The organism is Rhizobium sp. NFR07 (assembly GCF_900111905.1).
In the GTDB taxonomy this organism is placed as follows: domain Bacteria; phylum Pseudomonadota; class Alphaproteobacteria; order Rhizobiales; family Rhizobiaceae; genus Neorhizobium.
Window position 1 is genome coordinate 57,672 of record NZ_FOKM01000022.1, and the last position, 42,024, is coordinate 99,695.

39 protein-coding genes and 4 pseudogenes are annotated in these 42,024 nt (G+C 56.9%); 29 read left to right on the forward strand and 14 right to left on the reverse strand.

The window, feature by feature from the left end:
• The first annotated feature begins 526 nt into the window (after window positions 1-526).
• Window positions 527-1,561, forward strand: a complete 1,035-nt coding sequence (locus BM216_RS30540) for a glycosyltransferase (protein ID WP_177230991.1) — start codon at window positions 527-529, stop codon at window positions 1,559-1,561.
• Window positions 1,562-1,631: 70 nt separating this feature from the next.
• Here the strand turns inward: BM216_RS30540 and BM216_RS30545 are convergent, their stop codons facing one another.
• From BM216_RS30545 to BM216_RS30560, 4 genes are read right to left on the reverse strand one after another with little or no spacing between them, the layout of a single operon-like run.
• Window positions 1,632-2,846, reverse strand: a complete 1,215-nt coding sequence (locus tag BM216_RS30545) for a D-amino acid dehydrogenase (RefSeq protein WP_093003721.1) — start codon at window positions 2,844-2,846, stop codon at window positions 1,632-1,634.
• Window positions 2,839-3,327 carry a RidA family protein gene (locus tag BM216_RS30550; RefSeq protein ID WP_093003723.1) on the reverse strand — a complete coding sequence of 163 codons (489 nt, stop codon included), beginning with the start codon at window positions 3,325-3,327 and terminating at the stop codon, window positions 2,839-2,841. The genes BM216_RS30545 and BM216_RS30550 overlap by 8 nt, the downstream gene beginning before the upstream one ends.
• Window positions 3,320-4,066: a gamma-glutamyl-gamma-aminobutyrate hydrolase family protein gene (locus tag BM216_RS30555; protein ID WP_093003725.1), complete on the reverse strand. Its 747-nt coding sequence runs from the start codon at window positions 4,064-4,066 to the stop codon at window positions 3,320-3,322. Before BM216_RS30555 ends, BM216_RS30550 begins: the two co-directional genes overlap by 8 nt.
• Entirely contained in the window at window positions 4,063-5,211 is a 1,149-nt protein-coding gene (locus tag BM216_RS30560) for a M20 family metallopeptidase (RefSeq protein ID WP_093003727.1), read from the reverse strand. Before BM216_RS30560 ends, BM216_RS30555 begins: the two co-directional genes overlap by 4 nt.
• Window positions 5,212-5,310: 99 nt before the next feature.
• Between BM216_RS30560 and BM216_RS30565 the strand changes: the two genes are divergently transcribed.
• Window positions 5,311-6,156, forward strand: a complete 846-nt coding sequence (locus tag BM216_RS30565) for a LysR family transcriptional regulator (RefSeq protein WP_093003729.1) — start codon at window positions 5,311-5,313, stop codon at window positions 6,154-6,156.
• Between the two features lie 4 nt (window positions 6,157-6,160).
• On the opposite strand, the gene BM216_RS30570 is transcribed toward BM216_RS30565, so the two are convergent.
• From BM216_RS30570 to BM216_RS30580, 3 genes are read right to left on the reverse strand one after another with little or no spacing between them, the layout of a single operon-like run.
• Window positions 6,161-6,931 carry an ABC transporter ATP-binding protein gene (locus BM216_RS30570; protein WP_093003731.1) on the reverse strand — a complete coding sequence of 257 codons (771 nt, stop codon included), beginning with the start codon at window positions 6,929-6,931 and terminating at the stop codon, window positions 6,161-6,163.
• Between the two features lie 7 nt (window positions 6,932-6,938).
• The gene (locus BM216_RS30575) at window positions 6,939-7,799 is read right to left on the reverse strand and encodes an ABC transporter permease (RefSeq protein ID WP_210217088.1); all 861 of its coding nucleotides are present in this window, start codon (window positions 7,797-7,799) and stop codon (window positions 6,939-6,941) included.
• Between the two features lie 6 nt (window positions 7,800-7,805).
• Complete coding sequence (locus BM216_RS30580) at window positions 7,806-8,810, reverse strand: ABC transporter substrate-binding protein (RefSeq protein WP_093003733.1); 1,005 nt, start codon at window positions 8,808-8,810, stop codon at window positions 7,806-7,808.
• Window positions 8,811-9,472: 662 nt separating this feature from the next.
• Between BM216_RS30580 and alr the strand changes: the two genes are divergently transcribed.
• The 6 genes from alr (at window position 9,473) to BM216_RS30610 (ending at window position 15,172) form a co-directional block, all read left to right on the forward strand.
• Window positions 9,473-10,624, forward strand: coding sequence for an alanine racemase (gene alr, locus BM216_RS30585; RefSeq protein ID WP_177230993.1), 1,152 nt, complete (start codon window positions 9,473-9,475; stop codon window positions 10,622-10,624).
• Window positions 10,624-11,637, forward strand: coding sequence for a DMT family transporter (locus tag BM216_RS30590; protein ID WP_177230994.1), 1,014 nt, complete (start codon window positions 10,624-10,626; stop codon window positions 11,635-11,637). Before alr ends, BM216_RS30590 begins: the two co-directional genes overlap by 1 nt.
• Window positions 11,638-11,639: 2 nt before the next feature.
• Complete coding sequence (locus tag BM216_RS30595) at window positions 11,640-12,788, forward strand: M20 family metallopeptidase (RefSeq protein WP_210217089.1); 1,149 nt, start codon at window positions 11,640-11,642, stop codon at window positions 12,786-12,788.
• Window positions 12,789-12,933: 145 nt separating this feature from the next.
• Window positions 12,934-13,650, forward strand: a complete 717-nt coding sequence (locus tag BM216_RS30600) for a GntR family transcriptional regulator (RefSeq protein WP_093003737.1) — start codon at window positions 12,934-12,936, stop codon at window positions 13,648-13,650.
• Window positions 13,651-13,923: 273 nt separating this feature from the next.
• Window positions 13,924-14,370, forward strand: a complete 447-nt coding sequence (locus BM216_RS30605; protein ID WP_093003739.1) for a helix-turn-helix domain-containing protein — start codon at window positions 13,924-13,926, stop codon at window positions 14,368-14,370.
• Window positions 14,371-14,608: 238 nt separating this feature from the next.
• Window positions 14,609-15,172: a transglutaminase-like cysteine peptidase gene (locus BM216_RS30610; RefSeq protein WP_093003741.1), complete on the forward strand. Its 564-nt coding sequence runs from the start codon at window positions 14,609-14,611 to the stop codon at window positions 15,170-15,172.
• 29 nt (window positions 15,173-15,201) lie between these two features.
• Here the strand turns inward: BM216_RS30610 and BM216_RS33810 are convergent, their stop codons facing one another.
• The gene (locus tag BM216_RS33810; protein WP_143102915.1) at window positions 15,202-15,486 is read right to left on the reverse strand and encodes a hypothetical protein; all 285 of its coding nucleotides are present in this window, start codon (window positions 15,484-15,486) and stop codon (window positions 15,202-15,204) included.
• Between the two features lie 99 nt (window positions 15,487-15,585).
• Window positions 15,586-15,894 carry a hypothetical protein gene (locus BM216_RS30615; RefSeq protein WP_143102916.1) on the reverse strand — a complete coding sequence of 103 codons (309 nt, stop codon included), beginning with the start codon at window positions 15,892-15,894 and terminating at the stop codon, window positions 15,586-15,588.
• Window positions 15,895-16,164: 270 nt separating this feature from the next.
• Here BM216_RS30615 and BM216_RS30620 point away from each other — a divergent pair, with 270 nt between their 5' ends.
• Entirely contained in the window at window positions 16,165-16,764 is a 600-nt protein-coding gene (locus tag BM216_RS30620; RefSeq protein WP_093003745.1) for a transglutaminase-like cysteine peptidase, read from the forward strand.
• 212 nt (window positions 16,765-16,976) lie between these two features.
• Here the strand turns inward: BM216_RS30620 and BM216_RS30625 are convergent, their stop codons facing one another.
• Window positions 16,977-17,480: an RNase H family protein gene (locus tag BM216_RS30625; RefSeq protein WP_244530414.1), complete on the reverse strand. Its 504-nt coding sequence runs from the start codon at window positions 17,478-17,480 to the stop codon at window positions 16,977-16,979.
• Between the two features lie 254 nt (window positions 17,481-17,734).
• Between BM216_RS30625 and BM216_RS30630 the strand changes: the two genes are divergently transcribed.
• The 17 genes and pseudogenes from BM216_RS30630 (at window position 17,735) to BM216_RS34370 (ending at window position 34,197) form a co-directional block, all read left to right on the forward strand.
• On the forward strand, window positions 17,735-17,938 hold the full coding sequence (locus BM216_RS30630; RefSeq protein WP_093003749.1) for a hypothetical protein: 204 nt from the start codon (window positions 17,735-17,737) through the stop codon (window positions 17,936-17,938).
• A gap of 319 nt (window positions 17,939-18,257) precedes the next feature.
• The gene (locus BM216_RS30635) at window positions 18,258-18,932 is read left to right on the forward strand and encodes a lytic transglycosylase domain-containing protein (protein WP_093003751.1); all 675 of its coding nucleotides are present in this window, start codon (window positions 18,258-18,260) and stop codon (window positions 18,930-18,932) included.
• A gap of 27 nt (window positions 18,933-18,959) precedes the next feature.
• Entirely contained in the window at window positions 18,960-19,301 is a 342-nt protein-coding gene (locus tag BM216_RS30640) for a TrbC/VirB2 family type IV secretion system protein (protein ID WP_093003798.1), read from the forward strand.
• A gap of 88 nt (window positions 19,302-19,389) precedes the next feature.
• The gene (locus BM216_RS30645; RefSeq protein WP_244530418.1) at window positions 19,390-19,602 is read left to right on the forward strand and encodes a VirB3 family type IV secretion system protein; all 213 of its coding nucleotides are present in this window, start codon (window positions 19,390-19,392) and stop codon (window positions 19,600-19,602) included.
• A gap of 2 nt (window positions 19,603-19,604) precedes the next feature.
• Complete coding sequence (locus BM216_RS30650) at window positions 19,605-22,070, forward strand: VirB4 family type IV secretion/conjugal transfer ATPase (protein ID WP_093003755.1); 2,466 nt, start codon at window positions 19,605-19,607, stop codon at window positions 22,068-22,070.
• Window positions 22,071-22,396: 326 nt separating this feature from the next.
• Window positions 22,397-23,197: a lytic transglycosylase domain-containing protein gene (locus BM216_RS35145; RefSeq protein ID WP_280141722.1), complete on the forward strand. Its 801-nt coding sequence runs from the start codon at window positions 22,397-22,399 to the stop codon at window positions 23,195-23,197.
• A 25-nt stretch (window positions 23,198-23,222) separates the two neighbouring features.
• Window positions 23,223-23,921 carry a type IV secretion system protein gene (locus BM216_RS30660; RefSeq protein ID WP_093003758.1) on the forward strand — a complete coding sequence of 233 codons (699 nt, stop codon included), beginning with the start codon at window positions 23,223-23,225 and terminating at the stop codon, window positions 23,919-23,921.
• Between the two features lie 6 nt (window positions 23,922-23,927).
• Window positions 23,928-24,146, forward strand: coding sequence for a hypothetical protein (locus tag BM216_RS33815; protein WP_143102917.1), 219 nt, complete (start codon window positions 23,928-23,930; stop codon window positions 24,144-24,146).
• 3 nt (window positions 24,147-24,149) lie between these two features.
• Window positions 24,150-25,178 carry a TrbL/VirB6 family protein gene (locus tag BM216_RS30665; RefSeq protein ID WP_093003760.1) on the forward strand — a complete coding sequence of 343 codons (1,029 nt, stop codon included), beginning with the start codon at window positions 24,150-24,152 and terminating at the stop codon, window positions 25,176-25,178.
• Window positions 25,179-25,206: 28 nt separating this feature from the next.
• A complete protein-coding gene (locus BM216_RS30670) occupies window positions 25,207-25,902 on the forward strand; it encodes a VirB8 family type IV secretion system protein (protein ID WP_093003762.1) in 696 nt (231 codons plus the stop codon).
• A pseudogene (locus BM216_RS30675) lies at window positions 25,899-26,639 on the forward strand (TrbG/VirB9 family P-type conjugative transfer protein); the annotation flags it as partial. The gene BM216_RS30670 and the pseudogene BM216_RS30675, both read left to right, overlap by 4 nt.
• A gap of 83 nt (window positions 26,640-26,722) precedes the next feature.
• A complete protein-coding gene (gene virB10 / locus BM216_RS30680; RefSeq protein WP_093003766.1) occupies window positions 26,723-27,907 on the forward strand; it encodes a type IV secretion system protein VirB10 in 1,185 nt (394 codons plus the stop codon).
• Window positions 27,888-28,913 carry a P-type DNA transfer ATPase VirB11 gene (gene virB11, locus BM216_RS30685; protein ID WP_093003768.1) on the forward strand — a complete coding sequence of 342 codons (1,026 nt, stop codon included), beginning with the start codon at window positions 27,888-27,890 and terminating at the stop codon, window positions 28,911-28,913. The genes virB10 and virB11 overlap by 20 nt, the downstream gene beginning before the upstream one ends.
• A gap of 8 nt (window positions 28,914-28,921) precedes the next feature.
• Window positions 28,922-30,520, forward strand: a pseudogene (locus BM216_RS30690) (type IV secretory system conjugative DNA transfer family protein); the annotation flags it as partial.
• A 1,663-nt stretch (window positions 30,521-32,183) separates the two neighbouring features.
• Window positions 32,184-32,573 (forward strand): annotated as a pseudogene (locus BM216_RS30695) (ATP-binding protein); the annotation flags it as partial.
• Between the two features lie 414 nt (window positions 32,574-32,987).
• On the forward strand, window positions 32,988-33,323 hold the full coding sequence (locus BM216_RS33825) for a hypothetical protein (protein WP_143102918.1): 336 nt from the start codon (window positions 32,988-32,990) through the stop codon (window positions 33,321-33,323).
• Window positions 33,324-34,053: 730 nt separating this feature from the next.
• A complete protein-coding gene (locus BM216_RS34370; RefSeq protein WP_177230996.1) occupies window positions 34,054-34,197 on the forward strand; it encodes a hypothetical protein in 144 nt (47 codons plus the stop codon).
• Between the two features lie 657 nt (window positions 34,198-34,854).
• Here the strand turns inward: BM216_RS34370 and BM216_RS30705 are convergent.
• Window positions 34,855-35,997, reverse strand: a pseudogene (locus BM216_RS30705) (IS3 family transposase).
• Window positions 35,998-36,935: 938 nt separating this feature from the next.
• On the opposite strand from BM216_RS30705, the gene BM216_RS30715 reads away from it, so the two are divergent.
• Entirely contained in the window at window positions 36,936-37,130 is a 195-nt protein-coding gene (locus BM216_RS30715) for a hypothetical protein (protein ID WP_093003774.1), read from the forward strand.
• Window positions 37,131-38,126: 996 nt separating this feature from the next.
• Here BM216_RS30715 and BM216_RS33840 read toward each other — a convergent pair.
• The gene (locus tag BM216_RS33840; RefSeq protein WP_143102920.1) at window positions 38,127-38,363 is read right to left on the reverse strand and encodes a hypothetical protein; all 237 of its coding nucleotides are present in this window, start codon (window positions 38,361-38,363) and stop codon (window positions 38,127-38,129) included.
• A 504-nt stretch (window positions 38,364-38,867) separates the two neighbouring features.
• A complete protein-coding gene (locus BM216_RS30730; protein WP_093003780.1) occupies window positions 38,868-39,245 on the reverse strand; it encodes a hypothetical protein in 378 nt (125 codons plus the stop codon).
• A gap of 265 nt (window positions 39,246-39,510) precedes the next feature.
• Here BM216_RS30730 and BM216_RS30735 point away from each other — a divergent pair, with 265 nt between their 5' ends.
• Together BM216_RS30735 and BM216_RS30740 are read left to right on the forward strand one after the other, a co-directional pair.
• Window positions 39,511-39,879 (forward strand): hypothetical protein, encoded by a 369-nt coding sequence (locus BM216_RS30735; RefSeq protein ID WP_093003782.1) that lies wholly within the window; start codon window positions 39,511-39,513, stop codon window positions 39,877-39,879.
• Between the two features lie 2 nt (window positions 39,880-39,881).
• Window positions 39,882-40,061 (forward strand): hypothetical protein, encoded by a 180-nt coding sequence (locus BM216_RS30740; protein WP_093003784.1) that lies wholly within the window; start codon window positions 39,882-39,884, stop codon window positions 40,059-40,061.
• Window positions 40,062-40,255: 194 nt separating this feature from the next.
• Here the strand turns inward: BM216_RS30740 and BM216_RS30745 are convergent, their stop codons facing one another.
• Window positions 40,256-41,377, reverse strand: a complete 1,122-nt coding sequence (locus BM216_RS30745) for a hypothetical protein (protein ID WP_143102921.1) — start codon at window positions 41,375-41,377, stop codon at window positions 40,256-40,258.
• Between the last annotated feature and the right edge of the window lie 647 nt (window positions 41,378-42,024).

Consider the following 42,024-nt stretch of genomic DNA (forward strand, 5'->3'; position numbering starts at 1 on the left):
GCGACTCGATGATGACCCTAAAGCGAACGGTTGGATCTCACTCGCGTTTTTCGCCGACGGCGCTGTCGGCTTACTGCCTGATCCGTATAGCGAAGGGTGGACGATAGCTTCACCGCCCTACGGTACCAAGCTATCGTCCACAGGCGCCCGAAAGCGGCGGCGTCGGGCGCGAGCGGATTATGTCATCAGCGAAATAAAGCGCAAGCGGTTTGGTAATATACTAACGTTTTCAGCACCCGCGAGCTGCCTGTGTTCCGGACGCAGTTTTCGAAGAGGTTGCAGACCTGCATGGGTTGACCAGATCGTCGAGATTCCCTGCGGACAACCGACGCGCCGCCGCAAGCAGTCCGGATTTCAGGTCATGCATCTGCAGATTTCCAAGGGAGGCAAGTTCCGCCAAGTAACCTTTTATGCGCGTACTATGCATGATCCGGTAAACATCGTACTGTGATCGCGGTCTTGCAACATACCTGTCACCTGCTGCTGAATAGCTTTTTTACATCCGATAAAAATGGAGATATTGTCGATGAAAACGGTGTCGGTTGTTATGGGAACATATAACGGCGCTAAATTCATCGATGAACAGATCGATAGCCTTCTCAATCAAACCTTCAAACCCCACGAAATTATAATATGCGACGACCAGTCGACCGATGCGACGTTTAAAATTGTGTCGCGATTGGCATCGCAGAGCTCGGTTCCGATCCTTTTGCATCGGAACGCACACCGGCTGGGCTTTGAAGACAATTTCATCAAAGCAGCCAATCTTGCTACGGGCGAGTTGGTTGCGTTTTGCGATCAGGACGATATCTGGTTTCCAGATAAACTTCACGTCGTCGCTCGGCATTTCGATTCCAAAGATGTGTCGCTCTGCGTGCACACAGCGATCACGATTGACGAGACCGGGCTTGAGCTCGACAAGTTCAGCCAGGGGATTACCGCCGATAGAGTGAACGATCCTCTCTCATACAGTCCGTGGTTTACCTATTTTGGTTTCTCCATGACGTTTCGTCGCGCTCTGTTGGACATCCTTCCGCACGAGCAGCGGGGGATCGATTTCATAAGCGGGCATGATCACCTGGCTCATGATCGGTGGATCATGTTCCTTGCAAACATCAGCGGAAAAACCGTCGAGCTTGCCCAACCACTGGTCGGATATCGTCAGCATTCCTCGAACGTCTTTGGCGCGAAAGGCAAACGGAAGCCCCCTGTGAACGGGGATAATCTCTTTGAGAACTTCGCCAAATATTACGCCTTCATGGCGAACAAACGAGAGATCATTGATAATCTTCCCGACGAGAAATCCGAAATCTTTCCGCTGCTCAACAAAGAAAACATCATGGCCTACATCGAAATGGCGAGCATGAACCTTGAGGCCAGATCGAAGATTTATCGATCGAGGCGCAGAATATCGGCGACAAGGAACCTGATCATCGCGTCGCTCGGCGGACATTTTAAGGAGGTACCAAGTGGAAATTTCATCCGCAGGGATTTTTTGAAAGACCTCGGCTACGTGGTGACGAACACGCGATGGTCGAGGGAGCTTGCAAGCCGCCAATAGAAGCGCTCCAACGTGCTCCTGGGCGCGCCCTGGGTGCCACACACATCACCCCGGCAATGCCTTACCAGGATCACGCCGTATCTATCTCTCTTATTTGGCTGGCGAGACGGGCAGCCGATCCCATGGACAATGTCCATCCGAGGGAGCCGTGGCCGCAGTTCACATATAACCCTTTAAGCCGTGTCACGCCGATGATGGGCTGATTATCGGGTGTCATTGGTCTGAAACCTGTCCACGCATTGACCTCTGCGCGATAATCTCCGGCAGCCGGAAAAGCCCGTTCGGCGGCTTGCGCAAATGATGAGAAGCGTTGGGCATCAAACCTCTGATCGAGCGGCCCGAGATCTGCAACACCTGCTATTCTAAGTCGATCAGCCAAGCGGCAGAAGACGATCTTGCGAGTGCTGTCGGTAATGCTCACGTGAGGTGCGTCCGGCAGCGCTGGTATCGTCATGGAGTAGCCTTGGAGCGGCCAGATCGGGAGCGCTATACCCGCACGTGCCGCGATGCGACGGCTGTCGACGCCTAAAGCGATGACGGCTCGACGGCACGCGATCTCGCCCCGGTCGGTGCGGATTGAGGCAAGCCGTCCGCGGTCACTGTCTATATCGGTGATCCTGGTTCCAAACCGGAAAGAGACACCATAATCTTCTTCAAGAATGTTTCTCAAGCCGCGACAGAACAGACTGCAATCACCGGCCTCGTCCTCAGGCGACCAGAGTGCGCCAGCGATTGGGTGGGCATAACTGGCAAGCGCCGGCTCGATTTCGAGCGCCTCGCGTGGCGATAGGAGGGACTGCCTCACTCCCGCAGATCGCTTCATTGAGATCGTTTGTTCAGCATCGCGTAGCCCAGCCTGAGAGGCGTACAGCGTCAACTTCCCCGACATTCGGTGATCGAAACCGAGGCGGCTTGATATAGACCTAAATCGCTGCCGGCTCTCGAGCGCGAGATCGAGCAGTCTCAACGTGTTGCGTTCGAACCTTCGTTTCGAGCCGTTCGCTAGGAATGAGCACGACCAACGCGCGAACTGCCATGACGCCGTCGGGCGAATGCGCACGGCGGGATCCCGCCTCGTCAGGTAGGATGGGATTTTCCGCAGTAAGGCGGGTGACGAGAAGGCGTCGGTGAAGAGGTAGCTCAATTGCGCGCCATTGCCGGAGCTTGCACCGGCGCCCGGCCCCTCGGCGGCGTCGACGACTGTGACCTGATGGCCGTCTTCGGCCAGGGCAAGGGCCGTCGTCAAACCGACGACACCCGCGCCAAGAACAACGATCTCACGCACTGGCTGTTACCCTCTTCGAGACACGCGCGATGACTTCGATCTCCACCGGCGCTCCGCGTGGAAGAGACATGACGCCGATCGCCGTACGTGCATGCCGGCCGTGTGCTCTAAAGACCTTCTCGAATACCTCCGATGCGTGGTCGATGATCGGAGATATTGTGGTAAAGTCAGGCGAGCAGTTGAGGTAACCAGATAGCCTGACGATTTCCTCGACCTCCGAAAGCTTTCCTCGGGTCGCAGTTGAGAGCTGGGCTATCACGTTCAAGGCTGAGAGCCTGGCAGCTTCCGCAGCCAGTTTTTCATCTAGGTTGAGCCCGACCTTGCCGACGTAGCGCAACGCACCGTTATCAAGTGGTAGTTGGCCGGATACGAAGACGAGATCGCCAACGATCTTAAAACCTACGAGTTTGCCCGCGGGCGCAGACGTCGTGGGAAGATGCATATTCAAAGCGGCCAGACGGTTCTCGGGGCTATCAATCACAGCGCAGCTCCGATCGCGCGTGGTTGTAACGCCGGGCTGCCGCGAGCAGCCCTTCAAATACATAATGATCAAGAGGCGAGACCGCATATTCCGGATGCCATTGCACCCCGACGGCGAAGTCGTGACCAACCACGTCGATCGCCTCTATGACACCATCGTCGGCAACCGCAATGGTGCGATAGGCCGGTGAAGGCATGACAGCCTGATGATGCACGCTATTGACCTGGAAGACGCTGCAGGCGGCCGCTGGGATCCAGTCGGTCGCGCCCGTGATTTGGATGGCATGGTGGCGCTTCGTTGCAGGGCTGTCGGGACTATGGTCGAGTGCACCAGGAACGTCGTGCAAAATGTCCTGAACAAGCCCGCCTCCGAGGGTGACCGCGAGAAGCTGCATTCCGTTGCAGATGCCCAACGTCGGGAGGTTGAGAACGAGCGCTCCCTCGATCAACATTTTTTCAAATTTCGTTCGTTCTGCTTTTGTGACGAGCGCTTTTTGGGGTCGCTGACGATAGAGAGCCGGATCTATGTCGAAGAGACCTCCGGTGATGATCAGACCATCGACGAGCGTAAGATAGTCATTTGCGGCATTCCCATAGGGCAGAATGATAGGAACGCCACCGGCAGCAAGAATGATATCGCAGTAATTTCGGCGGATCGCGTATTCTGCTTCAGCTGCCAGGTCTGTGCCGACGTCCGGGGTTATACCGATGAGCGGACGTGGTATCGAAGCGTTTCTCATGCGAGCCATCCTTCGGCGATGCGCGTGTAAATTCGAACGGCTGACATGACGTTGGCGAGCGGAACGGATTCGTTCGGTTGGCCACTCATTCCAAGGTCCCCCGGCCCGAGGATTGCGAATGGGACCTGCAACCCGTCCAACAGCACAGCCGCATCGCTGTAGTAAGAGACACCTTTCATCGCCGGCCGGCGCCCACAAACGTCCTGGGAAGCTGCTTGGCAGAGGCGAACGAAATCGTCATCCGGCAGGCTCTCGACGGCTGGTTTGTGATCCAAAATCTCAATGGAAAGATCGGCACCCATCAAATCGCTCACCTGGCGGACAATCTCGCTCGGATGGACGTTGGGAGGGAAGCGAAGGTCCAGGTCGACACAACAACGGTCCGGCGTAAGATTGACCGCGGAACCGCCATCAATGCGGCCGACGCGAATAGTCGGAGCGTCGAGGAGCGGATGCGTGGGGCAAGACAAGGTGAAGCCCTTCAGCCTTGTCAGGAAGTCATTAACGAGCAGGATGGCGTTAACGCCCGCGTTTCCGGATACATGTCCCAAACGCCCCGTCGCCGTCACCCTAAGCCATAGAACGGCCTTCTCTGCGATGACGACATCGAGACCGCTCGGCTCACCACACAGGAATGCTCCGATTTCGCTCTGAAACCCTTTCTCCACCAGTCGGCGCGCGCCAAGCAAATTTGCGCTTTCTCCAGCAGTCAGAGCCAGCACTACGTCTCCCTTGAGCGGAATTTCCCGAAGCGAAAGCGCCTCCATCGCCCCGATCATCGCGGCCAAGGCGCTCTTCATGTCGGATGAGCCCCGCCCGTACAGGCGGCCATCCTTTATTTCGCCGGAAAAAGGCGAAGAGTGCCACGGGACGGTACCGACTGGGACCGTATCCATATGCGCCGAGAGGACGAGGTTCGGTCGCTCTCCTGTGCCTCGCAGGCGCCCGATGACATTCGCCCTGCCTGGCATAAATTCATCAATCTCACTCTCAAGGCCGAGCTCAGACAGCACATCGCCAATGCGATAGGCGATCTCTCGTTCACCACCGGGTGGATCGCAGCTATCGATAGCAACGATCTCTTGCAAAAATCGAACAGGATCGAAGGTTTCGAGCCGTTTGTTACGTTCGTCATCATATTGCATGAACCATTCCTTGTTTTTTCCAGAATGGCCGTTTCTTCCGATCTAGAGAAGCGATAGAATTGAATGGATTAATCGACGAATTAAATAAATGAGTGGGACATGGATACGACCCTGCTTCGCTGTTTCTTGACTGTCGCCGACACCAAGAGTTTCTCCGTTGCCGCGACGAGGCTCAACATCACGCAATCGACGGTGAGCCATCAGATCGCCCGACTAGAGGATCATCTGGGAAAGCAACTTTTCGAACGCACCACGCGCAACTGCCAGCTTACCCTTGAGGGCCGCGAGCTTATTTCGCACGCCGCCAAAGTCTTGAGATCCGTCGACGAGATGGAGCAGAACTTCAGGCCGCAACTATTGAGCGGGACTGTCGTTATCGGCGTCCCCGATGACTATTACCTGTTTCAGCCGATCACCGAGGCACTGCGCCGGTTTATGAACGATAAGCCGGGTGTTGCGGTCGAGATGCGGGCGGGACTGGGCATAAATCATCTACGCGACCTAAAGGAGCGCAATCTCGATCTGGCGCTCGTACGGGAGACAGAGGGCGCAACTAAGGATGTATTGCGAACGGAACAGATCGTCTGGATCGCGGCACCTGACTGGGCGCCGCCGAGCGACGGCATTTTGCGCTTGGCGGCCGTCAACGGCGGCTGTGCGTATCGCAAGGCCGCAACAGCTGCGCTCGATGCCGCCGGCATGCATTGGAACTGCAAATTTTCCTGCACGAGTCTGGAGGGTGTGTTGTCGGTCGTCCGTGCTGGCCTGGCGATATCCGTGGTCGCAGAGGGGGATGCAGGCGACGACCTGAGGATCCTCCAGGGTCGAGACCTGATGCCGCTTCTCCCGAGGATGACGCTCAGTATCAAATATTCCCAAAAGCAGCCCAGCCTTGCTGCGAGGGCGTTGGCCCGTGTCATGGCCAACACCTTGGCGGATGCCTGATGGACTAGGCTGCGTTTCGCACCATTGAGAATAGCAGTCGCCTGAGATGGTGTCGCAACTGTGTGAAATCCGCCCGTTCCGTCTGATCAACTGTCCTTGGATGAGGAATGTCTACATCGACAATCTCAGCAATTTGGCCTGGATTTGGCGACAGAACAACGATCCGGTCTGCAAGCAGCATCGCCTCGTCGATATCATGAGTGACGAAGACGATCGTCTTGCGATCCTTGGACCGCATGTCGAGCAAGAATGTCTGCATTTCGACCCTGGTGAGGGCATCGAGGGCACCAAAGGGTTCATCCATCAGGAGAATGCGCGGCTCGACCGCAAGCGCTCTCGCGATGGCAACCCGTTGCTGCATTCCACCTGATAATTGGGCTGGATAAGATTTTGCGAAGCGCGTCAGCGCTACTCTGTCCAGCACGTCTTTCACCTTTTCGTGGCGCAGACGTGTGTCACCTCCAGCCAGGTCGAGACCGAAGCCGACATTTTCGTCGACGCGCAGCCAGGGAAAGGAAGTGTAGGATTGGAAAACCATACCAACAGCTGGATCACGTCCACGCAGCAAGCGGCCCTCGACACGGATCGTGCCGCCGCTCGGTTGGCTCAATCCCGCAATCATCCGTAAGAGGGTGGACTTGCCGCAGCCGGAAGGTCCCAGAAATACGACGAACTCTCCGGCCCGGATCGAAAGCGACACACGATCGAGCGCCTTGACGGACTGAATGCCGCCGAAGGTTTTGACAACGTTCTCAATCTCAATGATGGCTGACATGATGACCTCAGGATCGATTACTTGAAAGGTATGGAAAGAGCATCCGGGCTGCGACGGTAAAGGCCACGTCGCTGATGAGGCCAATGACCCCGATTGAGATGATGCCGACGAAGATCGTCGCTGTGTCCATGAAGCGTGAGGCGCTCAGGATTATGTAACCGACCCCACTGGAAGCTGCGACTATTTCGGCGATCACGATGTAGGTCCAGGCCCATCCCAAGACGATGCGAAGATCGCTGAAAACCGCAGGTTTGGCGGCGGGCCAGATCACACGGCTGACCAACTGAAGTGGTGTCGCGCCCAGCATGATCGCCGCTTCGATCAAAGCGATTGGCACGGCCAGGGTGCTGACCATGACCATCAGCGTCAAGGTGAAGAAGGTGCCGACAAAAATGACCGCGAATTTTTGGGTGTCATCAATGCCGAGCCATAGAACCAAAAGAGGGATAAACGCTGTTGCTGGCATATATCGCGTGAAGGCGAGGCACGGCTCGAGCAGAGAGCGGAAAAACTGCACCGACCCCATCAACACGCCAAGTGGCACGGCGATGGCCGCTGCGATCGAGAAGCCGATGAACACGCGGTAGACACTCACACCGATGTCACCGACAAAGTTTTCAGCATAGAGAAGCCGCCACGATGCCTGGACGACCTGCAGGGGCGTAGGCAAGAAAAAGTCGCTGACAAGGCCGCTGCCGGAGACTGCGCCCCAGAGCGCCAGCAGGACGAGAAAGAAAAGAGATGAGAGTGTCAGCGATATTCCGCCAGCCAGTGGTCGGCGGATCGATATCAGCTCGACGGCTGGAGTTTTTTCTCGCTTGGGGGCCGCAAGCATCTCGGCCTCCTCCTTAATCGAATAGGCTGTCATGATTCCTCACTTTCCAAGCGCTGATGCAAGCGGTGCAGGATCGACTGCATCTGGGGCATCGAACCCCTCTTTCAAAAGTCCGGCTTTTGCGTAGAAGGCAATTCCACGGGTTGTGACCTCGTTGATTTGACCTGGCACAAACTTGGTGCCGATATATTGCTCGTTCGCCTCGCGCGACACGAACTCGAGGCCTTTCAACGACGCCATGAATTCGTCGATGCTTACACCCAGTGACTGCGCCATGATGGCGTTGGCGTCCTTCGGTGACGCCGCCCAGTAGTCGTAGGCCTCAAAATAGGCGGCGATGAAGTTGGCAATATCGTTGGGCCGACTGGCGATAACTTCTTCACGGAACGCAACGGTGTCGGCGATCAGGCCCGGCTTGTTTGCCGAGCTTATGAGGATATGCCCGCCGCGTTCAGCAGCTTTTGAGAGCCACGGATCCCAGGTGGCGGCGGCCTCCAGTCGACCGGCAGCAAAGGCTGCTCCCGCGTCGCCCGCACGCATCGGCTTGAGATTAACGTCACCGAGGGACATGTTGCTGTCGGCCAGCACGTTGAGTAGGAAAAAGTATGTGCTTGACCCCTCCTCGGCCCCGATCGTATGGCCGCGCAAATCATCGATGGTCTTGATGCCAGCATCGGCAACGATGCCCTCCCCTCCCTTGGAAAAGTCGACGGCAAGGACCTGCTTGATGCCCAGCTTTCGCGCGTTGTAGAAGATGAAGGTATCGACGGTCGTGGACCAACCGTCCAGCCGACCGGTCGCGATTGCCGCGGCGGTCGCTGGTTTGTCCTGCACCGTCACCAGCGAGACATCGACCTTGTTTTTGGCGAAGAAGCCTTTTTCGCGTGCGAGATGAAGAAGCCCGTATCCGACCCAGGTCGTCATTGCGACAGTCAGTGGCTTTTCGGCTGCGCTGCCCGACGCGCTGCAACACGTTATGAGAGCAACCATAGCTGCAACTATTCTCTTTCTCATCCAAAATTCCCCGGTTGTGTGACTGCGCATACTTGCCTCTGATCGGCGCGCAGGCAGATCGGAGCACACGAGGCGGGAAAGATTTAACGAAGAAATTGCATCGATTTAGGCACGAAATCGCTAAATCCGAAGCTGTCTAATGGCGATTGCTTGCACTAGAGCTTCAAACCCAATGGCTTAGCAAACCTGCCATATACAGGCGTTTCGACAACCCTACCGTGTGCACTCGCGTCGCGTGCATGTCGCGGCAGAGCGCTAGGATTATATTCTTGCCGCACGCGATCCTGTCATTTCGGCTATAAGAACATCAAAAGCACCTTGATCCCGGATCGACATCCTCAATATTAATTACGTGAAGCAATTAATTAAAACACAGGTATTATCGGCGCGTTGTCAGATACCTAGATGGTTAATCATACCATATCGGCGTGAATCGCAGTATTAAAGACGCCTAGAAGTAGTCGCGAGTCAATTTACACGAATTTATACATTATTACTACGCTGCAACGCAGAAATATATATTATAAATATATCGAAAACGGCACCTTGCCTGGCACAAAAGCGTCATCTAATTTTTTTCTTCCATTCAAAAAGCAATCTCTGGTTGCCCTGGATTGCCTTACTGGCTCCGCTGCTAGCGACGATATTAAAGCCAGATGCGACAGGTGCGGTCACCAGTCAGGAGCATTGAAATGCGAAAGTCGGACGCTGTGTTTGAGGTGCATCTTGATGCGATCACCGAGAACTTTCGGATGATGAAAGATCTGGTCGGCGACCGTGTCGAGGTCGCGGCGGTCGTCAAGAGTGACGCATATGGCCTCGGTCTGAGCGAGGTGAGCGGCTCACTTGCAAGCGTTGGATGCAAGACATTCATGGTGGCCGATACCGATGAAGCGGCCCGCCTGCGGGCACTGTATCTGGGTGCAACGATTGTCGTGCTGAAAGCCGACCTTCCGCAGAGTGGCGAGATAATCGCCAGCCAGAAACTCACGGCCGTGGTCAATGGTGCTGACGACCTCGATTGGCTGCGCCGCTTCGGTCACGGTATTCCCTATTTCCTCAACGTGGAGACAGGGTTTTCACGCTTCGGGATCGACCCGAAAAAGATGCGCGCTTTACGGCATGAGGGAGCGTTCGGCGCGACAAGTCCGGCATGCATCTTCAGTCACTTAGGCTGCAGCGACAATGCCAACGACCGCACGAATGACGAGCAGAGGCGCAAGTTACTTGCTGTGCGCCATGTATTTCCCCAGGCCCGCCTCAGCTTGAGCGCGTCGGCGGGCATCTGGCTTGGCCGTGGCTACCATCTTGATGTGGTGAGGGTCGGATCAGCCATCTACGGGTTGAACAATGCCCGTCTCTTTCCAAACCCGCTCTATCGCACCGTCAGACTACGTGCGCCACTTGTTGACATCCGCAGCATCCCACCACGACAGGCCGTCGGTTATGGGGCAACGTTTCGCACCAAGCGAGCAACGCGACTTGGTATCGTCTCTATCGGATACCGGCACGGGCTTCCCTGGGCTTGCGCCAATCGGATGGAGGTGAAGATAGGAGAGCACTTTGCCCCTGTCATCGGTCGCATCGCTATGGAATACACGACGATCGATCTGACTGACGTCCCAGAAAACGCGCTCGTCCGCGGCGGGGACGTAGACTTTCTTCACGAGGATTTTGGCATAGACGAGATGGCCGCTGCCGGTGGCACCAGCAGCCAAGAGACGCTCGTTCGACTTGGATGTGGATGTCATCGAATCCACACCGACCAAACGCCAGCAACGGCTCGCGTAATCGCAGCCAGACGACAGTTGGGCCGCCTCTCCCGAAATGCCAGGATTTCGTGATGCGCGGCCGCAACTGTTTTTCACTGATAAAGTGGCGCGACGTCGACCCCGCCCTATCCCGTCACTCTCTAGGATTGCTGCTCGTTGCCGCGGCAGCGGTGGCCTGGAGCACCGGGGGCTTTTTCTTCCGCTTGATCGATCTTGATCCCTGGACCACGTCCTTTTGGCGCAGTCTCTTTGCAGCGGCCTTACTGGCAGCCTACGCGTTATTCGAACGGCGCCAGCTCGGAGGAGAAGGCCTGGGTCGCGCGGAGATCAGACGTGGGATCGTGATCTCGGCGGGTATCGCGGTCAGTATGACGAGTTTTCTTCCGGCCCTGGCTTTGACATCCGTCGCCAACGTCGCACTCATCTATGCAACAGCGCCCATATTGACCGCTGCCCTCGCTTTCCTTTGGCTGGACGAACCGTTTGATCGCATCACCATCGCCTGTAGCCTGGCGGTCATCGCCGGTGGCAGCTTGATGCTCTTTTCCTCGGAGAGCGCATCCAGCAATCTGGGTGACCTTCTTGCACTCGTATCGACTATGTCGCTCGCCCTAGTGGCTCTGGCGATTAGGGCCTGGCGACCCCGCGCTCTTGGACCCTTCATGTGCCTTGCAAATATAGGGGTCGCCGCGATTGCGTTTCTCGCCGCCCCATCTTTGTGGATCGATGGTCGATCTACGGTTCTCCTGGTTGGCTTTGGCTTCATTCAGGTGACGTTGAGCTTCACTCTCTTTAGCCTTGGGGCACGGCTCCTACCGGCGCGGGAGACCGCACTCGTCAACGCAGTAGAAGGACCGCTTTCACCCCTATGGGTGTGGCTTGCCTTCGGCGAACGACCGTCCTTTGGGACCGTCATGAGTGGCATCGTCATCACCGCCGCGGTTTCTACCTATCTCTTGCTCGGTACAAGACCTTCGGGAGCGGGGCTGCGTCGAAGATCCCACGAAGCGGTCGACCCGGCAGGCGAGAGATACACGCATCCCCATCGTACTTCCGAGCAAGCAAACAAGAACGAAGGACCTTGATCATGACCAGCACGACGATGTCCCCGATCCCAAAGAAGATAAAGCCAGCTCAACTTCTGTCACGGCTCGTAGCGGTAGAGAGTTGCGATCCTCCGGGCGGAGAGCTCGAGATAGCACGGTTCCTCGAAAAGGAGCTCTCCGGGCGAGGTATCGAGCTCGAGGTCGATGAATTCGCACCGGGCAGAGCGAACCTTCTGGCGCGTTGGCGAGGCAGCGGTCGTCGCGGTCCGCTCGTCTTTTCCGCGCACCTGGATACGCTGCCACCGGGGTCCCAAGGTTGGAGTGTGCGACCGTTTGGCGGCACAGTCAAAGGTGGACGTCTGTTCGGACGCGGCGCATCCGACATGAAAAGCGGTGTCGCGGCGATGACCGCTGCCTTCTGTTCTGTCGTCGCGACTGGGACGAAGCTTTCCGGGGATCTGGTGCTAGCCTATAGCGCGGGGGAAAGCTCGAACTGCCTTGGCGCGAAGCGCTTCGTAGAACGTGCTCAGTTCGCCGACGCCAGCGCCATTCTTGTCAGCGAACCCTCCTCTCTCGACCTGATCGTCGCCGAGATGGGGGCATTGTGGCTTCGTATCACCGCGCTTGGACAGACTGGCCATGTCTCGGGGCGGCGCGGCATCAACGCCATCGATCAAATGTCGGATTTCATGATTGGCCTGCGATCCGTTGACCTCCCTTGCCCACCCCATCCGCTTTTGCCCGAGCCAACGATGCAAGTCGGCGTTATCCGGGGCGGCCATGCAGTCAATCTCACCCCCGACCAGTGCACGATCGAGCTCGACGTCAGGATCAGACCGACCACAGATCCACAGGCAATCATCGACCTCGTTGCACGGCCGGGCGTCTCTATCGAAGTTGTCGACTTCAAGCCGGCCGTCGAGACCGCTGTCGATCACCCGTTTACGCAGGCTTGCCTTCAAGCGCGCCGTGGATTGGGCGTTGAAACTATGAAGATCGGCGGCGTCAGCTATTATTCTGATGCCACGATCTACGCGACGGCCTGGCGAACACCGTTTGTCATCATCGGACCGGGTGAGCTCGGCATGAGCGGTCAACCGGATGAATACGTCGAGATCGAAAAGGTCACGGCGGCAGCAAGGATCTTCGAGCGCGTAGCCAAACTTTGGTTAGGCGACGTACCGCCTTGAGCCGTTGACCTTGCCGACATGCCAACCGGTCGTAGAGACTAGTGATGGGCAAAGGCCACGTATTCTTTTCAGCAACAATAACAATATCCTGCAGGCGTGTGCCTGCCGCAGGCTGCAAATCATCTCGACATGTGAGTATAAAAAGATGGTCACTCATTCCGTGAAGGTTCGCGAGGCGTATACTCGCATCAAACTTGCATTACTGCGCTACGGCGTCCCACCTGGCACCGCCATTAACATCACCTCAGTCGCCGAGAAGATGCGCATCAGTCAGACGCCAGTTCGAGAGGCTCTTATCTGGCTGCTCAGCGAAGAGCTGATCGACTTCATCCCGAACCGAGGATATTACGCGAAACATCTCTCCTTTGGTGATCTTAAGGCCGAATACGAAGTGGCTTATATGATCTCGAAATATTCCATCGAGACTGGCGAGGTCGCCTTCGACGAGACTGCCGGCGAGGATCAATGTGGCCAGCCGGGTCTGAGTGTGGTCGTTGACGATAACGGCGCAGATTGTGTGGCTGGTTATCTGGAGCGCCTTTACAGACGGGTCTCGATGACCTCAGGCAACAACAAGCTCATCCGGGCGATGAGCTCATTCAACGAGCGGACCGGTTTCATTCGACGGTACGGCCTTAAGAATGATCCCGAGTTCATCGGTTTCCTCTCGGGTATGGAGGGCCTGGAAACCTGTCTTTTATCTGGAAACCGGAAAAAGGCGCTTTCTCTTCTTGAACATCATCACGGGGCAAAAGTCGCCATTCTGCAGCGCGTCCTACACAAGCTGAGGCGTGACGTTGATGCTGCCGCGGAGAGCTTCGAGGACCTGCTGGGCAGGCTTGCGAGAAAACCAGATCACTGATCATATATTTTCGCGCACTACTAGAATTCGATTCCGCCTACGTTATAACAGGCGTAGGCGACGCGCATCGCCTGGGGCGTGGAAACCCCTGCTATCGTAGCGCTCTTTTGGAGTGCGACACTTCGCGATCATTTGGTCGGGGAGCCTGCGGCGCATACAACAGGTTCGATAGAACTAAAGGCTGCAGGGGCCCGCGGTAGCGGCATTTCCAACTCCCCGACCACGATCACGCCATCTGCGGTGCGCACCGCAGATGGGTTGCGGAGCTTCACAATGAATCATCAGTCCTTTCCGGCTCTACCTCACTCTTCAACCGTCGGCTCAGCCGGAGTTCTGCCTGACCCGCAAACGATTGACAGCGTGGTCGGAGATCAAATTCGGGCGCGCAGGACGGCATTAGGGATGTCGCAGAAGAGGCTTGGGCATCAGATCGGCGTTTCCTTCCAACAAATTCAGAAGTATGAGCTCGGAAAAAACCGCGTCAGTTCTTCGAAGCTGTTCGAAATCGCCTTTTGCCTCAAGGTCGCGCCGAGCTTTTTTTTCGAGCCGCTCGTAGCCGGGCCGACGACTCCATTTCGCGGACATGCAGGTGGCGCTGGACAGAAGCGCTTTGCATATGTTGCTACTCGCGAAGGCGCGCGGCTCGTCGAGACCGCACTGAGTTTGCCGCGGCCTGTCAGGCTCGATCTCCTTCGGCTGATGGAGACCTTGTCAAAATAGAAGTGCTGGCTGGCGTTGATGGTTCTATCCCTGCAAACGGGATAACCGGTGCTATGCCACGCAACAGACCCTGCGTGAGGCACAGGCGGTCCAACACTCACAGCATTCCGGTGACCCACGCGCGTTTCTGACATGTAGACAGATTACAAGGAACATCTCGACCGGTAGTTGATTATTCCATTGTATCAACCGATCGAAACTCCAGGATCCGACCGATGTCGGAGATGAGGAGCCATAGATGTTCGTACGCGCTCTGATTATCCTGACCCTCTACATTGGCGTGAGCATTCCAGCGGCAGTCGATGCCGGGAGTTCCGAGCTGGCATCTCCCCGGCTTAAAGAAAAGGCAGCTACACTGGCGCCATTTTCATTCATCAAACTCTGCGGTGCTCACCCAGAACAATGTAAGAATAAAAGCGGCGCCAGCGAGATAAAGCTTGATGGACGTAATACGAGGCGTTTGGAAGCGATCAACGCGACAGTTAATCGAACCATCCAACCACAAAAGGATGCTCCGGGGCGGGATCGATGGTCTCTCGATGTTGCAGGCGGAGATTGCGAGGAGTACGCGCTCGCGAAACGGCGCGAACTGATCAAGATCGGCCTTCCACCGCGGGCCATTAGGCTTGCCGTTGGTAAGACGGGGAGCGGCGAGGCACACGCGGTTGTGGTCGTTAAAACAGACAAGGGCGATATCGCCCTCGACAACAGGAATGACGCGCCGCAGCCGGTCAACCGCCTAGGTCTTGCCTGGGAAAAAATCGAATCCTCCGACAATCCGAAGCTCTGGCGATCTTTATAGGTGCGTGGCTATTGCCGCGACACCGCGAGCTATTGAACTGAGAAGCTCGATGTCGTTCCGACGACACCGGCCGATGAGCCCGGTATGGGTCCTGTCCTTGGGTTGAGGTCAAATGGCGGATGGCAAATCCTGACGATTTCACTTCTTTGATATTGGGTGATCTTCAGGAGACCGCATTCCTCTACGCGATAGGTCGTCGCATAGGCGCCACCGCGCGCGTAGTTTCCACTCTGCACGAGATCGGCGGCGTTGACCAAAGGCGCGCTCGTCAGGAGTACTGCAGAAAATAGTAGGGATGTCTTAAATACTTTCATTCCAAGATCTCCGACAATGCTGTTGCTCAAGGATATGGGCTTGCGAGGCTCAGTTTCTAGATCCGGTTGGACCAATGAACTCGCTTGGCTGCGGCTAGATCAAAGGTCTGCGCGATCGCCGTTGCGATCAACCAACTGAAAGCGCTTTCCATCCGTCTCAACGTCGACGCAGTTCTTCTGTCCGCTTGGGTATAACAGGCACAGCTTGCCATTGGAGAGCTTGTAGCCGACCGACTTTCCGCTTTGATAGGTATAGCCGTTCCGCGCTTTGGTCGTCTTTTTCGACCGTTCGTTTAGCCGCTCGCGAATTTCGGGTTCAGAGGCGACACGCATCCTGCTGCGTTCCGCTAACGCCGGATTGACTGCCAGAAGCGCCAAAGACATTGCTAATAAAGAAATCTTCCCCATTCCCACTCCGATCACGCTCGCAAATAGAGCTAACACGAAGTCTTGCTTTCGCATAGCGTCTTGCCAAGTGCTCTCCGGCCGCCAAAGCGCTTATACTCGGCACGTGATACGTTACCAAGCATTCGGGCTGCAGTGAGAAACACATCCGACAGCCATGAAACCGTGCTTCGTTAAAATTGAAGCTTTCCATTTAAGCGGCTCGAAAAAGCTACGTGCTAAATCGGGACAGACGGGCAGGACGCGCCCCAATCGTTGCGATGGAGTCGGAGCATGCTGGTGAGAAAGATTTCTGCGATCGCGGCCCTTTCGGTCGCGCTGGTCACAACGGCTGTCGCACCGGTCGACGCCGGCCCGGTCGCCGGGATGACGCGGTCTTTGCGGACGGCGCCACAGACCAGCTTCATCAAGACGTCGCGCAACACGCTAGCACCGTTTGCTTTCATTCGCTTTTGCCGGGACAACCAGTCGGATTGCCAAGCAGGCGATGGTCCGTCGCTGGTTGAGGTCGGGCAAGCTCAACGCCGTGAGTTGGCGCTGATCAATGCAAGCGTCAATCGCGCCATCAAGCCGACATATGATGCGGCCGACGATGATGAATGGGCGGCCGATGTCACATCCGGTGACTGCGAGGATTATGCTTTGACCAAGCGGCGGCAGCTTGTTGCGCGCGGGTGGCCCTCTAGGAGTTTGAGGATCGCAGTCGGCAAGACGCCGCAGGGCGAAGGTCACGCGGTCCTGGTCGTCAAAACCTCTCAAGGAGACCTTGTCCTCGACAATCGAACGAACTCGGTTCGCCCCTATAATCAGACTGATCTCCGCTGGGAGAAAATCCAGTCGCAGGATAATCCGCGGCTGTGGCTAGAGATCTGATCTCGCGCTCAATGCCGCATGGCAGGTAGCGATTTTTGGTCTGACGCCTGAGTTTTGATTCTTTCGGTTCTCACGGCTGGCATGTCGTCATCAGGCCAGACGGACAGTCTATCGTCGGTCGCTGACATGAAATCTTCGTCCTGCGGACATCTGCCGCATAAGCCGTTAGATACCGCGCATCGTTGCGACAGGCGAATTCATCATCGGGGCGTTCAAGATCTATGAGCGGCCTCACCTGATTCATCAGAACGATCGGCGGGGTTGGACACGCGGCCGACGCCGGCGAGGAAGTCGGCGCGATCATTGCCGCATAGGCCGTTGTGGGCCTTGCACCAATCGACGACAATTGAGGGGCAATCGCCAAGCAAGCGGTCCAGCACCTGCCAGATGGCTCGGTCGGGCGACGGTCGCTTGCGATTTCGCGGATTGCGATCGACCTTGCGCCATCCATTGTTGCGCCAGATGGGCAACAGCCGGTGCACGCCTTTCATCACGTAATGGGAGTCAGTCCAGATCAAAACAGGGCCGCTGAAGCGCCGCGAAACTGCCCACTCGGTCGCCTTGAGGACGGCGAGCACTTCGAAGTGGTTGTTCGACGCCCCAGTCGAAGAGCCACTCTGATGAAACACTTCAAGTCCTTCCCGGTAGGCAACAAAGGCCCAGCTCCCAACCCGCAGATCGGGATCGAATGATCCATCGGCGAAAAGTTCGATCATCAGCCGCGACCGCATGTAGCCGGCGATCTATCTTGGCGTTCGAGCCCAGTTTCCGTTTTCGCGTGGAGCCGCGTCGCGAGCGCATGTCCCATAAGAGTTCCCCTTCGCACATCCCCCGGCCCTATTTATATGCACAAGTGTGCCAAACTGACTTGAAGGCGAGGCATTAACCTTACTGCGTAACCACCTATTAATCGAAGGCTTGCTTGTAGAGGTCGCCCCGGCCAGAACGATCTACAAGCAGGAGATGCAAGATGGCCGGCAAGCGTGTGCATACAGTTCGATCGGGACGCCCCACCCTTCGCCAGCGCCGCAAGGCACCCGTGAAAAACGTGCCGGAAGGCCATCGTCCGGACGCTGTCGAGATCGGCCGCCGTCGTGACGACGATGCGGCTGTTCGCAAAGTTCGAGATCGCAAACCTGCCAACGACGATTTTGACGATCCGGACTTCGACTGAAACCGTCCTACCCGCGTGCGGCCGACGCCTCTCCCGCAGCATTCAGGTTAAACCGAACCTTCTCGCGTTCTCACCTCCGCTTCGTCGCCACTGGCGGTGTGCAGGCGACCTGCCTAGCCGCGCTGGTTCATGGCCCTGCCAGCCATCGCGCGATCCATGACGACAGGATGAAGGGCGACGGCCATCGTCAGCCGACGGTCAATATATTGTCGATATATTTTCCCCCTCAGCTTCGGATGCATTGACAGCAACCCGCGCTATCGATTTACTCGCTAATACAACCAGAGGTTATTTTCATCCATTCATTGCGGAGGCGCCTATGCGGTATCCGGAGCGACCCCCTGTTCAAACGTTACGACTTATCCCCGTCACCGGGGCCATAGCACTCGCCGCCTGTGCAATGCTCATTTGCCCGACCGCCATGGGCCAAACCATTTTAGCTGAAGTCGAAACGCTTGGGATAGAACGTGAATGTGGCCCCTCGCCGCTCACAACCGACGAGATCCGGGCGATGGTCGTCGAGACAGCGCGTCGCCAAGATTTCGACGAGACATTCGCGCTTGCGATCGCTTTTGTCGAAAGCCGCTTTGGTCAGAGCCTGAATTCCCCGAAAGGGGCGCGCGGACCGATGCAGTTGATGCCCGCGACGGCGCTTCGATTTGCCGTCACCGACATCTGTGACGCCGCTCAGAATATCGATGCGGGCATTCGCTATCTGCGACAGCTCGAAAACGAGTTCCACAATCCGCTCTTGGTTGCCGCTGCCTACAATTGCGGTGAGGCCCGGGTGCGCGATCACCGAGGCATACCGCCCATTCACGAGACGCTCAACTACGTCGCAAGCGTCATCAACCAGCAGATCAAGCTCGGCTTCAATTCCGCGCCTCGAGCTCCGGGCCAGCCCGCAACCTCAGACGGTCGCCGGCAACACACCGCTGGTGTCATCAAAGCCAATAAGACCCGCACCTTTGTCGGTGGTGTGATGCATTTTTAGAGGGAGAAAACCATGCCTTTGAGACCCATGCCTGCGAGAACGGCGCGAGCTAAGTTTTTCCATCATGCGGGCCGGTTAGCCATCGCGGCTCTGGCCATAGGACTGGCCACAGCGGATGCGGCGTATGCCCAGGCCGGAGGTGGTGGCGGCGCGTTCGCACCTCTATCGACGGCATTCCAGATGATCGTCGATTTTATCACCGGGCCGTTTGGCCGCCTGGTTGCAATCATTGCGGTGATCACGCTCGGTTTCCTGGCGTTTCAGGGGCGCCTTTCGTGGTTCTTCGCCGGTAGCGTCATTCTCGGGATCGGCTTCGTGTTCGGCGCCCCCAATATCGTTGATCAGATGATCTCGGCCGTGGGGCAGTGACATGGCTTCTGTCGACGACGAAAAACCAGCATTTACCCCTTTGGTGTTAGGCCTGACGCGACCGCCAACCTTATGGGGCGTGCCGTATATGGCAGTGGTGCTTTCGATCGGCCTGACGATTATCGGATGGCTCGCCAGCGGTCACCTTCTGGCGCTTTTTGTGGCACCGATTTCCTACCTCATTTTATTTTCACTCTGCAGCTTCGATGGCAGGTTCCTCGAAGTGCTGCAGGTTGCCTGTCAACGGACGCCGAGGACCGCCAATTCGCGGTTCTGGGGCACTACGTCTTATGGACCATGACGATGTTGAAAGCAGTGACCGAGGATCTCGGCTTCGGCCGTCAACGCGCCAGAGAACGGTCGATGGCACGCCATATTCCCTATTTGCGCCACGTCTCGGACACGGTCATCGGACTTCAGAATGGCGCGATGTTAAGCGTAATCAAGGTGGAGGGCCTGTTTTTCCAAACCGAGGATCAGGCTGAGCTCAACATGCGCTCTGCCGTGCAAAACACGATGATCCGTGCGTTGGGATCGAGCCGTTACGCGCTCTGGTCGACTATCATACGCCACCAGGTCGAGGCGAGGCTCGACGGGGCCTTTGAAGATGAGTTCTGTGCCGCGCTGAACCACCGCTACATGGAGCAGTTACAAACGAAGCGGATGTTCGAAAACACGCTGTATCTGACCATCGTCAAGTCTCGAGCAAGCGGTGTGCTGGGCGCAAGCGAGTTAGTCAAGCGCCTTGTTTCGCCGGCTCTCGCCCAAGGACGACAGCAAGAGGACGCCGATCTTGCGGAATTCGAGGAGCTGGTCGCGCGTATTGCCGAGGATTTACAGAAGTACAAGGCGCGGACCCTTGGGGTCGTTTATCATGCCGACAGCCAGAGGGACGATCAGGCTGAGTTCGATGGCCAGACCGCCGCCCCCGGCGAGGCACTTTTTCCCTATTCAGAACCCTGCGAATTTTTCAATACGATCCTCGCATGCGGCGTGCGACGCAGGATGCGCCTGCCCCGCATGGGCCTTTATGACTTTCTTGGTACGTCGCGCCTTTATTTCGGCAAGCGATCGATGATGGCCCAAGGTCCGAGCGAGGGCGACAATCGCTATGGCGCATTGCTGTCGATCAAGGAATATCCTCCGTTCACCGGACCCGGGATGCTTGATGGACTGCTGCAGGTCAATCGTGAGTTTATTCTCACACAATCATTCTCGCTTGCCGACAAACCGATTGCGCAGGAGAGGATCGGTCGCCTGAAGCGGCAGATTGCCGCCTCCGACGATGCTGGGAGCACGGTCGAGGACGAGATCGATTTTGCCCTCGACAGTCTATTGAACCAGGAGGCGGTGTTCGGCACCCATCATCTGTCGCTTCTCTGCCTCGCTCGGGACATCGACGATGTCGGAAAGGCAGTAACCAAGCTCGGAGCCTGCCTTACCGACGTGAATATCAACTGGTTGCGGGAAGATCTTAATCTGGAACCGGCGTTCTGGGCGCAGCTCCCTGGAAATCAGAGTTACATTGCACGCCGATCGATGCTCTCGAGTGCCAACTTTTCCGGCCTGTCCTCGATGCATAATTTCGCAACCGGTCAAAGAGATCGCGGCCATTGGGACAAGCCGATAGCCGTACTTGAGACCGCCTCCCAGACGCCATACTGGTTCAACTTTCATCAGCGCGATATCGGCCATTTTCTCGTCACAGGTCCGACCGGATCAGGAAAAACGGTGGCCCTTACCTTCCTGCTTGCCCAGGCCATGCGGGTTGAGCCGAAGCCGCGCACCGTATTTTTCGATAAGGATCGGGGCGCCGAGATCTTCATACGGGCGATCGGCGGCAGCTATGAGGTTCTGACACCGGGAACCCCGACTGGGTTCAACCCGCTGCAGCTCGAGAATACCGGCCGTAATGTCGAGTTCCTGCTCCGGCTTCTAAAGGTCATGCTGACATCGCCCCATGCAGGATTGCAGCAGGAAGATGAAACATTTCTGGAGCGGGCCTTGCTGCGGCTGATGAGCGAACCGAAGCCGGAACGGACGCTTGCCAATCTTGCAGCACTCTTGGCAGGCGGTGCGCGCGCCAATGCCAACGATCTTAACGCAAGGCTTCGCGGCTGGATCGATGGTGAGAAGGCCTGGCTGTTCAACGCGCCTCAGGATCGGCTTTCAATTACCGGTTCGCGCGTCTTCGGCTTCGACATGACCCATATCCTAACCAACCCTGACACGCGCACCCCTGCCCTGATGTACATCTATCATCGCCTCGACGAGCTGCTGGATGGTAATCCGGTCATGTTCTTCATGGATGAAGGATGGCAGCTTTTGATGGACGAGACTTTCAGCCACTTCATCGTCGATAAGATGAAAACGATCCGCAAGATGAACGGGATCGTTGGCTTTGGCACGCAGTCGGCTGCCGATATTGCCAAGGCGCCAATCTCGCACACGCTGATCGAGCAGGCCGCAACCCATATCCACTTTCCCAATCCCCGCGCTGACGATGAAAGCTATCGTGTCCGCTTCGGCCTGACGAAGCGGGAATTGGATTTCATCAGATCGACGCCACCGGAAAAGCGAAGCTTTCTGATCAAGCACGGAACGGACTCGGTCATTGCCAAGCTCGATCTCTCGACCATGCCAGACCTCGTTAAAGTTCTCTCCGGACGCAAGGAAACGGTCGAGGAATGCGCACGGATCCGTGCGGAGGTCGGCGACGATCCGAGAGCATGGCTTGCACGCTTCTGTGGTTGGGAGGAGATTAAATGAGTTGCTTGGTCTTGCCTCACGCCGCACCGGCTCTGTCGCGGCTTCTCCTGCGCCTTGCTCTGATGGTCGTCCCGCCTGCTGTCGCTATGGTCGAGGCTCTCGTCCCGGCGTCGGCTCTTGCCGACACGGCGGTGATCGACACTACGATCTTAAACCGCGAGGAAACGCGCGACGTGAGCCTATCCCAGACCTACAAGACCGATGAGGGACGAATGTCGGCGTCAAGAAGCGTAGGCTGCGCGATATTTCGGCCGGGACGATCGGGAGACGCGGCCTCGAGCGCCGGCGCCAATCCGCAGATCACAGCCTTGTCGCGGCGTATCGCGATGGAGGAAGGCGTTGATGAGCGCTTGTTCCTGGCGCTGATCTATCAAGAGAGCCGATTCAATCCCTGTGCCCGCTCTTCGGCAGGCGCGATCGGCCTTACGCAACTGATGCCGCAGACGGCAAAGGATCTCGGTGTCGATCCTTATGACATGACCGATAACCTGCGCGGCGGTGCGCGTTATCTGAAGCAGCAATTGGCGACCTTTGGCGACCCGCGTCTCGCGCTTGCCGCTTACAATGCCGGACCCGGCAATGTTCAGACCTATGGTGGCATTCCGCCGTTTCGCGAGACGCAGGGCTATGTCGCAGCGATTACCGAGAAATGGCTCCCGGCCTTTGGGGGGCGAGACCTAGCAGCCCTTCCGGGCGGCGATAGTGCGGGTGCAGGTTCCTATGCCAATCTTCGGGACGTTACGCTCAAAAGCATGGCAATGTCTGAGGCGAGCGGGCAGTCGAGCGCTTTGATTAAGTTGTTTCTGGAAGAGCTCGGATCACGATCGGGCGGCACGCTTCAGGATAGTTTCGATCATAACTCAGCAAGTCGAAACGCTAATCTGGAAATGATCAACCGCGCAATCCTGATCGGCGCGATGATTGCCGAACTATCTAATGCCCAGGGCGCCATGGACACAGCAAATCTGTCTGGCTCGGCTCGCAGTGTGCGCGCCGACCGACCGCCTGACGATCGGGGCGAAAGCTCCCACAGGGCTTGCCAGAAAGACGCGATGGCCAGGGATCCGCTTGCGACCTGCCGTCCCATCAATGCCGGCGCTCAGGCAAGAGTTTCAGCTCAATTCTAGATGTTGTTTACGAAGGAGGCGTGTGATGAGGTCTTTTGTTTTAGCAGCAATTATCATGCAGGTCGCCACACCGGTCTTTGCCCAGATGCGGGTGATCGACAATGCCAATCTCGATGTGGCGAAGAGGACAGCTGAGACCACCGACAAGATCCTGGAGACCAACCGTGAGGTTCGCACGACTGTCGAGGACACACTCAAAGCGGTTACGGGCGACCGGGCCGGTGCGGCCGATGCCTTGCGGAGACTTGCGGTCGGAAGTGGGTTCAGTGTTTCGCAGCTTCCTGGTCTCGACAAGATCCTCTCTCCGAGCGGCACGGATTTCGGCGGTGTCGACGGTGCGGTCAGTGGAACGGCGACCAAATTCCTCAACGGCCTGAAGCTTCTGCAAAGCCTTTCCGGACAGAAGCAAAGCGCGTTTTCGAGCGACCGGTCTTATGAAGAGCTGATGAAGACGGTGCTTGCGATTTCGACATTGACGACGGGCGCCCAACAGGCGGTCACTGCACGACGCGATGCTCTGGAGCAAGCCGGCTCCATGATCGGCAAAGCAGACGACGTCAAAGGCTCGCTTGATCAGAACACCCAGTTGCAGGTGCAATCCGGCCTGACGATCAATGAGCTGATTGGGGTGATGAACGGGGTAGCGCTATCGCTGCAAGCGCAAAATCAGCGACGCCTGACCGACATGTCGAATTCGAAAAAGGCCCTCACCTACAAAGAGTAATCAATCATGAAAGCGAATCCATGGGTGCTGGCGCTTTTAGCGCTGGCAGTGAGCAGTTGCGGCCATGGCCCAAGCGAGCGCAAGGCACCATGCAAGCATCCGAAAGGACTTGCCGCATTTAGCGGGAATGAGACCGAGATGTGCGGGCCGATCATCAAGATCGATCAGGATCATCATGCCGTGGTCGAGGCACTTGGCCATCTCATCGACGCTCAGGGAGGCTAAGCGGTGGATAATTTTATCGGCGACCTCCTAGAACGGGTCGAGGCGACGGGCCAAAATTTTTCCGAGCGCGCCTATGGCATTATCGGCACGCAGATCATGCCGCTGTTGACGCTGATGCTGATCGGTTATGTCGCCTTTTACGGGCTGCAGTTGATCATGGGCACGACACGCATATCGATCGGCGAGATCGTCGGGCGCGTGGCGCGCATGCTCGTGGTCGTCTCGCTGGTGGGAGAATGGGGCCATTTTAACGACCTCTTCTATGCCTGGCTATCACGAACACCAGAGGCAGTTGGCCGGGCCATTCTTGGAGCAACGGGTACGGGCATTACGGAACCGACCAATGGGCTGTCCAGGATATGGATGACGGCCAATCAGGCCGCTTCCGCCTTTGCCGAGCAGTCGGGCTATCTGTCGATCCTGCCCTCGATGACTGGTTTTCTCATCATGTTCTGCGTCGCGGTGTTTCTGGCGGTGGCGCTCGCAATCCTGCTCTTGTCGAAGGTGATGATGTGGGTCCTCGTTGCGACTGCGCCAATTTTCATTGCCAGCATGCTGTTTGAGCGTACGCGTGGACTTGGCAATGCCTGGTTTCAGCAAGTGCTGACGTACGCGCTGATCCCGCTCTTCGTTTATGTCGTTGCAGCATTCCTGATCTCGGCGATGGAACCGGAACTCACCAAGGTCACAAATGCGGCCGGTGAGAGACGACTGCAATTGAGCGACGTCTCCGCGTTCCTTTTGTTGTGCTGCGCTGGCGCCTTCGTGCTGTTCAACATCCAGACCCTGGCGCAGGGCGTTACTGGCGGGATGGCGGCCGGGATCGGCAAGATTGCCCGCGACGTGGCCGGCCTCACCGGCATGACGCTGCCACGCCAGACAGTCCGTGCCGCCAGAAGCGGGATGGGCTACGCCGGCGGACGACTTGCCGAGGCTCGCCAGCGTACCGAGGCGGGCATCAAGGACAATATCCACCATTCAACAGCAAGCGCGATGAAACGACGGATCAGCCGGACCGGCGACATCGCCTGATATCGGCTTCGACGTGAGGGAGGGTTAGATGGCCAAGCAATCAGAAGACGCGCTTATCGGCTATTATCAGGCGGGAGAGACGTGGGAGACGGAGGTTTTGCGTCATGCGCGCCGTTCGCGTGCCGTCGCCTGGCTTGTCTGCACAATGTTCGGTGTGCTTGCGCTCCTTGCGCTCGTCGCTTTGATCCTGCTCGTGCCGCTCAAGTCCTTCGAACCCTATATCGTCGAAGTCGATAAAAACACCGGCTACCTCGAGGTCAAGTCAGGCCTGACGAAGTCGGGGCTCCTCAGCGACCAGCAGGCAATCACGCAGGCCAATGTCGTGCGCTTTATTCGCGCCCGCGAGGGGTATGATCCGTTTGCTATTTCGGAAAATTTCGCCATTGCAGCGCTTTTATCGGCAGAGCGTGCAGCGCGCGACCTTCAGGACCTTCATAGCGTCACCAATCCTGCCAATCCGGCGGAGCGATATGGCAAGGCGACAAGCGTAACGGTCGAGATCAAGTCGGTGACCTTTTCCAATGCGAGCACCTGCCTTGTAAGGTTTTCGACGACCGAGACATCGGAGACGGCTGCCATCACACGGCATTTCATCTCGGTCGTTCGCTATCGCTACACGGAGACGCCCGCGACAAATGCGTGGCGCTTTGAAAACCCGCTTGGATTTCAGGTTTACGACTACCGACGCGATCAGGAGAGCGTGTCGCCGGAGGATGAGCGATGAGACTATTCATTCTGAAGACAGCTGCCGCTTCAGTAGCCTTCATCCTTTCGGCCGCGCTTCCCTCGTCGGCTGCGCAGACACCGCGTCCTGGCGCGCTTGATCAACGCGTCACCAGCGTTGTCTATCAGGCCAACAACGTGGTCCAAGTCTCCGCCACTTGGGGCATCTCCACGATGATCCTTTTCGACGAGGACGAGCAGTTCGAAACGATCTCGCTCGGCGATACCGAAAGCTGGCAGGTGGCGCCGGCAGAGAAAGGCAACATCCTGTTCATTACACCGGTCGCCCGCGATGTCGCCACCAACATGAATGTGGTCACATCAAAGCGGATCTACTTCCTCGAACTTGAAGATCATGCACCGGACGATAAGAGAGAAGTTTTTGGCATCCGGTTTGTTTATCCCGACAAAATCGAGGATGCACGCCTTCGGCAAGAGGCTGAACGCAGAGCTGCATTTCCCAACATATTCGGCCTCGACAAGAACACGGTCCACTCCGACTACGGGTTCTCTGGCGATCCGACCCTGAGGCCGACCATGGTGTTCGACGACGGAAAAAAGACATTCTTCCGCTTCGATGGGCAGGTGCCGGCAATCTATGCAGTTCAATCTAATACACAAGAGACGCTGAGGAATTTCCGCAAAGAAGGTTCCTACCTGGTCGTTGACGGGATAGCCCGGCAATACACCCTGCGTGATGGCGATCAATGGACCTGCGTCTTCCGGCTTGACCGTCCCGTCTTGCCGAAGCGTCAGACGCGCTCGGGGGAAGGTGCGAGCTGGAACACTTTCAACCCACATCGTGAGGGAGGAAGCAGGCGATGACGAGAAGCCGTGAGCTTGACGTGCTGGCGGCCCGCGACGAGGTTGCGGTGGCCAACAAGAACATCGGCCGCAATCAGCGGTACAGCATAGTGCTTTTGCTAGGCGGTGGTGTGATCGCCGGTTATCTGGCGCTCTCCGTGCCATCGGCAGATCAGGTTGATAATGTCCAGACTGACGAGGAATTCAAGACGTCTTCTTTCCGGCCCCCTTCCTTCTTAAGGGAGGAAGCGAAGCAGGTTCTGCCGCCGGAGCAGCCGGTCGTCGAGCTCCCCCCTCCCCCTGAAGCTACACCGCCGACGCAGACAACCTTCGACGTTCCGCCACCACCGATTTCCGGCGACACGGGACCGGTGGAAGAGTTTCCCGATCGCTTCCGCTCGAAGCTGATCTCGCTCGACCAGAGCGCACAGGCGACAGGTCGCGACACTGCGGCGCCGGATGGGTCGAACTCGGCGGTTGCCGGAGAGGATCGAGCAAGCCGGTATCTCGGTGCGGCAAGCCGCCTATCGGATCGGGGCGCCACCGCCCGCAAGATCGCCCGCATCGATGCGATGATCCCGGAGGGTACGTTGATCCCCGGCATTTTGGAGACTGCGATCAACAGCGACCTTCCAGGCCAGATCCGAGCCATCACTTCCCAGGATGTCTATTCGTTCGACGGAAGGCGGATCTTGATCCCGACAGGAACGCGATTGATTGGCGAATATCAGTCGGAGATCACCAGCGGTCAGAAGCGGATCTTTGTCATATGGACCCGGCTGATCCGCGATGACGGGGTTACAGTCCGACTGAACTCGATCGGCAGTGACAGCCTTGGGCGCTCTGGTCTGACCGGCCATGTTGATAACAAGTTCAAGGAGCGGTTTGGCGCATCGATCCTGTTGTCGATCGTCGGTGGCGGCGCAAGCTACCTCACCGGCTATGGGAGCGACCGGGCGACTGATGACGACGATGATGCAGAACGGGCCAAGGAGCTGGCGCGCGACACGATCTCGAAGACCTTTAGTGACATGGCCAATACGGTCCTGTCGGAAAATTTGAGGATCCCGCCGACGATCAGCGTAGCCCAGGGCGAGCGGATTTTTGTCTATGTGCGCCAGGACCTCGATTTTAGCGCCTTCTATGCAGATCCGGTGGTCGAAGCGATGAAGGAGATCCAGCGTGAACGCGGCCGCAAATGAGAGACCGGCCAAGGCCGATCCGCACTACTTCCTTTATCGTGCGCTCGAGCCTTTGAGGCCATTTCTCGATGATCCGAACGTCGTCGAGATCGCGGTCAACCGGCCGGGTGAAGTCTATGTCGAGCGGCTCGGCTTAGAGCGGATGCAGCACTATCGCATTGATGAGCTGAGTGCCGGCGAACTCCACAACATCGCCGAGCGGGTCGCAGCGATTACGGCACAATTCGTCAGCCCCGCAAAGCCGATCTTGAGCGCCTGGCTTCCCGGCGGCGAGCGCATCCAGTGCGTGATCCCGCCTGCGGCACCGGATGGCGGAGCTTTGTCGATCAGAAAGCAGGTCGTGAGTGACTTTTCGCTCGAGGACCTGCGCGCTGCTGGCGCGATGGACAAGGTGGCTGTTTCGAGATCGCAGACAGGAGACCTGGATCGACTGTTGCGCGAACATCTCGCTGCCGATCGGATCTATGATTTCGTCACGCTTGCGCTAGCGCAGCGTGTGTCGATGCTGATCAGTGGCGGCACGTCTTCGGGGAAGACCACGTTTTTGAACGCCTGCCTGAAAAGTGTGGGTTTGGATGAGCGCGTCATCACGCTTGAGGATACGCGTGAGCTTTATCCGCCCCAGCCCAACAGCCTGCATCTCGTCGCCTCGAAGGGCGATCAGGGCACGTCCGACGTAACGATCCAGAGCCTGATGGAAACGTCGCTCCGGATGCGGCCGGACCGGCTTTTTGTCGGCGAAATCAGGGGAGCGGAGGCTTTTTCGTTCCTGCGGGCGATCAATACCGGTCATCCGGGCAGTATCTCGACCGTGCATGCGGACACCGCACATGGCGCCTATGAGCAACTGATCATGATGGTACAGCAAGGCGGGATGGCGACAGGTTTTACCAAGAGCGATTTGCTGACCTACGTCCAGACGGTGATCCCGATTGTCATCCAGTTACGCCGCGAGGGGGGACGACGGGGCGTATCGGAGATTTTCTTCGCTAGGTCAGATCAATGAAGCGGGATTTGAGCCGCGGCGCCCGAGGGGCCTATATGGTGTTTTGCGGGCTGATCGGTCTTGCGGCCTGGATAGTCGCCTACGGGCTCTTGCTCTGGATCCTCCATGGCGACCGGCGGATCTTCGAGATGACGATTTCCGAGAGGCCATTCGCACCGCTCGAGCAGTTCTGGTTCTATCGCGAAAACCGAGCGCTTCAGACGGTCGGCCTCATGGCGCTCGCACCGGCGGTCCTTGTCATGGCTGCAATCATGACAGCAATGTTCAGACGCCACACGCTGCCGCTTGCCGATGCGGCGTTTCAGACCTTGCCTTCGCTCAAGCGCCATGGATGGTTTGGAAAAAGAGGCCATGTCGTTGGAAGGCTTGGAAAAAGACTGTTGAGGATCGACGATGATCGGCATCATATGGTCATCGGTCCGACGAGATCCGGCAAGGGCGCCGGATATGTGATTCCCAATGCGCTAATGCATGAAGGCTCGATGATCGTCACGGATCTGAAAGGCGAGATTTTTGAGAAAACCGCCGCCTACAGGGCGCGGACGGGAAACCAGGTGTTTCTGTTTGCCCCGGGGTCATTGACCACGCACCGCTACAATCCACTTGATTTCATCCGAAGCGAGCGTGGCGATCGCACCAGCGACATTCAGAATGTCGCCGCCATGCTGATTCCGGAGGCTAGTCATTCGGACAACGCCATCTGGCAAGCAACGGCCCAGCAGGTCCTCGCCGGCGTAATTAGCTATGTGCTGGAGAGCGACCACTACGAAAGTCGCCGCAATCTCGGCGAGGTCAATTCCTTCTTTAACTGCGGGTTTGATCTGCAAGTGCTTATGAAGGATATCAACGAGCGCGAGCCCTATCTTTCCAAGTTCACGACAGAGAGTTTCAACGCCTATATTGGGCTGGCCGAACGGGCCGCCCAGTCTGCGCTGCTTGACGTGCAGCAGGCCATGCGCCCGTTCAAGAACGAGAAGATCGTCGCGGCAACGCAGGTGACCGACATCAATGTCGAGGCAATCCGCCAGAGACCGATCTCGGTCTATCTGGCGCCAAATATCAGCGATCTCCAGCTGTTGCGTCCGTTGATGTCATTGTTCATCCAGCAGACGCTGAGCCGGCTGCTGCGCGGAAAAGACAAAAGCCACGACCTGCCCATCTACTTTCTGCTCGATGAGTTCTGTCAGCTCAAGCGGATGGACGAAATTGTAACCAAGCTTCCTTACGTTGCGGGCTATGGGATCAAGCTTGCCTTCGTCGTCCAGGATTTGAAGAGTATCGACGGCGTCTATGGCGAGACGGCAAGGCATTCGCTTTTGGGCAATTGCGGCTATCAGTTGGTCCTGGGCGCCAATGACCTAGTCACAGCGGAGTATGTGTCCCGAGCGCTCGGCAAACAAACGGTCCGCTATTACGCGCAGTCGCGCACGATAGAGTTCATGGGTATGGCGAAACGCTCGAAGGTTGAGCAGATCCGCGAGCGCGACCTGATGATGCCGCAGGAGGTAAGGCAGATGCCAGCAGACAGGCTGATTATCTTGGCCGAGGGGCAACCTTCCATCAATGCCCAGAAGTTGAGATACTTCAAAGCTGAGCCATTCCGATCCGTGGTGCAGGATACCGCCGACGCTTCGTTGGTATTGCCAAATGTGGATATCTTTCCTGCCGTTTCCTTCCCGGTGCCTCCGCCCAACCGCCAGGAAAATCGTGATGAAACTGTGCACGGGAAATTTGTACATTGACTACCTACGGTCAGATATCTGAGCTACGGCACGCGGCTTCTGCGAAGATGTCTTCGGAGCACCACATTCGCACAATGTGCAATGGTGATTATGTAACCGCGCTTGCACTTCCAACGGCCGACGCTCAGCTTCGCCCCGATGCAGTTGCGACCCTGGACAGTATCCGCAATATCAGGGCATCCCAATTGCGCTGGCAGCCATCATCGAGAAGCCTGAGCGCGAGCCAACGCGGCTCTGACCCACATTCCGCCTTGTGCGGTGGGTGTCGGAACTGCTTAGTCTTTCGTCCCGGGACTAGAAGCGCCTGAGCCGCCCGGTAGTTAGCAAACTTGCCCGGGCGTCCTTCTTCGTTATACGTGCTGCAGAGATGCGAGAGCGGCTTGTCGCTTTCCGGCACTGAGTAATCAGGCAATTGGCAGTCGCCGCGTCAACCAAAGCAGCGCGGGCATCTCCCTTAATAGACCAACAGTCTCCCCCCCGAAATCTGCTAATTGATGGGTTCTGCCCTCATAGATAGTATTGCGGAATGACAAAGAACCCCGATCGAGATTATGCCATCGCAGAGGCCATCGCTGGAGGCAAACCTATCTCGGAGGTTGCTGCCTCCTACGACTTGAAGCCTCCGCGTATAAAGGCGATCGCCAAGGAAAACGCGCAGCTCGTTAGACAGCGCTACGGCCGACCAGTACCTTCAGGTCTGACGGTTCGCGCTGCTACCGCGATCGAATCGGCCCTCGGTATTTGGCCTACGGATTATAACGCAGCTGAAATAGCGAGCGAAAGATGGCAAATACTTCGGTCGCCCGCCGGTCGCCGCGTTGTTGTGCGAGAAATAGATCAGTGGCTATCCCAGGCTAGTGTCCTCGGGTTCTGAAGGGCCTGGTTGGCGTGCCACGCGCGCCTTTCGCTAGATAACGCTGAGATAGTGTAGCCAGAGCTTGTTCTGGTTCAGGATCCCATGCGTGTGGAATAAGCTCCTGCCGCGTTAACCGAAGCGGCGTGGACACCCCTTCGCTCCCCCGCGGCCAGCAAGCGACGCCATGGAACATCCGTCCCCCCAGCTTATTCTGTGGGACCCGCTGGCTTCCCTAGGCGATGGGTGTGACTACGCCCCCTGCTGCGCTCGTCAGCTGCTAAGCTGATCATGTTTCTTCGTAACTGCTTGCTGTCGGACATCTATCTAAGCCGCAAAGTCGGCCAAATAGATACGCTTGACACCCTTGTTCTCTCCTCGACGCAGACGACGGGTCTATAGAGCTCACCTCGATGTAGGGTGGCGTGGTTCTTTTTCGGCCCATGAAGGATTATGCTGTTTCGCTTTCATCCTGAGACTTTTGCCTGATTACGCTCCTCCTGACTGGCACCGCACGATGCGATACGATCGCCCCTACGAGAATTTTCGCGTGGTCTGGCTACCCTTCAACAATTACGAGGTCACAGTATCAGCGTGCTTCCTCCACCCAGCTTGTGGCCTGATGGTCGCGATCCCGACAATTGCACGCAGCAAGCCTGAAGCATATCTTCGCCCTGCGCTCTCGGTCACAAGGCTTGCCGTGACGATCGTTCCGTTCTCTATCAGCGGGTCCCACGACTCTTTGCCCAGCTCGCGCTCGCCCGCGGCGACGGCCGATACGCTCGTCTGCAACGCACCCTGGGTCATGTCCAGCTCCTGATTTTGGACGACTGGGGCCTCGAGCCGCTCAACGAGCAAGCCCGTCACGATCTGCTGGAAATCCTCGAGGACCGCTACGGCCGTCGTTCGACGATCATCACCAGCCAGCTCCCCGTATCCGCCTGGCACGGTGTCATCGGTGACCCCACCTATGCCGACGCCATCCTGGACCGTCTCGTCCACAACGCCCATCGCATTGAACTCAGCGGAGAAAGCCTACGACGAAATCTGCCGCGCAAAGCTTGACACATCACTCGAACGAACTGACAACAATTACTGCCTGCAGACCCCGATGAGACAGGGGGCGAGATCATCCCGGAATCCGGGGGCGCAATCATCTCGGACCAATGGGGCGGCTTCATCGGAATCGGCAGCAGGGGATCTTGGTAGTATTTCATGGTAGGGTGCTGGCGTGTGGACGGTTCGCTCTACGCCTTTGGGCTAGGTATCTCTGGCTCGGATAAAGCGTACTATGCTTCTTGGAAGCCGAGCAGCGAGAGAGCCTCGACTTTCGGTTAAGCCCGCGCCGGGGATTGCGCGGGCTTAGCTGCGCCAGATGGCAAGACCGCCATGAGCACAGGTGGTGGCGTTTTTCCTTGCTATCCTCCTTTGTTGAGCGCGTTGTATTCGGAGAGGCGAGCGGCCTCCAAAGGAGAGCCTATGTTTGTCGAATGGAGAGATCCGACCGGAAGCCTGACCAAACGCTATTCGCTTGCTAACAAAAGGAGCAAGAAAGCGATCCGCGACAGCGGACAACGCGACCACCATTCCAGTTCCATGTCTGAGCTCCAAGACAGAGTAGACCGTGAAACAACGCAAGAAGAACAACACAGAACCCGCGAAGGTCATGCACAAGCGAGGATTTCACGCTTTCAACGAGGCGTGACCGGCGCCGGTATAACTTTATCTCAGCCGTCAAAACCATCTGATCCTAAGCATGGCGCAGATAGTGCGTCGCTGAGTGAGCGCCGTGACACTCAGGAAGATCGTTCATGATGTTAATGCGGGATCTCGCTATTTCTTCCGAGCCCAGTGGAACTACTCTAGATCGTGCGAGTTACTAGTCGCCCACCTGTTCGGGCCACAGAGACAAGGGCTCGCCATCTACCCCTGGACGAGCCTTTGCCTTTCGAATTTAGTCCAAAGATTTCGGGCTGTTGAAACCGCAGGCTTGAAGCATATCCCCTCTGCGGGAGAGGTCAGCGCTCCGATCCGCCGTCGTCGCTGGCCTCGTTTTAGGTAGTTTGAAGTCAGGGCGGTGGGGCCAAACAAGATTGCCCCTAGCTTCGGTCAGACACCGTATCCAGCTCTTGAGAGATCCTCATGATGTAGTCATCTGCAGCGTCCGCAACCGCCGTAGCGGCTTGCATGCGCGACCAACCACTCTCAACAAGCTGGTCTATAACTTTGGTCACAGCGACCTGTACTTCGAATTGTTTTTCTTGTGGTAGATTGGCAAGCAATCCTGACGGCCCATGCTGTGATCCCATTTCCTGCCCCTGCGGTGGTGTCCCTAGCTAGGCTAACACGTTATCGACCGCCAGATGTTAGGGTTATGGGCAGAAGAGCTCAAAACTCGCCTGCGTACTAATACTGCCGAGTCGTCGGAACTTAACTCCCTCTATTCGGTTGGGCCTCATACCAATCAATAGCCCACATTGGTGAATGTTGTGGGAGATCTGGAACATAGATCTCCTTCCGGCCGCATGGGCCAAGGAGACTTATCATGACAGAAAAGAAGCCGGCGCCCGAAAGTGACGAGGCCCGTACCGGCGACGATGCCGATCGCAATCGCGAAGAGCTTTCCAGAGCAGCTGAGAAAGGCTTGAGAAACGCTCGCCCGGACAAACCCAAAGGCGACGCCCTCTAACCTCTTACGCACCTTTACGATAAACCTGCGATGAAAACTGAAAGGGCAAGCCAATGGTACGTCCGCAAAACGAAAATTTTCTCCAAGACAAGACAGAGGCGCCGGCTGAGAGGGCAAAGAAAGCAAAGATGGGACGGGGTTTCGTCATCCTCTTGATCTGTTTCGCAGCAATAATGTTTTCGATTTATATTGGTATAGCCGTCTTCGGGCTTAGCTACGCCTAAGATTGGGTTGTCGATCCGATAAGCCGGCTGCTTCACCGCCCATCAAATGATGTCAGGGCGCGGTGTCGACGGCGCCTGTAGTAATCATCTGCGCTGGCACCATCATCGAAATACGCGTCATCGAACGGATATTTATTAACGTAGTCGCTCCCTTGTAAGGCACTCAGAATCACATCGTTAGTTTCGCCGGTGTCGAGGGCTCGAAGTGCCAATCATCATAGGCATGACGGTAATTCGTCTCACGTCCTTCGAGGACATCTCCACCGACAATAACGATGTTAAAGCCGCTCAAACGATCAATCGTGGCAAGAGCCTGCACCTTCGTCAAGGCCCAGTTGCGATGATCCGGCCCTAGCCAGAGGCCGATCGAAAAGAGGTGGCTCGGTTTGTTTGAACAGTTTCGGGTGTTTCGTTAAGTGGATTTCCGCCTCGATTATGGCGCCACCATCATCGGTGCCAGCTTGTTGAAGTAGGCCTGATCGGGCGTCTGCCGGTCAAGGGATGAATGTGGGCGTCGGCTGTTATAGAACGTCACATATCGGCCTATGCTCCCACGGGCCTCAGACACGGTCCTGTAGGCGTGGAGATAAACCTCCTCGTATTTGATCGAACGCCATAGCCGCTCGACGAAGACATTATCGCGCCACGCACCTTTACCGTCCATCGAGATGGCGATTTCCGCTTTCTTCAGCACCGCCGTGAAGTCGATGGACGTGAACTGCGAGCCCTGATCAGTGTTGAAGATGTCCGGCTTGCCATAACGGGCGAGCGCCTCTTCGACCGCTTCGATGCAGAAGGCTGCTTCCATCGTGATCGACAACTGCCAAGACAGGACCTTCCGGCTGAACCAGTCGACAACGGCGCAGAGATAGACGAACCCTCGCGCCATCGGCACATACGTTATGTCCATTGCCCAGACCTGGTTGGGCCGGGTGACCGCCAGCTTTCGCAGGAGGTACGGATAGATTTTGTGCCCTGGCTCTGGTTTCGACGTATTCGGGCGACGATAGATCGCCTCGATGCCCATCTTCTTCATCAGCGTGGCGACATGGAGCCGCCCGGTTTCCAGACCTTCTCCCTTCAAAAGCCCTTGTAACATCCGACTTCCCGCGAACGGATATGCCAGATGCAGTTCGTCGATCCGGCGCATCAGTGCCAGATCACCGTCCGACACTGGGCGGGGTGGGCAGATAATAGACGCTGCCGCGACTGAAGCCGAGAAGCTTCGCCTGACGCACCACTGATAGCTTATGCTGGCGGTGGATCATTTCTTTCCGCCCAGCAATCCCGCCTTGCCGAGCGCACCGGATAAAAAATCATTCTCAAGCGTCAGTTCGCAGATCTTCGCGTGCAGCGTTTTCACATCGACGGTTGGACCCGCCGGTTCCGCCTTCGCTTCCTCGCCGAACACGCCTGTCGCACCCTCAAGGAGCTGGTCTTTCCACTGTTTAATCTGGTTGGCATGCACATCGAACTGCTGGGACAACTCCACCAGCGTCCATTCGCCTCGGATGGCGGCAAGCGCCACCTTTGCCTTGAAAGCCGGGCTGTGGTTCCGGCGCGGTCGTCTCGTCATGGTATCTCCTGTTCCCGGCATCTAAGCCGAACTCAGGCAGAAATTCCACTTATCCTAGCTGTGCAGATTTCCCGAACCATCTCTGACGTCGGTGAGCGAAACGAGCCGTCGAATTTAGGATGCCCCACATTGGAACTAACTCGATCTTCTCTGGTTCGACTCACCTAATTGGGAGAGAGGACACAATGGATCGTAAAGTCGTCGAGACCGGCACAGACGCGCGACAGGGCAGAACTGGTCGTCCAGTGCTGATTGTTCTTGTCGCTGGCTTGGCGCTGGCGATGATCGCTTGGCTTGGAGCGGAGATGTGGGGAGAGTCTACCGACGCTCCCGCCGAGAATACCGCAACACCCCCGGCTCAAAGCAACTCAACAACGCAACCCGCCCCTCCCAGTACCGGACCCGCTGTGTCGGCGCCTACCGACCAAACCCCTCATCCGGATGGTGGGACAGGTGGGCCTTCTCAATCTAACCAGCCTGATGGCAGCACTACGCGCCAATGATGTTAGGGGGCCGGTCCGCGTTCGGCCCCAAAACTGATCGTCGGAGCAGTGCATAAATGATCGCCAAAAAAACTAGGCCAGACCAAGCCCGATCCATACGAGTTGGCTGCGGGGAACATGGTAGATCGATTGTATCGTGAGGAAAGGAGCCAAACGAGCCCCACCCGGCAAAAATGGGAAGATAAGGTATGGCTTCAGAAAAGCTTTCCACCATAACAAGCCTCTTCATTCCTCGCTCTACAGTACGCGTTATACGATATTCCTTCACAAATCATATTCGCGCATTGATGGCCCTTGTTTTAGTAAAGCGGCCCACGAAGGCCTACGATGGTAGGGCGCTTGGTCATGGAATCCATACACGCCACGCAGCATTAAAACATTGGGAACTTTGACTGCATATAGTGGTAGGGTAGTTACTGCTGCGAGGAAATTGCAATGCGCGGTCGCATTCCATCGAATGTGGTTCTTCGACCTGAAGATCTGGCGTTGCTTGAACGCGTCTTCGCCCAGGTGATTCCTGAACACGATACCCACCCGGATGAGCTTGCTATGCTGCTCGTGCGATTGTTTCAGGACGGTTTAACCACTGAACCAAAACTCCTCAAAGCGGCTGAGCGGTGGTTTCGGTAGACCGTTAAAAGGTCGGAACGAATTACTTGGGTATCGGTTGATTCGCAAAACCGGAGTATTGCGTATGGACCAGATACAGCCTGAAGAAATCCCTTTTTCTCGAATGACTACGAGCCAGCGCGATCGAGTGTTAGTCGAGCTCGGCAAGAGCTTAAGTTACACGGCTCTCGTCTCGCGAACCTTCTCGACTAGCCATCATTCTCGTCTCGAAGAACTCAGCAGACGAATCGAGGCAGACCATGCAGAGCTCGCAGCCGATGCAGATGCGGCTGCGGAACTTGTATCTGAAGCGCTTCACCTCATAGCCACCTTCGAGTACGAGATGGGTAGAGGCGAAACTATACATTAGGCCCGGTTCCATTCGATGGCGCCGTTTGCCAACCCATCCCTCCCCATTATAACCCATCCTAGAGATGCGGGAGCGGCTTGTCGCTTTCCGGCACTGTGAAAACAGGCAATGGCAGTCGCCGCGTGAACCGAAGCCGCGCGGGCATCTCCCTCGAGCCTTAGACCCATTAGCACAGCATGCTAAAATCGGAACGTCGCTGCGCGTGAGAGCTCTTCTGCGTCTTAAGCAACATGCACAGAACTCGCGCGCGGCGGCACCTTAGCGAGGTGCTGCTCAGGCAAATTTTATGATTGACGTCTGACCCTCGCTCCCTACTTCGGTTGGACAGGAGGAAAACCGATGATTGCTCAAATCGACGTAATCCGCCGGGAAGATCGGCACTATGTGCGCATCGAGCACGATGGTGAGATCCGCGAGATGCGGTTTATCAGCGAGCGTTTCGCTCGGGATTACGCCCGCACGTTGAAGCGGCGGTACGCTGACCACCGCCTGCGAGACGTAATACCACTCCACTGACTTGAGAGCGATAGGACTTGTGCAACGTAAACCACTTTGGCTTGTGGTTCTCGTTCCGTGTAGTCACGGGCGGGCGGTCTACCAATCCGACGAATGAGGATTGACAGACGGCCTTGAAACATAAGCCCCAATCAACGCTTTTTCAGCGGAACAAGAAGAAGAAGCTCATCGTTCGGCTCAAAACAACCAGAGGGCCGACCGACGTGCAGATCTTCCATTTCAACGTGATCTATCTCGACAAAATTATCCCAGATCTCGAAGGCTCTGCCTTCAGCGACCATGCTGACGCACAACGCGAAGCGTTTAGATCTCTCTGTTCTATCGTAGCGGACGATGTCGAGAAAGGCCGGAGGATCGACGTCCGCCAAATAGACGTCCTGGCGCCCGATGGCTCCAGGCTTCACTCCGTCACTCTGGCTGAACTAATTACTGCAGTCGTCCCATTCGACGATGATCTGTTTTTCAGCGAGGTGGCGGAACAACTCACTCGCACTGGAGACCTTGATGCCTAGGATTTCGCGACAGGTCTCTATAGCACATCGCCACCGTCGCTTAGCTTGTCCTCGTCTGACAGGTTGGCATCGCCTGCGCCGCCCGCCGCAGACAAGATAGAGCTATCGTCGCGCTTCATCTGCCGAAGTCTTTCCATGTGCTGAGAAAGCGCCGAAAGGTATTTTTCTCTCCGCATTCTTTCAGCAATCTGGCAAAGAGTCCGCTCATGAAATGACCTGTCGCACATGATGCCACCCGTTCTTACGGGCGCGCAAACTGACGTCGGCGTAAAATGTTCCAGAAAAAAATGAAAGCCGGTCGATTACGATTTGTTCTTTGGTGACGCCCAGCCGATCCGGCCGATGACGACAAATTTTGAGTCACCATGAAGTATTTGGATGCTCAGTCGTGACAGCCATCAGTTTTAGAAAGCATCCCCGAATTCGCCGGTCTCGCCCCGGGAACCGCGCCGCCTCGATGCCCCAAGTGTAATTGGAACGCGCTATTTCGCACTTGATCTCGGCAATATTCGACCATTCGTCGAGCAGCACTTCGGAAAGATCATAGTCTTTCCACATATCCTGCGGGATATCCTCTGCGTTTTCCGCAAAAAAGATGGCCTTCTGCCGATGGTCGATCATTGGCCTGATAGATTCAAACTGCCTTGTCATCTTCGTATCATTCCCTGCCGGCCCTTGTGCACCCGCGAAGTGCTCGCCGAAGCGAGCGCACGTAAGTAGCTCAGCCTTTTCAGACACTTAGTATCCACTCTGGGGCCTCGTGAGCCCGTCTTTCGGGTTTTCAACGATCCGGCCGTCAAATGTATCCCATCGGCGACGACTAATTCTCACGATGCGCAAGCCCAGCGCGATCGATGTCAGAGTTTCGCGGGCTGATGAGAGCGCAGCGGCTTCGGCTTCTAATACCCTCATAACACCCTTCGAGACAGGGTGTCAGTGTGGAATTATTAACCGTGCTCGCTCACCGGCCATGGGCAGACCTCCGATTGATAACATCCACCGCATGAACCTTATGCTTGACAAGGTCGATATGGATCGCGTCAAGGCAATCGCCGGTGTGAAGGGATCATCGAAGTTCGTCCGGGACGTCATCCGCGAAGAACTGGAGCGGATCGCACCAGGCGATGAGGCTGTCGGCCAACCCTATTTCGAAAGCGATGGCGGCCACGAGACGAGGCTATCTGTTTCCGGCCGCGCTACAGTGTTTTCCCTTCTACGCAGGAAACGCACGAGCCTCGATCAGATGCAGCATGCTTTCGGCTTTGAAGACCCGATCGACTTCCTGCATGCCCTTCTCGGCTACCGGCCGTTGCCCAACCAAGCCGCCAGCGTTATTGTCAGCGAAATCCTTGGGGAGCTTTTCGAGCGATAGCGATGGCCACCAATGAACTAACCGCTGCAGAGCGCGAAGCCATAATCGAAGAGGGCCGACAGGCAGCCCTTCGCAAGGACGATCCTATCAGCAGCCCCTATCTCAATGACCCTAACGACAGCCGCCTTGCCGCATGGATGGAAGGCTACCGCATGGGACAGCGATCATTACCACAGTTATAAACGGCCCACTTTTGATGTCAGGGCGATGGGGTATCAGACGTTTGCTGGGAACTGCCCACCGAGGGCGGTAGCTCCTACCCCACCCATCACAGGCGTATAGTGAGTTCCGTCGTCAGTGTTTCGGTTCGCAGTCCCGTCCACTGGCCATTTGCCCGGTTCTGGCTCCGATACTCCCCATGGGTCAACAGTGAAGCTCATCGTGCCATTGGCAATGAGTGCCGTTGCGGATGCGTCCAAATAGGCGCGGAAATCAAGGAAGCCCGTGCGAACGGTCTGATTTGCGACGGTCGCCCAGCTATCGGTGCTGTCGGACTTCGGTGCCAAACGAGACGACCTATTCTCTTGCCGCCGATGAGCAACAGTTTGATGATGGCGTCGCACTGGTCAAGGCTGGCAGAAGTGGCTTCCTTGTTTCGGTTGCTGGAAAAGTCGTTGCCACCATAGCCATTGAGGCCAATGTTGCAGAATGCGGAAAGCTGACGGCGATATGCCGAGGTTGAAACGAACTGGTCGGCTCGCTCGCCACCCATTCCGACGTTAACCCCGGCCACCTTCTTCCCGCCAACGTTGGCTAGGCCTCGACGGATGTAACCGCCCGCTCCGCTGGCGCCGTCCCCTCCGTTGTCTTTCTGCCCTTCTTCAAGGCTAGCACCATAGGTGTAGACAGCCCGCATCGGGCCGTCAGGGACACCGGCGACGAGATCAGGCCCCCAGAACGCGGTAAGAGCCGTCCAGCTTCCTGCGGTTGTCATTGCGCCCGCTACGCCAATCTTGGACACGGCAGTGCCGGCCGCGCCACTGAATGCATTCTCCCCTGCGATGCCGGGGGTGTTGCCCTGCGTTCTCCAGTAGACCGGAGCGCCGCCCACGGCAAAGGTCCGCTCTACCTTGCGCCAGAACAAAGTTCCCGCCTCGAACTTAGCCAAGCCAAAAGCCGATGGGGGAACGGGATCACAGGGTACGAGAACCGCACCATTGGAGATCGCCTTGCTTGTCGCCCCACCATCGAACGTGACCGCAACGCAGACGCCGTTGATCTCGATGTCGGCGCGGAGTGCGTGTGCATCGCCGTCAACCTCAACGCCTGCGCCTACCCGCTTCGCGCTGAAATACAGGACCAGACCGCCGCTGATGGCCGCGTCATCGCTGATATAGTCGCGGGTGCGGCAGACCTGCACGTTGTTCGACGCGGTACGAGCAGGTCCCACAGTTCTGCCTATGTCGCCGCGCATAGAGACCGCTTGCAAAGCGCCCGCCGCAGCGGTCGGGGTGACGCTCTTCGAATCGCTGTCAGGACCATTGCCGATCGCGTTCACGGCGCGAACGAGCACATTGACCGCCGCCCCGTTCGTCAGTCCTGTGATGTTGAAGCTGCCAGTCGAAACAATACCGGAATTCGTCCAAGCACCGGCGCTAGCCTTATACTGGATCGCCGTGATGGCGGAGCCGCCATTGCTAAGAAGAGCGGAAATCGTGACCGTAGCTGTTCCGCCGCTCGCCGCATCTGCAACCGACCACTGACCCGCAGTGAAGGCAGAAGGCGCGGTATTGACCGGAGGTTGCCCCCCACCGCCCTGTGTTGGGGATGCAGAAAAATTGGGTAGATGCGTACCGAAACTTAGGTGGAGCCGGCAGCCGAATACCGATGAAAGGTCAAGCTGAAGAGCGCATTCTCAGCGGCACGTTGAGATAGCAACACTAAGCGTGTCAATACTCCCATTGGTCAGCCTGTCTCTCTCCGAATGCCTGAGATGGAGGACCATTGTGCCTTGATCTGAACGGACCAGTCACAAATGCTTGAGATCGTCCCCATCGAGTCGTTGGCTGTGGGGGCAAAGCGCTACTTGCTTACCGAGGAAATGGTTGATGGTAAGCGCGAATTTCTGCGCACCTTCTGAAGCGCTGTACTCTCAGGCATGAGGTGTCCACCAAAATAAGTGGACACCAAAACATGGATGAAGAT

Coding starts and splice junctions, on each gene's coding strand:
- BM216_RS30625 (WP_244530414.1), bottom strand. CDS start 17,480: ATGATCGAACTTTTCGCCGATGGATCATTCGATCCCGATCTGCGGGTT.
- BM216_RS30580 (WP_093003733.1), bottom strand. CDS start 8,810: ATGCGCAGTCACACAACCGGGGAATTTTGGATGAGAAAGAGAATAGTT.
- BM216_RS30660 (WP_093003758.1), top strand. CDS start 23,223: ATGAGGTCTTTTGTTTTAGCAGCAATTATCATGCAGGTCGCCACACCG.
- BM216_RS30595 (WP_210217089.1), top strand. CDS start 11,640: ATGACCAGCACGACGATGTCCCCGATCCCAAAGAAGATAAAGCCAGCT.
- BM216_RS30600 (WP_093003737.1), top strand. CDS start 12,934: ATGGTCACTCATTCCGTGAAGGTTCGCGAGGCGTATACTCGCATCAAA.
- BM216_RS30620 (WP_093003745.1), top strand. CDS start 16,165: ATGCTGGTGAGAAAGATTTCTGCGATCGCGGCCCTTTCGGTCGCGCTG.
- BM216_RS30735 (WP_093003782.1), top strand. CDS start 39,511: ATGAACCTTATGCTTGACAAGGTCGATATGGATCGCGTCAAGGCAATC.
- virB10 (WP_093003766.1), top strand. CDS start 26,723: ATGACGAGAAGCCGTGAGCTTGACGTGCTGGCGGCCCGCGACGAGGTT.
- BM216_RS30615 (WP_143102916.1), bottom strand. CDS start 15,894: ATGGGGAAGATTTCTTTATTAGCAATGTCTTTGGCGCTTCTGGCAGTC.
- BM216_RS33815 (WP_143102917.1), top strand. CDS start 23,928: ATGAAAGCGAATCCATGGGTGCTGGCGCTTTTAGCGCTGGCAGTGAGC.
- BM216_RS30715 (WP_093003774.1), top strand. CDS start 36,936: ATGCGCGGTCGCATTCCATCGAATGTGGTTCTTCGACCTGAAGATCTG.
- BM216_RS30635 (WP_093003751.1), top strand. CDS start 18,258: ATGCGGTATCCGGAGCGACCCCCTGTTCAAACGTTACGACTTATCCCC.
- BM216_RS35145 (WP_280141722.1), top strand. CDS start 22,397: ATGGAGGAAGGCGTTGATGAGCGCTTGTTCCTGGCGCTGATCTATCAA.
- BM216_RS30590 (WP_177230994.1), top strand. CDS start 10,624: ATGCGCGGCCGCAACTGTTTTTCACTGATAAAGTGGCGCGACGTCGAC.
- BM216_RS34370 (WP_177230996.1), top strand. CDS start 34,054: ATGACAGAAAAGAAGCCGGCGCCCGAAAGTGACGAGGCCCGTACCGGC.
- BM216_RS30555 (WP_093003725.1), bottom strand. CDS start 4,066: ATGAGAAACGCTTCGATACCACGTCCGCTCATCGGTATAACCCCGGAC.
- BM216_RS30650 (WP_093003755.1), top strand. CDS start 19,605: ATGTTGAAAGCAGTGACCGAGGATCTCGGCTTCGGCCGTCAACGCGCC.
- BM216_RS30740 (WP_093003784.1), top strand. CDS start 39,882: ATGGCCACCAATGAACTAACCGCTGCAGAGCGCGAAGCCATAATCGAA.
- BM216_RS30645 (WP_244530418.1), top strand. CDS start 19,390: ATGGCAGTGGTGCTTTCGATCGGCCTGACGATTATCGGATGGCTCGCC.
- BM216_RS30630 (WP_093003749.1), top strand. CDS start 17,735: ATGGCCGGCAAGCGTGTGCATACAGTTCGATCGGGACGCCCCACCCTT.
- BM216_RS30540 (WP_177230991.1), top strand. CDS start 527: ATGAAAACGGTGTCGGTTGTTATGGGAACATATAACGGCGCTAAATTC.
- BM216_RS33825 (WP_143102918.1), top strand. CDS start 32,988: ATGTTTGTCGAATGGAGAGATCCGACCGGAAGCCTGACCAAACGCTAT.
- BM216_RS30565 (WP_093003729.1), top strand. CDS start 5,311: ATGGATACGACCCTGCTTCGCTGTTTCTTGACTGTCGCCGACACCAAG.
- BM216_RS30640 (WP_093003798.1), top strand. CDS start 18,960: ATGCCTGCGAGAACGGCGCGAGCTAAGTTTTTCCATCATGCGGGCCGG.
- BM216_RS30570 (WP_093003731.1), bottom strand. CDS start 6,931: ATGTCAGCCATCATTGAGATTGAGAACGTTGTCAAAACCTTCGGCGGC.
- BM216_RS30670 (WP_093003762.1), top strand. CDS start 25,207: ATGGCCAAGCAATCAGAAGACGCGCTTATCGGCTATTATCAGGCGGGA.
- BM216_RS30560 (WP_093003727.1), bottom strand. CDS start 5,211: ATGCAATATGATGACGAACGTAACAAACGGCTCGAAACCTTCGATCCT.
- BM216_RS33810 (WP_143102915.1), bottom strand. CDS start 15,486: ATGAAAGTATTTAAGACATCCCTACTATTTTCTGCAGTACTCCTGACG.
- BM216_RS30605 (WP_093003739.1), top strand. CDS start 13,924: ATGAATCATCAGTCCTTTCCGGCTCTACCTCACTCTTCAACCGTCGGC.
- BM216_RS30610 (WP_093003741.1), top strand. CDS start 14,609: ATGTTCGTACGCGCTCTGATTATCCTGACCCTCTACATTGGCGTGAGC.
- BM216_RS30575 (WP_210217088.1), bottom strand. CDS start 7,799: ATGACAGCCTATTCGATTAAGGAGGAGGCCGAGATGCTTGCGGCCCCC.
- alr (WP_177230993.1), top strand. CDS start 9,473: ATGCGAAAGTCGGACGCTGTGTTTGAGGTGCATCTTGATGCGATCACC.